Below are 55,025 nucleotides of genomic sequence, written 5' to 3' on the forward strand. Positions count from 1 at the left end.
GTCTGGCCCATTGGGGTCGACAATCGCGGGAATCTTGTTGTTGGGGTTTAATGACAGAAACTCCGGTGTTGTAACCCCTTCATCATTCAAAAGCACCTTATGGGCTTCATATTCTATCCCGATTTCTTCGAGCATGATGGATATTTTTTGACCATTGGGGGTCGGCAGGGAATAGAGCTGTAATATATCAGGGTTTTTGGCCGGCCAACGCTTTGCGATCATCAAGTCATTTACCGAGGTGACTGCATTTGTTGTTTTATCGAGCATTATTTTGTTCCTATTGATGGCTCCATTTTTGAGGAGCGGGACTTCGACTTACAAAAGCACGTTTGCGAAAACGGGTAGTGTTCAAAGTTTGATTGACACAAGGGGTCTCCGTTCAAAGCTGATATGCATTTGGGTAAGAAGAACCCGCTGCCGTTAGCCAGCAGCGGGTTCTTTTCAATCAGGCTGCAACGCTTTGATCAGGCGTCCATGCATTGGCCTGGAACGCACCATCAACAGGTGTGTCGGCAACATGGTTGGTGTAGTTGGACATGACTTTCATCGCCGTACCAACAATCACTTCTAGGACATTGGCTTTGGTATAGCCGGCAGCGAGGAACGCATCGATATCGGCTGGATCCAGCACACCGCGTTGTTCGTTCACCTGTGCAGCGAAAGTCAGCAACGCTTCGAGCTTGGGATCTTCAACCGGTGAACCGTCGCGCAGAGCTTCGATCACATCTTGCGGAACGCCTTGCATCTGGGAAATTGTCGTGTGTGCAGCCATGCAATATGTGCAGCCGTTCAGACGGTTATTGGTCATCAATATAATCTGTTTTTCCGTGGCGGTAAAATCGCTCTTTTCAAAAATGCCGGAAATGGCCGCATAGGCTTCGATAGCGGCAGGAGATTCCGCGAATGTCGCCATCAGATTGGGAAGAAAACCGTAAGACTTCTCGACATTGGTGAGGATTTCCTTGCTGCCTTCGGGTGCGGTTTCGTGTGTATGTACTGGAAAACTGGTCATGATATTTTCTTTCTTTTCATAGGTTAGAGGGGGGTAGTTGTTGAGTTTATGTCTTGGACTTTGCCGCCGAACTTTCGCTCTGGCGGCAAAGACATCGGCATCGGGGTGGGAGACTTATTTGTACAAAACCAAGTCAATTTTGCCGGTGTTTGTGTCGACTGTGCCTTCTGAAATGAAGGTATAGCCATTGACCCAGGCATAGTTCGGCGAAGTCGTCGTCAGCTTTGCTGCCTCGCGAACAATTCCGACGCCATCGGGCTGCGGAACCAGGACACCATTTGCTTCATAAGCAATTTGGTCACCCTCGGGCGTCACGATCACAGCGTGAATGTTGAGTTCAAGGCGGCCGTCAGCACGAATATTCGAATAGTCCACACCGGTCATTGTGCCAACGAGCACACCTTCCGTCGTGCCTTCAAAGGCGATGTTTAGCCGCGTGCCAGATAGCGGAGGCGTAACAGCACCTGACATCACGTCTTCCATTGTTGTGCCGAAGTCGACGGTATCGGTTATCTGCAGTGCTACAACAGAAATTTCTTCCATTTTTACGGCACGCTCTTCGCCTGTTGCCGCTTCTGCAGGAGTTCTTGGTTCTTTCGCCAATGCGGTTGAGTTGGTCATTGTAATAACTTTCTTTTTGGGGGAGAGGGGGATTAATTGTTGGAGTGGGAATCGTAGACTTTGCCGCTGATCTTCCACTGACCATCGGTCTTGTAGAGAACGAAGAAATCCGTGAATCGAAGGCCACTCCAGTTGATGAATTCAACTTTGGCGGCGGCGGCCGGGCCGGAAATATCGATCCAGGCAATACGGCTTTTCACGTCTGGAGACGCACCGATTTGGCTTACGTTTTCTGCAAACGCGTCGGCGTCCGGATAAGAAAACTCACCGCCAACTGAACCCACGATATGCGCGTGGTCATAAAATGCTGTACGACTAAGCTCGCCATCACCGGTTTTGGCCGCGTCAATATAAGGCAGCAACGCAGTTGCGATTGCTTCATATTCGGCGAAGCTATGCGCTTCGTCTGCTTGGGTTTTTGCTGTAATTTCAGTATTTGACATATTGGTAGTCCTTTCATTTGAGGTTTGGGAATCGGCACCGGTCACCGGCAGCATCAGCAGCGCGGTGACAGGCAATAGGGGGTAAAGCGAATTCATAGTTTTCTTCCAATCTATCTATATATAAATAGGTAAGTTGATTAAATTAAGTTTCAAGTCTTCAAAACGCATTTATTTAAATTGTTTTGAGATCAATCACGAACCGGTATTTGACGTCGCCTTTTTCCATTCGTTTGTGCGCGTCATTTATCTCGTTCATTTTTATCAATTCAATATCGGCGGTGATGTTGTGCTCGCCACAAAAGTCCAGCATTTCCTGCGCTTCTTTAGTGCCGCCGATCAAAGAGCCCGCCACGGAGCGACGTCCGAAGAGAAGGGGGGCGGTATGAACGGATTCCAGTTCGTCCACTATTCCAACCAGACACATGGTTGCGTCCAGTTTGAGCAAGCTCATGTACGGTACAATGTCATGCGCAACCGGAATGGTGTTGAGCAGGAAATCGAACTTCCCGGCCCAGGCGGCCATGGCGGCTTGATCAGTTGAGATGAGAACGTCGTCTGCGCCAAGCGATTTTGCGTCGACTGCCTTTCCTTGGGATGTCGTGATCATGACGACATGAGCGCCCATCGCATGTGCCATTTTGACACCCATATGACCAAGGCCTCCAAGGCCAATGACGCCAACAATATCGCCGCGCTTTACGTCCCAGTTCCGCAACGGTGAATAAGCCGTGATTCCGGCACAAAGCAGTGGCGCTGCATTGGCCATGTCCAGATTTTCCGGCACGTTGAGAACATAGCCTTCATCAACGATGATGGCGTCAGAATATCCACCAAAAGTCAGGCCGCCGGGATCATCAGTTTCGCTGCCATGGGTCATTTTGAAGCCATTTTCACAATATTGTTCCATATGGGCCTTGCAGGGTTCACATGTTCGGCAGGAGTCGACAAAATATCCAACACCGACACGCTGGCCTTCCTGAAACTTCGTCACATCCGAACCTACAGATACAACATGGCCGACAATTTCATGACCAGGCACCATCGGATATTCTGAAATTCCCCAGTCGTTATTCACCATATGAATGTCACTGTGGCAGACACCGCAATAATCGATATGGATCTGAACGTCATTGGGTCCGACGGCTCGGCGCTCAATTTCCAGCGGTTTTAGTCGGGCGGCTTGTTTTAGAGAGGCATATGCTTTGGTCATTTTGGTTATTAATCTCACTTAGTACTTTTTAGGGGGAGGGGGATGCGTAGTTCTATCTATAGATAAATAGATATTGAAGGTAAAAAAGGGGGGTTAGCTGGTGACATAATCTTGCAACGCGTGCGGAATGACCTGCGGGTCCCCGTTGAGGCGGCCCAGCAGAAGCGATCCTTCCAATGCGCTCAAGAAGCCAATGGCAAGGCGATCAGCATCCTCTTTTCCGGCCTGTTCAAACTGACGCTTCAGCCAGGCCTGGAAATCCCTGAAATAGGATTGCACCAGCTTAGCAACGCGCGGACTGACAGATTGCAACTCCGCCGCCATCATCCCGCACAGGCAGAATTTCTGATCGGTGATGTAATTTTGGAAATAGGTGATTAGTGCGTTTAACCGGGCATCAGCTGTATCATGCCCCGCTTCCATAGCCTGAAAACCTTGTGTGTGCTTTTCATGAATACGCTCGACAAGCGCGGCGGCTAGATCATCCTTGGCCTTGAAATAATAATGAATGCTGGCGGTCTTGATGCCGATTTCATTCGCAAGATCGATATAGCTGAAGCCATTGAAGCCCTTGGTCTGGGTCAATGTTTCTGCAAGGTCGAGTATCTTTGTTTTCGTATCAGTCATGGTGATTGCTTTCATCTACATACATATAGATAGACAACTTGCACCTAGAGTCAACCCCAAAGATTTTGATTTTTCCCAAAAAGTAGTTTTGCGGGCTTCTCTTGCTATCTTTCTAGGAGATTTAAGAAGCCTAACGACCGATCAACCCGCGCGCGGATGCGCGTTCTGGTACACATCCAGCAAATGTGCCGCATCCACTGCGGTATAAACCTGCGTACTGCTCAGGCTCGCATGGCCCAGTAACTCCTGCAGGCTTCGCAAGTCCGCGCCGCCGGCGAGCAAATGGGTGGCGAAGCTGTGGCGCAGGGCATGGGGTGTGGTCTTGTCTGAAATTCCAAGTTTCTCGCGCGCTTGCTGAACCACGCGGCGGACCAGATTGGGCGAAAGCGGACCGCCACGCTTGCCTCTAAAAATCGGTTGCCCGGACTCCATCACATGGGGGCAAAGATCGATATAATGTTCGATCGCATCGCGGACTTGCGGCAACAGGGGGACGATGCGGGTCTTCCCGCGTTTGCCGGTGACACGCAGCGTGTCGGCAAGCGGCAGCAAGCCGGCGGTCAGATCCAGTGCCTCGCTGATCCGCAACCCGCTGCCATAAAGCAGCAGCATCACGGCCCAGTCACGTGCGCCGACCCAGTCCTCGATGGCATTGTCGGCAATATCCTCTGCCATCGCCAATATCTCGTCGGGTGAAGCAGGACGAGGGACGCCGCGGGTGACTTTGGGGCCTTTCATTTTGGGTATGTTGGCGGGCTCACCCTCCTCCTTGCTATCGCTGGCAAATTTGAGGAGACCGCGAATGGCGGAAACTTCCCTGGCGGCGCTGTTATTGGAGAGCCCATCTGCGCGGCGAAATGCCAGATAGGAGCGAATGTCCGCCGGTTTGAGCGCCTGCAATTCTTGCTGGCCAATGGGTCTGCCCAGATGTTCCGTCAGAAAAGCGCAGAACCGCTCAGCGGTGGTGACATAGGCGCGCACCGTATGACGCGATCGCCGCCGACCATCTGTGAGATGCCTTGTCCAGCTTTCGATCAGGGTCCGTGAACTTTCCATGATGTCAGACTAGCAGGCGAGGGACTCCGGCTCAAATGTTCAATTGGAGGCGATGATTTCCGGCAAAATCGCATCCAGCAAGGGCATCCCTTTTGGAACGATGGTGAGATGCGTTTCGGTACGTTCAAGAAGTCCCAGCTTTTCGAGCCGGACCACCGCTTGTTCATCAATCATCCGGGAAACTCCAAGGCCTGTCTTCTCTCCCAGCCGCGTGAGGTTGACGCCTTCTGACAGCCTCAAGCCCATCATCAGCGCTTCTGCGGCCCGTGTTTCGGCGGACAATGTCATTTCGACTTTCAGGCCATTCCCATTGCGCTCGACGGCAGACAGGAAATTTTCCGGTTTCTTGTGACGCTCTGTGGCGCTGTTCAATCGCCGCCCATGTGCGCCCGGACCGATACCGATATAGTCGCCATAGCGCCAGTAGGTGAGGTTGTGACGGCTTTCCTGACCCGGTTTTGCATGGTTGCTGACCTCATAGGCAGGCAGGCCCGCTCGGGCGGTCATGGCCTGGGTCAGTTCAAACAGATCGGCGCAATGATCATCATCAGCGGGGATCAGTTCGCCTGATCGGACCAGAGTTTCAAATCGCGTTCCGGGTTCGATTGTTAGCTGATAAAGCGACAAATGATCGGTCCCGAAACTCAATGCCCGGCCAAGTTCTGCTTCCCAACCTGACTCCGATTGGCCGGGTCGTGCATAAATCAGGTCGAAACTGACGCGGCTGAAAACGCGCTGTGCAATGTCGAGTGCAGAAAGGCCTTCTGCGACGTCATGCGCGCGTCCCAGAAATTCCAGAACCTGATCATCAAGCGACTGTAATCCCAAGGAAACACGGTTAACTCCGGCTGCTGCAAGGTCGGTGAAACGGGCAGCTTCCACAGAAGATGGATTGGCCTCCAGAGTGATCTCGCAACCGTCCTCCAAACCCCAAAGCCGGTCCGCTTCTCCGATGAGTTTTGCGACGAGATGAGGGGGCATGAGCGACGGGGTGCCGCCGCCAAAAAAAATCGAACTTATCGGGCCTGTGCCATTCACAAGATGTTCATGCCTAAGATCAAACGACAGGGCCGTTAACCATGTCTCGTAATCGACCTGACTACGTACATGGCTATTGAAGTCGCAATAGGGACATTTGGCTACACAGAACGGCCAGTGGATGTAGAGCGCAAGCGCGTCTGATTCCGTCTGGTTTACGTTCTGTGTTGAGGAGATAATATGGGACACCGGAAAATCACTAGGCATTGCCGCGTCTTGCTGCAAGCATCAGCAGTACTGGCATTGGTTTCTTGCGGTAGCGAAGGGGGAGATTCACCTCCGGTAACGCTGCCCAATACCCCAACCCCAACACCTACGCCCACTCCAACGCCCACACCGACACCCACTCCGCCAGGTGGTTCGATGCTGGATGTCATGCTGACAGCCCATAATCAGGCGCGCGCGGAAGTCGGCGCAGCTCCGGTGGTGCTGGATGAGGATCTGAACCGTCAGGCCAAGGCATATGCAGAGGTTTTGATTGCCAATGGCAGGTTTGAACACAGCCCCGGATCAGCGCGACCCAATCAGGGTGAAAACCTCTGGGCCGGAACCGCCGGGTTCTTCTCGTTTCAGCAAATGGTTGATGGCTGGATCAATGAAAAGGCTGATTTTGTCCCCGGGATATTTCCCAACGTCAATCGCAACGGCGCGGTTGTGGGGCATTATACCCAGATAATCTGGAGTAGCACGACCAGAATTGGGTGCGGAATTGCGTCTGACAGCCGGCGCGATGTGCTGGTTTGCCGCTATAATCCTCCCGGGAACGTGATTGGCCAGCGGGTACCCTAGCCGGGTCTGTTCGGACGACTGGCTTTCATCCAGAAACTCACGCGAAGCAGGCTGCCACCAGTTTGTTGAACGCATCCGCGCGATGGCTCATCGCATGTTTGGCCTCGGGATCAAGTTCCGCAAAAGTGACGTCATGGTTTCCATCCTGCAGGTTGGGCTGGAAAACCGGATCATAACCAAATCCCATGATTCCGCGCGGCGGCCAAACCAGTGATCCGTGGACCTGGCCCTCGAAAATCTCGGAATGGCCATCAGGCCAGGCGAGGGCGAGTGTGCAGGTAAAATAGGCACTGCGGTCTACATCCGGGCCTTGTTCCGCCAGCTTTCCTTCCACTTTACCCATGGCCATATACCAGTCGCGGCCCTTTTCTCCCTCAAACCACTGCCGTTCGGCCCAGTCTGCGGTATAGACACCGGGTCGGCCATCCAGGGCAGCGACGCAAAGACCGCTATCGTCCGCAAGCGCCACGCAATTCGCGCCCTCGGCGCTGGCGCGCGCCTTTAGCAGTGCGTTCTCTGCAAAGGTTGTCCCGGTTTCTTCGGGCTCCGGCAGGTCGAGATCACCAGCGGAGACCGGTTCGATACCATAAGGTTCGAGCAAGGCCCGGATTTCGCGAACCTTGCCCTGATTGTGGCTGGCAATGATCAGCTTGCCGGGCGCGAGTTTGCGGTGTGTCATAGGTTCCTCATATTCGTCACCCCGGCGAAGGCTGGGGTCCAGGGCATCGCGTATTGGCGCCTGAGATACCAGCCTGCGCTGGCATGACGGTTCAGCTTACCGCCTTGTCCTGTGCTTCGAAAACCTGACCGCAACCGATTTTCGCCAGCCGGAGCAAACGCATCAAACCTTCTTCATCATAGGTGGCGCCTTCTGCCGTGGCCTGCGCTTCGGCAATATTGCCATCACCGGTGAGTACGAAATTGGCGTCTGCTCCGGCGTTGCTGTCTTCATCATAATCGAGATCGAGAACCGGTGTGCCGTTATAGATACCGCAGCTGATCGCCGCGATTTTCTGTTCTATCGGATCTTCGCTGATCAGCTTTTGATCCATCAGTTCGTTAACCGCCAGCCGCAGGGCAACCCACGCACCGCTAATCGACGCGGTACGCGTGCCGCCATCGGCCTGGATGACGTCGCAATCCAGCGTGATCTGCCGCTCGCCAAGCTTTTTCAAATCAACAACTGCGCGCAAAGAACGTCCAATAAGACGCTGAATTTCCTGTGTTCTTCCAGATTGTTTGCCGCGTGCTGCTTCGCGTGATCCGCGGGTATGGGTGGCGCGAGGAAGCATCGAATATTCGCCGGTGACCCAGCCTTCGCCCTTGCCGCGAAGCCATGGCGGAATGCGTTCTTCGACGCTGGCGGTGCACAGCACGCGCGTTTCGCCAAAGCTGATCAGACAGCTTCCTTCAGCATGTTTCGTGAATCCGGTTTCGATAGATATGGCGCGCATTTCGTCTGGCGCACGGCCTGATGGTCGCATGTGTGATTCTCCTGTGGCTTTGAAGGGGTGGGATAGCTAGATTGTTGCAATGAGCCAACTGAAATTAGTCGACGTCAGGACCAGCATTAAAGTTGTTCTGATTCCAATTGTTGTAGTGGTACTGGCATCTTGCGTTGAACGTTTGGAGAATCCCCAAACTGGCACAGCCCAGCATATATATGTTGGGCACGGTTCAATATGGGGTGGAGGAATTGAGCTAGAACTATCGAAGTTAATCGATGAAAGTAGCATTTTTGAAGATTCTGAAGAAGGATCGTTTACGCCACATGGGGCCGGTCGACGGGCAAAGTTGAACATTGGTACCGAAGAGTTCCTATATGCTGAAAAAGCTCTTCGGTCGCTTGAATCAAGAGCGTTTTCTGAAAGTGAAATAGGGGAAAGGCTGATGGGCTCTTTCACAATGGGATATGACTGCAAAGACCGAATAACGGATAACACGGTGTTGTTCGTGGAATGGAAGTATTCGAATGGTGAAACTCGTCATGCATTTTACGATACAGGTTGCAAAAACTCAGTTACAAAGCAGTTGAGAAAATCCTATTTTGAATTTGCAAATAAACTGAGGAAAGGCGTTTCAGAAGATCAATGGTTTGGATCTATGTCCAGAAACGTTGATGAGGTAGTGGAAAACGAATGACCACCCCAATCACCGAAATGACCGACCGCGCGCAGGACATTTTTCGCGTCGTGGTCGAATCCTACCTCGAATCCGGCGCGCCTGTTGGCTCTCGCACCATCTCCAAAGCACCCGGCCTCGAGCTCTCGCCCGCCTCGATCCGCAACGTCATGCAGGATCTCGAAGAACTCGGCTTGCTTGCCGCGCCGCATACCAGCGCCGGGCGGATGCCGACCGAGATGGGCTTGCGCCTGTTTGTCGATGGCATGATGCAGGCAGCTGAGCCGTCGCAGCAGGAGCGCGATGCGATTGAAAGCCAGATCACGGAAGATGGCCCGGTGGAAGAGGCATTGCGGGCAACAACTTCGGTGCTCTCCGGTCTGTCTTCCTGTGCCGGTCTGGTGCTGGTTCCCAAACGCGAGCCGCTGCTCAAACAGTTTAGTTTTGTGAAACTGTCCGAGGGGCAGGGGCTGGCCATTCTTGTTTCCCAGGACGGAGCTGTAGAAAATCGGGTGCTGGACTTGCCCATTGGTATTTCGGAATCTGCTCTGGTCGAGGCCAGCAATTTTCTGAGCGCAAGATTTGGCGGATTGACCCTGTCTCAGGCGCTCAACCAGCTCGATGGCGAAATTCAAAAAGGCCGGATGGCGATTGACAAGGCGGCGGAAGATCTGGTGCAGCGCGGTTTCGCCACCTGGACCCAGGATCCCTCGGAACGGCCGGTTTTGATAGTACGCGGGCAGGCAAACTTGCTGGAAGACAGTGCACTGGAAGACCTCGATCGGGTCCGGCATTTGCTCGACGAACTGGAAGGCAAACAGGAAATATCGCGGTTGCTCGACAATGCCCGCGATGCCGAGGCGGCGAAAATTTTTATCGGCGCGGAGAATAAATTATTCTCGCTTTCCGGCTCATCTGTGATAGCGGCCCCCTATCGCGACGGGGACGGACAGGTGGTTGGCGTAGTCGGTGTAATCGGCCCCACACGCTTGAACTATGCCCGGGTCGTACCCATGGTAGACTTCACAGCACAAACCTTGTCCAGATTACTGAAATAAACTGGGCAGATTATTAAAATGAGTGACCGAATAAAATGACTGATACGAAGCCGGAAAACGAAAATGAAAATCTTGATGCCGCAGCCGAAGCGGAGCTGGACGGTGTACCCGAAAGCATGAAAGAGGGCGGCGAGGGCGAAGATACGTCCGGTGAGCCGACAGCTGAAGAACGCATTGCCGGGCTTGAGAACGAATTGGCCGAGGCCAAGCAGCAGGCACTTTATGCGCAGGCGGAAACCCAGAATGTTCGCCGGCGTCTGGAAAAAGACGCACAGGATGCGCGCGCCTACGCGGCGACCGGTTTTGCGCGCGACATCTTAAGCGTGTCGGACAATCTGCAACGGGCGCTTGCTGCGATTCCGACCGAAATCAAGAACGAAGAAAAATGGAAAGGCCTGATCGGCGGCATCGAAGCCACCGGCCGCGAACTGGAAACCGTGTTTGAGAAAAACGGCATCAAGCGCGTCGCCTCTGTCGGACTGCCGCTTGATCCCAATCAGCACCAGGCGATGGTTGAAGTGCCCACCGATGAACATGAACCGGGCACCGTGGTACAGGAAATGCAGGCCGGTTACATGATCAAGGACCGGCTACTGCGCCCTGCATTTGTGGGCGTAGCTAAGAAGCCGGAATAGCAGGATAGGGTTTATCGAAGGAATTGATCTAAATCTGGTTCTCGCTCTCGCCGTCATTGCTGGTTTGGCGGTATTGTTGTGGCGTATGACTGGAACTGGTTTGAAAAGATCAGAGATTGTTGAAGACCTTCCAGAAGATACTCCGTATGAAATTTACACGACGAAGTTCGACGTTGAGCTGGATGCAGTAGAATATCCCGAGTTTCTTGATTCCAGACAAAAACCCGATGCGAAATTCGTTCCTGATGCAATTGATCCGCGATTTGGTGGGCAAGGCGATTGGCAGACGTCTGTTGATGAATATGAGAATCTGTTCGAGAAACTCAGCCGCGATTGGGCGGTGCTCCAAGCTGATCTCGATGAGCTGCAACAGCTAGCTAGCGGTCAAGCAATCACTTTATTGATCGATCAATCAGGGTCTTTGCGAGGTGAAAAAATCGGGCATTTGACGGCATCAACAAGATGGCTGGCGCAAGAATTTGAACGACGCGGTCTGGTTTTTGAAATATTGGGATTTACGACGTCGATGTGGAAGGGTGGTCAATCTCGAGTGGATTGGCTTGCAAAAGGCAAGGTAAAATACCCCGGACGACTAAATGACCTGTTGCACCTCGTGTACAAGCGATTTGATAGTCAGTTTTCAGAGCTTGGCATCAAGACGATGGTGCACCCCCAGTTGCTGCGAGAGAATGTGGACGGGGAAGCAATCCAATGGGCTGTCAAGCGGCTCGAGCGGCGCGATGAAGACAAGAAAATTCTCGTAATGATATCGGATGGGGCACCAGTAGACGATTCGACTCTGTGCGAAAATGGCCCCAGTTTTATGGAACGTCACTTATTCCACGTTCAAGATGAAATTGCAGATGCTGGTCAGATTCGACTGGGAGGCGTCGGTATTGGTTACGATGTTGACCGGTATTACAGAGTATCTGAGGGTAGCAACGATCTAACCAAAATACCTGAGATGGTGTTGAGCGTTTGCAATCGGATGACGCAGAATTCTGACTAAGTTTCGTTTCCGCGTCCAGCCCGCAAACCACCCTGCTTGTGCATAACACCCGACTAGGTTAGTTTCCCCCAAAAGCGGCAATCAGCCGCCGGGAGGATGCCTGTGACTTATGTGCCTGCAAATCGTGCAATCTATGACGCTGACAGTCATATTATGGAGCTTCCAGATTTTCTGAAGGCCTATGCGGATCCGGCATTGCGGGACGAAATTCCCGAAGTCAGTTATAGCGCGTCGCTCGTCACCGACGATGAAGTGGCTATCATCATGGATCAGGGCGGCCAGCATAGCGAAGATCACAAAAACGAGATGCTGGCGCTGGGCGATGATCTGATCAAAAGCTCCAAGGAAATACAGGCACTCGGGGCGTTTAATTCGTCTGATCGTTCAAAGGCGGTCGATCTTCTGGGGTTCCGCAAACAGCTGGTTTTCGCAACGCATAGCGTGGCTTTGCCCTTTCACCCCAGTTCGAAGACGGAGGCGCGATTGCGCTATGGGGCGACCCGCGCGCATAACCGGCACATGGCAGATTTCTGCTCGGATGACGCAAGATTGCTGGGCGTGGCGGTTGTTCCGCTCGATGTCCCTGAAATGGCCATTGCGGAACTGGACTTCGTTCTCGAAGCCGGCCTCGATGCAGTCTGGATCCCGCATCGCGCGCCGATCGGATTTTCCTGCGGCCATGTCGATCTGGAGCCGTTTTGGGCAAAATTGGCAGAAGCCGGGTTGCCGTTTCTGTTCCATGTCGGCGGTTCTCCGCTGCAGGCGATGAAGTCCTGGAGCAATAATGGCCGGGCGGCAGTCAAGGACTGGATGGGCGGCGGCGAGAATGTTCGGACCAAGGACGCGTTTGTTCTGCATCAGGCGGTCGAGACCTTTATCAGCATGATGATTGCCGAAGGTCTGTTCGAACGTCACCCGAAATTGCGCGGTGCGGCGGTAGAACTTGGCGCGGGCTGGGTGCCGGAGATGATCCGCCGGATGGATGATCTGACCCGCATTTACAGTCGGGCCGACAAGAGTGTGCAGTTTGATCGCACACCATCTCAGCAGATCACGGACCAGATGGCGTTCACGCCCTTTCCGCACGAAGATGTCGCCAACATGATCGCACAATCGAGCGCCGATTTATACATGTTCAGCAGCGACTATCCCCATGTTGAGGGCGGACGTGATCCACTCGGAAAGTTTGACGGCCATCTGGCGGCAGCCAGTGACGAGACGAAAGATGCTTTCTTTACGGAGAATTTCCTGCGCATCTGGCCCGAAGCACGAAGCCATTAAAGACGATTATTCCTGGACCCGGATCGCGATCGAACGTTGATGCAAAAACAGCTGTCACGCGTTCTTGGCTTTTGGGACGTGCTTTTCATCGCCGTAGGGCAGGTGATCGGTGCGGGTGCCGTTGCCTTGACCGGTGTTGCGATTGGCTTGACCGGGCCCGGCGTGTTCTGGGCTTATATCTGCGCATCGATACTGGCGTTGATGACCAGCATGCTGGCGATGATCGCAGGTTCGGTGCTGCCAGTGGTCGGAGCCTATTATGTCTGGCCCGCGCGGCTGTGCGGCGGCTGGTTCGGGTCTGCTGCGCTGTTTCTGGTGCTGATGGTCGCGGTAGTCAGCATCAGCCTGTTTGGTAGCGCATTCGGATTATATCTGAATCCGGTCTTCCCGTTCCTGTCTCAAAATAGCTGGGGCATCGTCATGATAGTCCTGATCTTTCTGCTGAATTATCTGGGACTTCGGATTGCCAGCGCTCTTCAAACTATCCTTGTTCTGGTCATGCTGGCAGCATTTGGAATTTATGTCGGATTTGCGGCACCCGAGATGCAAATGAGCGATTTGTCGCCGACCATGCCCAATGGCGCACTGGGATTTGTGACGGCCGTGTTTGTCCTCAAATTTGCAACAACCGGAGCAACGACGATTGTATCCTTGGGCGGGGAAATGAAAAATCCCCACAGAGATATCCCGCTCGTTGTCATATGTTCGACCCTGCTGGTTGGTTTGATTTACGCGTTTATTGCCTTTGCCAGTATCGCTGTTCTGCCGTGGACCGAGATGATTGATCAGCCGCTGACACTGGCCGGTCAGGCCTTTTTGCCAAGCTGGGCCTTGACGTTTTTCCTGATCGGTGGAGCGGCAGTTGCCCTGGCGACGACGCTGAATGCTTCGATCATGCAGGTCCCGCGGAATTTCATGGTGGCGGCCTGGGATCAGTTGATACCGAAAAAGCTTGGGACGGTGAACAGCAAGGGCGTCCCGTGGTTCATGCTGAATATCGTGCTGGTGCTGGGACTCATGCCGCTAATTCTGGGCCTCGACATCAACTCTATCGCGCGCGCAGTTGGCATTGCAACGGCCTTGCCCACGATCATCATATTGTGGTCTGTCACGCGGATTCCGAAAAGATTTCCCGAAGCATATGCGAATGCGAATTTCCCACTAAGTCCACTTTGGATTTGGGTGCTCTTTATATTGTCGACCATCAGTGTAGTAATCGGAGTAGTCATTCTGGCGCAGGGACTGACAGTGCCGGTTCTGGTCACGCTTCTCGTCTGGGTGCTAATCTCGGTTGCCTATTATCCGGTCCGACGCATGCAGATGAAAGGCAAGGGTGTGGACCTCGATCTGACCACACGGGATTTGAGCATCTTCTCAGATTCCCCGGTTTCACGCTAAAAAACTTTCTTTCAAATTCAATCAATTGGACGGACTGGACAGACAAATCCTTGTTTTTAGCTTACAAAGATATATCTTAGACATAGTTTAGATATAAAAAGAGGATGTTTTATGCGATATTCAAGCTATAGTGAATGTGGACCCGGCCGAGGCCGGGGAAAGCGCTGGGGTGGTATGAACGGACAAAAATTTGCACGCGCCTTCGCGGCGGCAGCTTTTGAAGGCGCCAAGGCCAAGCGCCGGGCGCGGATGTTTCAGCGAGGTGAATTGCGATTGGTGCTGTTGCACCTGATTTCCGAAGAACCCCGGCATGGCTATGATCTGATCCAGCAGATCGAGGAGCGGACGGGCGGCCATTATGCGCCTAGTCCCGGAATTGTCTATCCCACACTGACATTGATGGCAGACATGGATCTGATCGACGAAAAGGTCGATGACGGCGGCAAGAAAATCTATTCGATCACCAAAGCTGGCAAAGATCTGCTCAAGGAAGAAGAAAAGCATATTGCCCGGATACTGGAACGTCTCGATGGCGTTGCTCAGATGGGGCAGGCCGCAGATGGGGCTTCAATCCGCCGTGCGGTCGGCAACATGAAAACGGCTATCCGGATCAGACTGGCTGACGAAGAAAAAGGATCTGACAAGATTCTCGAAGTCGCTGCAATTATTGACGAGGCCGCGAGCAAGATCGAACGGCTGAAATAGCCAAGGTCTGCACGGATGCAGATTGGAAAGCTGGACTTAACCGTCTGGCCTTTCTTGTTTTTGGTCGGGACCTCGGGAGCGCGGAGTCCGGGGTAGCCATAGACTGACCGCCGTGCCGCTCTGTTTTCCGCTGTCGATGGTCAGCAGACCGTTCAATATGGCAGCACGTTCATACATGAATTGCAGACCCTTGCTGCCGTTCCTGCCGCCGGGTTCAAAACCGGTCCCGTCATCAAGAATGGATATCTGCAAGCCAGGCTTGTGCTCCAGAGTGTCAGGTTTGCAGGCAAGGGTGATGGTGGTCGCCCCTGCATGCTGGAGGATGTTGCTCAACGCTTCCTGCAAAAGCCGCAGGAGATGGAGACTGTGACTGGCATCCATCCATATGAGTGGATCGCAATCCTCGACTTTCCACACGCTTGCGATTCCGGCCTCCGTGAGTTCGTGTTCCATCCGGTGCCGAATATTGGCCAGTAACGTCACGACATCGCCTTCCACCGGAGCCAGAGAGTCCACGGTGATTTTCAGATCACTGATTGCCCGCTGCAACGTCTTGATCGTCGGGGCCGGATCATTGCGTTTGCGGGCAACAGCGAGCGCAGTCACCAGACTTGAGCCGATTCCGTCATGCATTTCGCGCATGAGCCGCTCGCGCTCGGTTTCCAGCGCCCTGTCCACTTCCATTTGTCGCTGTGCTTTTTGTGAAGCAGCCAGCGCATCTGTCGCTTCCCTGACGCTTTTCTCGAGATGGACATTGGTCTCCTCGACAAGACTGAGCGCACTCAGAAAACGGCGCGCAAGCGATAGCATGAACACCATGAAAAGGAAGAAACCGATATAAGGCTGAAAATGAAATCCTGCCCCGGTCCACCAGTTAATATTCGGAATCCGGCCGATGTCATGCACGCCCGTGCTCGCAGCCAGCGACAAAAGGATCAGCAGCATCCAGCTTTCCGTGGATCGCGTGCGAACAGCATGATTGAGCAGCACCACCAGAAACGTACCGAAGAGAACTACGGTCATCAGACTGCTCGCCATGTCAGTGCGATCCGTAAGCGTCAGCAAGTAACGCGAAATGCTCAGCAACAGACCAATCGCGAACATGGCAAATATGATGTGTTTTCGATGCCGTAATTTCAGAAACTCTGCACAAAAGGCCAGCGAACAGGCGACGGCGAAATAGATTGAGTAGTAAGTGAGTTGCTGAAAAACCGTCGGTTCGAACGGGACCGTCTGTGCAAAAAAGTGATAATTGCGCATAAACCAGAGAATACCGGTCAGGGAAAGCCAGAGGAGTTCCCTTTCCTGGCGCCGTCCCAGCCACATGACAAAGATCAGTGCCGAGAGCAACAACATGACCCAATTCAGGGTTTTGGGTGCTTCGATGCGGAGAAAATACTGACGGTTGTAGATGGATCCGACCGCATTTTGCACACCCACGCTGATCGTTCCGAAGCCCAGCGCGTGTTCGTTTCCGGATTCCACCCGCATCGCAATTTCGTTCTGGTCCGGATTAAGCAACGCCTCGGGCACCGGAATCAGATAAGGCTGATTCCAGCCCAGCATGAGATCCTGTTCGCTGGTGTAATTTCGGAAAATATTCACACCGTTGACAAAAACCGACAGTCTCTCCCGATTGTCCTGGGTGAAAATCGAAAGGGCCTGCTCGTCGAAATCGGAGCGATCAAAGCTTGTCCGAATCCAGGCCGACAGATTTCCTCGCTGTTGCGTCCGTGCTTCGTCAGAAAGCCAGAGGGCGGGCAGGTTTCGCATATTCCAGCCCGTCTCCGGGACCTGGTTACTGGTACTCAAAGTGATTTCGGCCTTAGAGAAGCGCAGGATATTTCCTCCCTGCTGATCTTCCGCCGCTGGTTCCGAGCCTAGCGGCGGGCTCTGGGCCAAAGCGGCAAAACCAAGCGTAGCCGCACATATCAGCAACAGTAGGCAGATTAGCCGTGCGACCAAGCCCCTAGCTCCTCAAGATGCCGCGACTGGAGGCTTCGAAAACGGCTTCGGCGCGCGAATTCACTTCAAGCTTGCGATAGATATGCTTCACATAAGTGGCGACTGTATGCGCGGAGATATTCATGATTTCGGCAGATTCCGAATAAGAGAATCCACGCGACAGCAGATTGAGTGTTTCCAGCTCGCGGCTGGATAGCGCTTCGGCGAGCTGATCGACCGGCTCGGCTTCGGGCTGCAGCTGTTTCAAAACCAGGCGGGCTATGATCGGGCTGATTGGAGATCCGCCAGCACGAATTTCCCGGATTGCGTCGACGCAGTTTTCGAGCGGCTGGTCCTTGAGCAGATAACCCCGTGCACCGGCGCGAATGGCATTGAGCACTTTTTGATGATCGGCGAACATGGTCAGCACCATGATATCGATATCATTCTGACGCTCTGATGCCATGTGCACAAGATCGGTACCGTCGCCGTCAGGAAGGCCCAGATCACAGATCAGGACATCAAACCCGCCATCGGCCACGAGTTTCTGCCCCGAAACGAAATTGGATGCGGATCCAACCAGCTCCATGTCATCGGCCGAGTCCACGACTTTGCAAATATCAGCGAGAACCGGTGGGTCATCCTCAACAATGGCGACTTTGGAAAATCCGGGTCGCATAATAAACCTCCCAATGACCATATGCAAAGGATGACCGAAAACCGGATTAGTCCAGACGGGCGGCCCAAGCATATCCCATGAACTGGGGATGGCATATTGTGCGCCATTTCTCCACTTCTCTCTTAAACGCGGCAACCAGGATCGGACCCAAGACTGGGTTCAAGGCCGGGCCAAGGTTGGGCAATGCTTTGGAATAATAGAGGGATTACCGATGAAAACATGGATGAAAGTTGTTCTCGGCATTGTGGCTGGCATTGTGGCGCTGCTGGGGTTGGTGTTCTGGTTGACCGGAGATATCACAAAGGCGGGTGATAATTTTTTTGTAGCAATAGCTGACGGCGATACGGAGCAAGCCTATGAGCTGCTATCTCCCCAATTCAAGTCCAATGCCAGTCCGGAAGATTTTAAGTCATACCTCGGAAAAACAGGTCTGGCAGATGTCGTGTCTGTCAGCTGGAACAGCCGCTCCATCAGCGGTGATGTAGGTGACCTGGAAGGGTCCGTGACCACAAAGTCAGGGGATAGAATCCCTTTGGCGATGAAACTGGTGAAGACTGAGGATGGATGGAAAGTGTTCAATTTGAACATGCAGTCTGCAGGATTTGCATCTGGTGGTGCCACTGCGATGCCTTCGATTACCGATCAACTGCTATTGGTGGATGCAACCACTGATACGTTTAGTGACGCGATTACCGCTAGAGACATGAGCATTTTTCATAAATTTATTTCACCGATGTGGCAGGAACAAATCACACCGGCAAAACTGGAGGAAGTCTTTGGAGGATTCTACGAGTTTGCCGACAAGATTAATAACCTGCAAGATATGCCTCCCAAACTACGCGCGGAATCGACGATTGATGACAATGGAATATTGGTAATCAAGGGCTATTATGATGGTCCGGATGATCGTGCAATATTCACATATAAGTATATATTTGAAGGTCTGAAATGGCGACCCATCGGACATAAGTTGGATCTCGTGAGATAATCAGCGCGCGTTGTTGTCATTTGAAATATTACATGCAAATCAGAACATCGCAAACAACGCCACGGCCATGATCGTCCCGATAACCGGTATGACAACCGTCAGTGCACCAACCGCACCATAGGCATCTTTGTGGGTTTCCCCGCAAACAGCGCGAATGGTGGTCACTACATAACCATTATGCGGCAGGCTATCCAATGCGCCTGACGAGATGGCCACCACACGGTGCAATTCATCCGGTTGCGCACCGACGTCGAGATAATGCGGTGCGATCAACGGCAGGGCGATGGACTGCCCGCCCGAAGCGGATCCGGTCAGACCGGCAATCACGGTAACCGCTATCGCTGCACCGATAAGCGGACTGCCGGGAATATTCTGCACCATGACCAGTGCTTCCTGAAAGGCCGGGGACAGCTTGGCAACTGCTCCGAACCCAACCACTGCGCAGGTGTTTGTAATGGCGACTACTGCACTGGTTGCCCCACGTGAAAATGCGTCGGGCATCGCTCTCAATTTTTGATAGCCGACAGCCAGCGCCACAATTGCGCCGGAACCCAGGGCCGCGACCAGCGCCCATTTATCGAGCGAGTTTTGAGGAAGAATTCCCGCGAAAGGCCCCATGTTTTGCGGATATTGAAAGATCAGGAAAACGCCCAGAACCGCTACAAGTGGCAGCAGACACAATAGCGGCGCGGGCAGATTGCCATAATCCGTATTGGAATCATCCGTTTCCCGGCCGACAAAATGCTCGCCGCGCGCGACGGCGCGCTTGACCATCCAGTTCAGCCAGAAATGTCCGGCGATGGCCATGAAAAGGGCGACGACCAGACTGACTTGCCATCCGGCATAGGCGGTCGTCCCGAGGAACTCCATCGGGATCAGGTTCTGGATTTCGGGTGACCCCGCGGTTGTCATCGTGAAAGTAACCGACCCGAATGCGAGGGCGGCAGGAATGAACCGTCGGGGCAAATTGGCTTCGCGAAACAGGTGGACCGCCAGAGAATAGACCGAGAAAGCGACAATGAAGACGCTGACACCGCCGTAGGTCAGAACTGCACAGGCAGCGACGACCGCCAGCACCGCATGTTTGATGCCGATTTTTTCGACAATCCAGTGCGCCACACTGGCCGCAGCGCCACTGGCGCTCATGATTTCGCCGAATATGGCACCGAGCAGAAACATGAAAAACCAGCTTTTGAAAAAGCCGACGAAGCCATCCATGTAAGCCGTCGCGAAATCAGGCGCACCGGCGGCGGCAAGGGGTGGCAGCCAAGCGAGACCGCTGGTGACAGCCACAATGGCCGCCGCAACAGGTCCTGCGATCAGGATATTCACGCCTTTCACGGTCATGTAGATGAGCAGCGCCAGACCTCCGGCAAGCCCGATTGCAGACAGCATTGGTATCACTCCCCCAGGATTATCGCTCGCCTATTGGCAGAGGAAGGAAAGGCGGGGCAAGGAGTAATATGGTTAGCCTTGTTCATTTTCAGGTCGGCATATTTGACCCGTGGCCGGAATTGCTGGCTTCGATTATCAGGCTCGGGTAACGGGCTGGAATGAATTCAAGTGTGTTCCAGTCTGATTCCATGACGCCGTGGCGCCGAGAGGTGAACACGACGCTGGCGCTTGCCTGGCCGCTGATATTATCCAATCTGACAATGGCACTGATCGGCGCGACCGATGTTCTGATGCTCGGCTGGTTGGGAGCGCGCGAACTGGCTGGCGCCACGCTGGGTTTTAACCTGGCCATGAGCGCCGCGATTTTCTGCATGGGGCTGATCACGGCTTCGGCGCCGATGATGGCGACGGAAATCGGACGCATGGCGCACAGTGTGCGGGATGTCCGGCGCACTTTCCGGCAAGCGATGTGGGCGGCTATCACGGTCATCATCCCATTCTGGTTTGTGCTCTGGAATACAGAATCCCTGTTGCTGATCCTGGGTCAGCAAGCGGATCTCGCGAATATCGCAGGCACTTATATCTCCGCCTATATGTGGTCGATCCTGCCATTTCTGTTCTTCATCATATTGCGAAACTTTGTGTCTGCGCTGGAACAGCCGATCTGGGCGCTGATCATCAGTGTTATCAGCGTGGTGGCCAATGCCTTGTTCAATTACGTCCTGATCTTCGGCAAATTCGGCGTGCCTGCTCTGGGCGCTCTGGGTGCCGGGATTGGCAGTGTGATGACAAATATACTGATGTTTGCCGGTCTGGCTCTGGTAGTATTGTTGCACAAACGTTTCAGGCGATATCGGTTGTTCGGCGGCTTCTGGCGCAGCGACTGGCAACGCTATCGCGCACTCTGGAAGCTGGGTTTGCCAATCGGCGTTACGATGTGGCTCGAGGGATCGGTCTTCGGGATTGCCGCCTTGCTGATGGGTTTGATCAGCGCCGAAGCAGTGGCCGCCCATGCGATTGCCCTGCAGCTGGCGTCTTTGACATTCATGGTTCCCATGGGTCTGGCGCAGGCGGCAACAGTGCGGGTTGGCATTCAGTATGGCAGGCGTGATCATCAGGGAATCTCGCGTGCCGGCTGGGTGAGTTTTGTTCTCGGCACCGGGTTCATGGCGGCGATGGCGCTGGTGTTCGTTTTGTTCCCGGATTTCCTGATCGGGATGTTTATTGATGCGGATGAACCGGGCAATGGAAATGTCGCGGCGCTGGCGGTCAGTTTTCTGGCGGTGGCCGCAATCTTTCAAATCGTTGATGGCGCACAAGTCGTTGTGGCCGGCATGCTCAGAGGGCTGCACGACACAATCGTTCCGATGATCTTCGCCCTCATGGGCTATTGGTTCATCGGTGTCGGTGTCGGCGCAGGACTGGCATTTTGGCAGGAATGGGAAGGCATTGGTCTCTGGGTCGGACTTGCCAGCGGGCTGGGAATTGTGGCGGTGTTGATGCTGACGCGCTGGATGATGCGGGAACGGATTGGCTTGCTGCCTTCCTCATAGACAAAAATTATCAATGCGCATCTATGCTTTCGATTTGTTCTATTGCCAGCCCGTCCTTACATCGGTTGCAGGAGATAGATATGAACAATTACCTGGAAAAACTTCAGCAACAGCATCGCCGGCTCAACCGGATCATCGATAATTGCAAGGCAGCCGGGCGTCAGCACGAAATGCAGCAATTGAAAAGGGTACGGCTCAGGATCAAGGACAAAATTGCTGCCGTGACAGCTCAGTTACAACCCGCCCGCTCCTGAAGCGTCAGGCAGTTCTAGGCCATAACGGGTGCAGGAGAAAACGGGTCCAGGCTTTCCAGTTCGGCGAGCAGCAATCCGTTCTGTAACTGAGCTCCGTTGCGTAGCAGAAAAATATGCCGGACAATTTCCGCCTGCTGTTCAACGTTGTAACTGCCGAACGGTTTGTCGATCACCAGCTCATAATCATAGCGGCAGAATGGATGGCGCGCGAGCGGCAGGAACACGCCACTTTGATGTTGCCAGACATGAACCATCTCATGAATGAACAGGCCCTGCAGATGCAGTTCGGCTTGTGCAAAATCAGCTCGAAACAGGCCGCTTTTCGGATGGAACCAGAGATTGCCGTCCGGCGCCATTGTGATGCGCCTGGGCTGAAACGGCCACCACTTTCGATTGAATATACGAACCAGCCGATAGTCAATCGCCTGCCCGAAAACGGTTTCGCACAAGGCGATCTCTGTGCGTGTGAGAGGGCGTTCGGACATATCTGTCGCGCCGCCTCTATTCCGTTTCGGTTTCCGGTTCGGGATCCCCCATTTTTCGAACAAGGGCATCAAATTCTATGCGTTCGTCGTTCGAAAAGATGAAGATCATTTTCAGTTTTCCTTGCGCGATTGATCCTCCGCCAACTCCCCAGACCATAAGATGTTTGCCGCCTGGTTCAAACTTGACCGTTTCGCCGGCCGGGATTTTTACGGCCTTTACCGGTTCCATGACCGACAGGCCATTTTCCTCTTTGGTTTGGTGCATTTCCAGTCGGCGCACATCGTCTGATGTGACGCCAACCAGCGAAACATCCGTACGCCCGCCGTGAATTTCGAGATACCCGGAGGAGGGATTACCATCCACCGGGGACAGGTTAATGACCACTTTATTGACGTAAAGAACATCACCCTGACCGCACGAGGCCAATATTAACGATGCTGCCGCTGCAAAAAAAATCGAGAAATATTTCGTCATGATGCGCAGAAAACTCCTGAAATAGCGAGTTATATGACTGTTTGTGTCAATGTAGAACTTCTCTGATAGCCTGCCAAGTCTTGTGCCGGGAAAAATGCCACCTATATCGCAAGTCGAAGCCGTAACGGTGCCACTCTAAAAGGGCCGGGCGGCTATTTTGCTAGAAGTAGAAAATTGAACTGAGGGATTTATGGCTAAAGTTATTGGTATTGATCTGGGCACCACCAACAGTTGTGTTGCCGTTATGGACGGCGGCAAGCCGAAGGTTATTGAAAATGCGGAAGGCGCGCGCACGACGCCATCTGTCGTCGCTTTCACGAAGGATGGTGAACGTCTGATTGGTCAGCCGGCCAAACGTCAGGCCGTGACCAACCCGGAAAGCACCATATTTGCGGTCAAACGTCTGATCGGTCGCCGTTTTGATGACCCGATGACGAAGAAAGATATGGAGCTTGTTCCTTATGACATCGTCAAGGGCACCAATGGTGATGCCTGGGTGAAAGCAGGCGGCGAAGATTATTCTCCCGCACAGATTTCGGCTTTCACTCTTCAGAAAATGAAAGAAACGGCCGAAGCCTATCTCGGTGAAACGGTCACGCAGGCGGTTATTACCGTACCGGCATATTTTAATGATGCCCAGCGTCAGGCGACCAAGGATGCCGGAAAGATTTCGGGCCTGGAAGTTTTGCGGATTATCAACGAGCCAACAGCTGCGGCGCTGGCTTATGGTCTTGAAAAGAATGACGGCAAAACCATCGCTGTTTATGACCTTGGTGGCGGTACGTTCGACATTTCAATCCTCGAAATTGGCGACGGCGTTTTCGAAGTGAAATCCACCAATGGTGATACGTTCCTCGGCGGTGAAGACTTTGATGCCAAGGTCGTTGAATTTCTGGCTGATGATTTCAAGAAAACGGAAAGCATTGACCTGACCAAGGACAAGCTTGCCCTGCAGCGTCTGAAAGAAGCGGCCGAGAAAGCGAAAATCGAACTGTCTTCGGCACAGACGACTGAAGTCAACCTGCCATTCATCACAGCAGACCAGAACGGTCCGAAGCATCTGGTGAAATCCATCAGCCGCAGTGATCTGGAGAAACTGGTTGGTGATCTCGTCAAGCGGACGCTGGATCCATGTAAAAAGGCATTGAAAGACGCCGGTCTGACCGCAGCGGACATTGATGATGTCGTTATGGTTGGCGGTATGACCCGCATGCCAATGGTTCGTGAAACCGTACACAAGTTTTTCGATCGTGAGCCGCATGTTGGCGTGAACCCTGATGAAGTGGTCGCCATGGGTGCTGCTATTCAGGCAGGTGTTCTGCAAGGCGACGTGAAAGACGTCCTGCTGCTGGATGTGACACCGCTTTCTCTGGGTATCGAAACCCTGGGCGGCGTGTTTACGCGGATGATCGATCGCAACACCACGATCCCGACGAAAAAGTCGCAAGTCTATTCGACGGCGGATGACAACCAGGGCGCGGTGACAATCCGCGTGTTCCAGGGCGAACGCGAAATGGCCGCAGACAACAAGATGCTTGGCAATTTTGATCTGGTCGGAATTCCGCCGGCACCTCGCGGTGTTCCGCAAATTGACGTGACGTTTGATATTGATGCCAATGGTATCGTGAACGTTTCGGCCAAGGACAAAGGCACCGGTAAAGAACAGCAGATCAAGATTCAGGCCTCGGGCGGATTGACCGACAATGATATTGATCAGATGGTTCAGGATGCCGAGAAATTTGCCGAAGAAGACAAGCAGCGCCGTGAAGAAGCGGAAGCGAAGAACAACGCTGAAAGCCTTGTCCACACGACCGAGAAACAGCTTGCCGAGCATGGCGACAAGATTGATGCCGGCCTAAAAGGACAAATCGAAGCTGCGGTTGCTGAAACCAAGGAAGCGATTGAAGGCGGCGATCCCGAGGCGATGAAAACCAAGTCAGAAGCGCTGGCACAGGTTTCCATGCAAATGGGTCAGAAAATCTACGAAGCCGAGCAGGCAGCAGGCGGCGATGCGGCAGATGCAGCAGCAGCCGATGCTGCGGCGAAAGCCGACGATGATGTCGTCGATGCCGAATTCTCGGAAGTTGATGATTCGGATAATGCCGATGACGACGACAAAAAAGAAGATGCCAAGGCGGCTGAGTAATGCAGATACCGTCGCTCTTTTCTAAGGGCGACGGTTATCTTGCTTCAGGGGAAGCGTGAATATGGCGTCGGATATGGACTATTACGAACAGTTGCAGGTTTCGCGCGACTGCGACGGAGCAGTATTGAAATCCTCCTATCGCAAACTGGCGATGAAGTGGCATCCCGATAAAAATCCGGGTGATGCCGAGGCGGAAGCCAAATTCAAATCGATCAGCGAAGCCTATGATGTTCTGAAAGACCCTCAGAAACGCGCAGCATATGATCAATATGGCCATGCAGCTTTCACCAATGGCGGTGGCAATAATGCCGGCGGTGGGCAGGGCGGTTTTGCCGGCGCAGCCTTCAACGATATCGGCGATATTTTTGAAACCATTTTTGGTGGCGGTGGCGGCGGTGGCTTCGGCGGCCAACAACAACGTGGTCCGGCCAGAGGCGCTGATTTGCGCTATGACATGGAAATCACGCTGGAAGAAGCGTTCCACGGCAAACAGACCGAGATTGAAATCGATGTTTCGGTTGGCTGTGATGAATGCGAAGGTTCGGGTTCGGAACCCGGGACCGGAGTCAAGGCCTGTCAAACCTGTCACGGGCACGGCAAAGTGCGTGCACAGCAGGGCTTTTTCGTTGTTGAACGGACATGTGCCAGTTGTCAGGGCCGCGGCGAAGTTATCGAAAGTCCTTGTCATGTTTGTTACGGTGAAGGGCGCGTTGACAAGCCGCAGATGCTGGAAGTTGAAATACCGGCCGGAGTTGATACCGGAACACGCATCCGGTTAAGCGGAAAAGGCGAAGCCGGTGCCCGCGGTGCCGCAGCCGGAGATCTTTACATCTTCATCCATCTGGCTCCGCACAGGATATTCGAACGCGAGGGTACGACAATCTTTACGCGAGCACCGATAAGTTTCTCGGTTGCCGCTCTCGGGGGTGAAATTACCATTCCGGGCCTTGATGGTGTGAAGCACGAAATTCGCATACCGGCGGGCATTCAGAGCGGTAAACAAATCCGCCAGAGAGGGGCTGGCATGCCGGTTCTGCGCGGACGCGGCAATGGCGATATGGTCGTTCAGATCGAAGTGGAAACACCAACCAAATTGTCTTCACGACAGAAAGAATTGCTGCGCGAGTTTCAGGAAACCGAAACCGGAGACGAGAGTCCCAATAGCAGCGGGTTCTTTTCAAAACTGAAAGACGCCTGGGAAGATTTGACCGAATAGCGTCCGCTTACGCCATTTTGCCAATCGGAATGACCAGCGGTTCTCCGGAATCACTGGTTTCCATCTGTACCGAGATACCGTAAGCTTCGGCAATATTGTCCTCGGTCAGAACATCCTGGCACGGCCCTTCCGCCAGAATCTGACCGTTGTTCATGATCAAAATATCATCCGCAAATCGTGCTGCTTGAGTCAGATCATGCAAAACCACAATTACACCGTTGCCAGCAGCGGCATATTTTCCAAGCCGCTCCAGAACATCAAATTGATGGGCAGGATCCAAATTTGCAAGCGGTTCATCGGCCAGTAGCCATTTGGGTTCTCCGGCCAGAACACGGGCCAGTAATACCCGGCTCTGCTCTCCTCCCGACAGACGCAACGCCTTGCGATCAGCCAGGTCGGTGCAGCCTGTAGCCGCCAGGGCGTTGGTGACTGCCTCTTGATCCTGCGCCGAAAAACCCCACCGCCCGGCATGCGGGAATCGTCCCAGACTTACGATGGTTTTAACGTCGACATTCCAGTGAATATCAGGTTTTTGTGGCAACAGTCCGATATGCTGGGCGCGATGTCGATTGCTCCAATCTTGCACCGGTTTTTCGTCCAGCATGATGGTTCCTGTCTCCGGTGTTCTCAATCCCGCAAGACATGACAGCAGGCTGCTTTTGCCAGCGCCGTTCGCTCCCAAAATCACGGTCAAACGGCCCGCTTGAAAACGGCCTGTGACATCGTCCAATATGCGGCGTCCGCGCAGCGTAAGCGACACATGATCAAATGACAGCTGCATCAGGAAAGCTCCCTGTGCATTTTGTAAAGCAGCGCCATGAAAAATGGCGCGCCGAGAAGGGACATTGCTATGCCAAGCCTGAGCTCGCTGACGCTGGGCAAAATTCTTACAAGACTGTCTGCTGCCACTACCAGCAATGCTCCGGCCAATGCGGAAGGCAGCAACGTGGTGGAAGGACGATGACCGGCAAAAGGTCGAACCAGATGCGGCACGATCAAACCGACGAAGCCAATAATGCCTGCTGCGGCAACAGAGGCACCAACGGTCAATCCCACGCCCAAAATGGCGAACCATTGCAAGCGGGATATATTGACACCCATGGAACGGGCAGCTTCGCCGCCAAGTGTCAGTGCATCAAGCGATCGGCCTGTTGTCACCAGAAAGACCATGCCAATGGCGATGATGGGCAGAGCGAGTTTGACATCATCCCAGCTGCGATCCGTCAACGCACCCATGAGCCAGGTTACGATTTCGGCCGTTGCGAACGGGGTTGGTGCCAGGCTGATCATTAGCGAAGTCAGGGATCCGGTGAGGCTGGAGAGAATGACGCCGGCCAGCGTGAACAGGATCAGGCTTCCTGATCGTCCTGCAAGGAGTGCCAGAAGTCCCATTCCAATCCCCGCTCCGATCAACGCGAAAGCAGGCAATAGCCAGGTGATGGCGGCATAGCCGAAATAGAGAGAAGTCACGGCGCCCAATGCCGCGCTGCTGGAAACGCCGAATATTCCCGGATCGGCCAGCGGATTGCGCAAATAACCCTGCATGACGGCTCCCGCCATTCCGAGACCCGCTCCAATCGCCGCTCCCAATATGGTGCGCGGTAATCGCAGCTCCATGATGATCAATGCGCTGATATCATCGCCCAGCCACGCCGCAGGTGAAACCCAGACCTTGCCCGCCGCCATCGAGGCGGCCATGGCGACGATCAGGGCAAAGCCCAAAATTCCATTGAGACGCAAAGTGGTCATGGCTGTCGATCCAGTTTTCGGCGCGCAGCGGACAGGGTATTCACGGCATCAATCAGGGTCGGGCCTGCGCAGTGCAGCAACCGGGCCGGATAGTCGGCAATTGCGATATGTTTCGACAATTTGCTGATTATCGGATGAGACAACATCCGGTCCCGTTGACCCGGATTGCCGTTCGCGGCTTCTCCGGCATTGGAAAATAACACGCGTGGTGGTCGCGAGATCAGGTGCTCAAGCGGCAGCACATCCCATTGGCTTAGCCCATAGGATGCACTCATGTTTTGAAAGCCCGTGCGGCGCAGCAGTTCATCCGGAAGGGTTCCTGATCCGGGAACGAGTCCGCCGCTTCGCCAGATCAGGGCAGGGACCGGTTTTCCTCCGGACGGTCTGGCTTTGGCAAATGCCGCAGATATCCGTTTGTTGAGCCGCTGGCCGCGCTTGGATGTGCCGAGTATGTTGGCCAATTCGGAGATTTGCTGCTGACTTTCGGCGACGCTTTGCGGGATGGACAGTTTGATCAAGGCGATGTTGAGACGTTTCAGAGCCTGCTCTGTTGCCGGTTTGACGAAGGAGCTGGCAATCACAAGATCAGGGCGTTGTGCGAGAATTTCTTCCGCAGTCCCTGACGTGGCCCTGAAATTCAATGCCTGGTGCAAGGAAATGGAGGTGGCTCTCTTGTCATGCGAATAATGACTGATCGCTGCAATCTGACCCGCGCTGGCAAGATGCATTAACAGCGCGTCGGAGCAGGGGTTTATCGATACAATCCGTTTGGGAACAGCTGGCGGCTTGACCCCGGTGCTGATGGAGACAACCTCTGCCTGTGCCGATGTTGGCGCTGACAGAAACAGTCCTGCAGCCGCCAGACTGCTGGAAAGAAAACCGGAAAGAGTGGCGGCTGCATGGTTCATGTCAGTATTTCAGTCTGATACCCGCAAAGGCTGAGCGACCGGCTGTTCCATATTGGAATATTGTTTCATACTCCTCATCAAACAGATTTTCGATGCGGCCGTAAACCTCGATATTGTCAGTGATCGGCATCGCGGCACGCAAATCAACCAGCACATAGCCCGGTGTTGCAGATGTGGCGAAATCATTATCCAGATTTGAACTGACATGGGTGATAGAGGCGCCCGTCTGCAATCCAAAGGACCAGTCATAGTCCACCGATGTATTGACGCTATGGCGAGGACGTCGTGCCAGGGCGCGCCCCGTGTCGCGGTTCTCGGCATCGATCAGGCTGTAACTGGTGGTAACGGTCAATGCCTCTATCGGTCGGAGGGATATACCCAGCTCCAACCCTTGCGCGCGGGCACGGCCGACATTGTCATAGGTACCAAATGGCCGATTGGCGCAGATACCGGCTTGTACCGGACACCCGATAAAGTTGATCAGGTTCTCGCTGTTGCGCCGGAATAACGTGGCGCTGAGCTCCAGTTTGCCATCTACCAGAAGCTGGGTGACACCCGCATCCCAGCTGACTGCGTTTTCCGGCTGCAACAGCGCATTGCCGAAATCGCTGAACAGCTGGAACAGGGAAGGTACGATGAAGCCTTCTCCATAGCTCGCCCGGATCGTCGTATTGCCGTCATTGGGGCTATAGACAATATCTCCTGCAAAAGTTGTTTCGCCGCCAAAGCTGTTGTGATCGTCAAACCGAACACCGGCATTGGCGGTGAGGCCTTCCAGCGGTGTGATGCGTACTTGTCCGTAAAAGCTGGTCAGGGTCGCGTCCTGTTCCGGAGTGATGGTCCCAAAGCTGGTGGAACTGAAGCTTGATCTTTCCGCTTCGGCTCCAAATGTCGCTCCGAACATCTCGGAAATGTCAAATACGCCCTGATATTCGACCCTCTCGTTTTTGCCACGGGACTCGAAGGTCTGAAAAGCAAGATTGAACGTGTCGCGCTTGATATCTGTATAAGCAAAAGCAAAACGGTTGCCGAATCGTCCCTCCAGCAGCGCCACGTTCAGCCCTGCATAGCCCACAAATTCCCGAACCTCATCGGTCTCCGGTGTGTCGCCCAGCCCAAAGACCCCATTGGCAAATGTGAAGCCGTCAATGTCTGTTTTCCCATCCGAATAATAACCTCGCAGATCCAGAGAAATCTCGTCATTCAGCGTGATCTTGACCTTGCCGTTCGCGCCAAAATTGCGATAGCCATCCGGCTCTGCGCCGCCGCGTGTTTCATTGAATGCAGAGAAACCATCCGTCGTGAAATAACCTGCACCAAAGCTTGCTGCCACCGGGCCAACAGTGCCGGAGATATTACCGACAAGCTGGCCAGTATCGCGGGAGCCATATTCTCCGCGCGCGTTAATCTCCAGATTTTCGCTGGGTTCGCGGGTGATGATATTGACCACACCGCCAATCGCCTGGCTGCCCCAGATCACCGATTGCGATCCGCGCAAGACTTCGATGCGCGATATGTTGCCGGTGAGCAGATTGCCGAAGTTAAATCCGCCGCCGGGTGAAGCCGGATCATTGATTTTTACACCATCAATAAGCGCCGCGGTCTCACTGGAGTCTCCGCCACGAATATTCACCGAACTGACGGTACCAACACCGCCATTGCTGTTGACTGTGACGCCCGGGACCGTCCTGAGCAGGTCAGTGACAGTCGCAGACTGGAGTTGTTTAATCCGGTCTTCATCCAGGACGGAGATACTTTGTCCGGTTTGCGACAATGCCTGGACGGACCGGATTGCGGTAACGATGATCTTGTCTTCGTCCCCGGGTGCTTCTGCCGTTTCGGCAAGCACAGGCTGCGTGTGTAATAATGCTACAAGAGCAATTGCAGAAGTGGATGTTAGTTTTTGATAATGCACGATATTTCCTTTTTGACAATTATTCAAAAAGGCCACGCATATCGGCGCTTGTAATGGATCCTACATGCGCAGCCCGAACTTAATCGTCGCCACGCGAGGAAACCCTCGATCATATGGCACACCCCGTCCGCATGATAGAACGACAGCTACCGGCAGGTCTCCTGGCTTATGGGTCATCGCTTGGCCCGTCCCCTTCCCAGACATGACGTCCAGTGGGATTTGACGGGCTAGCTCACCATTCACAGTTGCGGGGGCAGCTTCGGATCCGGACAATTTGTCCCTCCCGAATTCCCTTTTGATCCCGTCTCCGGGAACCTGTAGCTGGCTGCCGTTTACTCTTCCGGTTTTTTCCCGGCAAGGAAAATATTTGGCGCCGCTGATGTTGCCTTGAAAGTTTGTCAAAGAAGCCGGGGTGACAAGGCACCGATGAAATTCTATCGCCATGATATGAGCAATCCGTCATTTCTTCACATTCATGGCACCATTATTTCGACGTACACGAGGATTGTGCAGACAGTTGCCGAAGAGGCGGGATTAAGCTGGAAAATTACCGCAACACCGGCAAATTCCGAAGAAAATCAACGCCGTCACCCGTTTCACAAGGTGCCCACCGTCGAAGTTGACGGGCTACAATTGTTTGAAAGCGTGGCGATTTGCCAATATATCGACAATGCGCATAATGGAGGCGTTCTTCAGCCCGCTGACCATCAATGTCGCGCCGAGATGGATCGCTGGATTTCGATTGCCAATAACTATCTTTTCCCGGTTGCCGAACATGGCCTGCTGATGCCGCATCTCGCCCATAATGTGCTCAAAACACCGCTGCGATCAGATATCATCGAAGCAGCATTGCCCGAGATTGCCCGCCATCTCGGCATAATTTGTGATCGCATTGAAGAAACGCCTTTTTTTGCAGGTCCGAAATTCTCGCTTGCAGATATTTTTGTGTATTGCATTTTGCGCCCGATCCAGTTGACGAGCGAAGGGGAGCACCTGATCACACCGCTTCTGCCGCTTCGCCACTGGCTGAACAAAATCGGTCAGCGAGACAGCATCATCGCAACCCGGTGGCCGATCGAACAGGATTGATGCAGAAAATTGGGCCGATAGCCTATCCTGCCGCACAATCGTCCGCTATCAACACATCGATAACAAGGAGATCCCCATGACCAAGGCCCTGAACAAGACTGCAGTACAAAAACTGGCGCTGGCCCTGCTGGCCGTTTCACCTCTTGCCCTGTCTGCCTGTGCACAAAGCAATGCTCAGGAAACGGATCGTTTTGCAAAGGTTGAAATCAAGACCGAACAGCTTGCCGATGGTGTCGCAGTGCTGTTTGGCGCGGGCGGAAATATCGGGGTGTCACATGGCCCGGATGGAACGGTGTTGATAGATGATCAGTTCGCACCGCTCACACCGAAAATTCAGGCTGCTATTACGGCGTTGGGAGCCGAACCGGTTTCCTACTTGATCAATACGCACTGGCATGGCGATCATAGCGGCGGGAACGAGAATTTTGGCAAGGCCGGTGCGCTGATCATGGCGCATGACCATGTCCGGGAACGCATGCTCGGCGTGCAGAAAACCGGACGGGGCAATGACCCGGCATCACCAAAGGAAGCTTTGCCGGTCATTACCTATCATGACGGCATCAAGCTGCATCTTAATGGCGATGAAGTGCATGTGAAACATGTCAGTCATGCCCATACCGACGGCGACAGCATGGTTTTCTGGAAAAAAGCCAATATTCTGCATATGGGCGATCTCTATTTCAACAAGGTCACGCTGCCGTTTATTGATCTCAACAGCGGTGGAAATGCCAGAGGCGTTCTGGCTGCAGCGGAAAAAGCGCTGACGATGGTCGACGACAATACGAAAATCATTCCGGGTCATGGTCCGATGGCGACCAAAGCGGACCTGACTGGATATCGTGACATGATGAAGGCGGTGATCGGGGCTGTTGAGGCGGCTCAGGCCGAAGGCAAGACGCTGGAGCAGGTCCAGGCGATGAAACCGGCCGCGCAATGGGATACCAATCCGAAAGCTTTCATCAAGGGTGATGCATTTGTCGAGGCGATATATAAAAGTCTCAAGATGCCAGCGCACAAAGAGGGGCATCACGACTAGGGCGGTCAAATCTAGCCGAGGCCAGTCTAGTCGGGGCCAGTCTAGTCGGGAATTGCGCGTTCGATTTCCTTGCGGAGTGAAGCAATCAGCGGACCGATTTTCGTCAGTCGCTTTTCTTCCTCATCGACAATTTTGCGGAATATCGTCTTCTTGAATCCGAGCGTTTGTTCGGCATCCGGCTGACGTGCTTCGGGAAGTGTGGAAAGCATGATGTCAATCATCCGTTCCGCACCATGCAATCGACCCCAAAGATAATCATTTTCGCGATAGGAGCGGCTAAAAAAGGCTCCGAAATTATTGAACTCAATGCCTTTTAATGTCGCCGCAACGCCGCCTTTGCGAATGGACCTGGCATCTTCGGGCGAGATGCGATCGACCTTGATCGGGTCGAACTCGTCGAGCCCTTCGCCCTGCAACAGCGGCAAAGTAGCGATGTCGTAGAAAGGAAATCCGAGAAACGCGAGTAGCATCGAGCGTTTTTCTTTCTTCGGCAGAACAGCGAGGGCTTCTGCAAGTTTTTGATCTACGGTGACATCAGCAGCTGTCAAATCCCGAGCGCGGGCCAGGCCATCCAGCATTGCTCCGGGTTTTTGCTCTGCCTGTTCAGCCAGGTCGAGAAAATCATCACCAAGATACTCGATGGTTTCGCGCTCTATGTACAAAGCAAGACAATCATAGATGACGTCGTGCATTTTTTCGATGGCCGGGAAGTCGGCGGGATCACATTCATCCAGGTCTTCGGCCAGCCTGCGGGCGAGAAATCGGAGGCGCCGGATGCGATAACCCAGATCCTGTTCGCGAAAAAATTCGATCGCCGGTTTTGATGGCCCTGCGCCCCCTTTTTTTCCGATATTCTCCAGGCCGCGCTGCCGGACCTCTGTCCAGATCGTATCGCGCAAAAGCTGGTGATTATGCGCATTGAGATCGGACTTGGCCCGTCGGACCGTCTGGGCAATGTCGTCGACGACCGTTGCCAGTTTGAGGTGGCCATAGGCGCTATATGAGAACCCTGCCATTTTACCGGCCTTGTCCCGGGACTTACGGCGCCAGGAAGCAAGTCGCGCTGCTGTTGGGCGGTCGAGGAAAAGCGTCCGTCCAAAAATGCCTTCGACATTTTGCTCCACTTCGCTTCTCAAACTATCGGTGATCAATCGCATCTGTATGATCCGGTTTGACCGTCGCGAGATATCATCGAGATTGTCGCGGATCGGTTGCTCGCGCGGAATGTTCGAAATCGCCCCGAATATCGTGGAGAAAAAGCCCGGAAGGCTATCATTCTCATCTTCCTGTGCGGCCTGAAGCCGCCGCATTGCCTTGTCACTTTTGGCGACGTCGAGATCGGGCCGTGGATCAATATACACGAACCTCCGGTCAATTTCCCGTTTGGCGGGTCGGTTTTTCAGAGCCTCTATGGCTTGTGCAAATGGCGCGTTGGCGAGCACTGACCCATCGATCAGAATCGTGTCCTCTGCCGTTCCGGCCCGGCTTTGACTGGGCAGAACGCGTTTCAGAAAGGCTTTGCGTCCGGTCCAGACATAGTTTTTCTCTTCCAATACGCTGTCCAGCTCGGCAACCGTGAAAGGAGGGAAAGCTCCCGGGAAGCTGGCCGTAGCGCGTCCCGCGAAGACCAGTTCTGCGGGATCCGCAACGTTGTTCCCGGTCTTGCCGCGTGTCGAGAAGCCGATTGTAATCCGGTGTTCCATCTCCAAAGCCTCGGGCGGACTGTTGAGTTGAAGCTTCTCCGGATGACCGACAAAATCCGTAACCGTGACATACAGATCCAGAGGTTGTCCCTGCGGAAGCAATTTGGGCCCTGCTTCGGTGTTGGTCATGGCCTTTAGCGCATCATGGATAAGCGTCGAGAAAACCTTCCCGCCAAAAGGAGGCGCAAACCAGCGTGCGCGGACAAAGCGAGACAGTTTCATCTTCACTTCTTCGCGCGCTTCCTTGGATACGGTTTGTTCGACCGCTCCGCCTTTGCGACCGAGCGCCATCCAGGCGATGGGTTCAGCCCAGAATTTCGAGAAACGTGACAAAGGTCGGGCATCTGGATCGAGCAACTGGTCGACGTCGGCCTTCTCCAGCCACATTTCGGTGAGGGGCTCGAGAGATTGACCGGAAATCACAGCCTCGGACAAAAATATCCCGTTGATGCCGCCAGCGCTCGCGCCAGCAATAATATCCGGCAGAATCCTGAGTTTTACAGAGGTTTCCTGTTCCATCCACTGGAGAATGTCATAATAGATCCCACGACTGCACTGTTCGATTTTTGTGCCGTCATGAAAATCCCGGCTGGCCTGGGCCAGTTTCCAGATTTCTTTGGTAATCCCGTGCATGTAAATGGCCAGACTTACGCCGCCATAGCAGATCAAAGCCAGTCTGAGTTCTTTTTGCCGCATCGGGTTTTACCTACATTATGCGGGGGAGGGTGCAAGCGTTCAGTTTGTAACAAAACGTCATTGCCGCGCAGCGTTAGCAACGACAAATAGCTCAAACTGCCCAGCGATAGTGACCGGTAATTGGCCAGGTGAAAATCCGGTCTTCCTCCTGCGTGCCGCGCCCGATATTGTGGATGAGCAAAGGGCGCTGGCCCGATTTGCGATCCGAAACAATGCCGCAATGGGCCAGTTTGCCGCCGATGATGCTGGTAACAAGATCACCGGGAAGGTATTTTTCGGGCTCCTTCGAAAACGGCTCCTTTGCTCCGCGACGTTGGAAGAATGTCCGCATGTTGGGCACGCGGCGATGATCGATATTGGGGTCTGTTGAACGCAAACCCCAGATTTTGGGATAGGTGGAAAAGGCTTTTTTCATGTCCAGATGAATGAGCTCTTGCAGGTCGAGATTCAGGCCATCGCGATAAGCACGGATGATCACGTCTGTACACGCCCCGGATTTGCGCGGAAAGTCGCCGTTTGGATAACTTAACCCGTGATAGGCCTGGCTATATTCGGTTGTGACACCAACCTGACTTCGCGCAGCTTGGACAAGGCGTGTAGCTCGGCTGGTGCGCTGGGCGAGCAAAGGAGCGGGGGCAAGCAGGGCGATGCCTGCTGCGGTCATCAGGTCGCGGCGTGTCGGGTGCATGCAGTGAACCTGGCCGAGGACAGCTGAATTGTGCGTGAATGATTGGCGAGGGGCAGTTCGAAACGAACCGGGATTGAATCCAGCTCGTCAATGGCCGCTGTATCCCGAAAGCGGACCATAAAGATCTGCTACTTTTGCTTTGGATCCGGCGAGTTTCATGCTGGCGAAAACTGAAATCATGCCTATTGGCAAACCGCTGGTCATTGCAGTCGACCGGCAAACTGATGCATGATAAAGATTGACGTTTTTAATGATCGTATTTTGGAGACATCGAAAGTGAACCTGCTGGAACAATCGGAACACGAATGGGATCACTATACTGGCCAGTCCCTCGGACGATCGGTAGATTATTGGGGTGCAATATTGAGCATCCATGACGATGCCCATGTGGATGTGCTTTATCGATGGGCACCCAGGACATATTGTCACTTTCATCGTCATATTGCACCGACTTCTTCGATTGTGTTGGAAGGCGAATTGCACGTTTATGACTATGTTGATGCCAAGGAAGTTGGCCACAGGGTGCGAACGGTGGGAGATTATGCCCATAAAGATGCGGTTGAGGATCATATTGAACAAGGCGGTCCGGAGGGAGCGCTCGTTATGTTCAGTCTATTTGCTCCCGATGGGGTTTTGACGCAGCGACTGGATGACGATGGCTTTATCTTGCAGTCAATTACGGTGGAAATGCTGCAAAAGCGGCAAGCCGGGATTTTGTAGGAACATCCAGCCTTCTATTCGACGAAGGTCTTGAACCCCAGCAGATTGATATTGTTTCTGGTCGTCCAGCCGTTGAGCGGCTTGGCGCACCGATCTGGTAATATTTCTGATCCTTCCTCCCGTTGAAGCCTTGGGCCCAGCGGCTGGGGAACTGCTCGCCCCTTCTTGTCTCCGCTTTTGCGCCCTTGGCGGCCACTGGATCAACTGCATCAAAATTCCCTAGCGTTCCTCATTTGTTCTGTTAAACACGCTTTATGGCCAAAGCGAAGAAGAAATATGTTTGTCAGGAATGCGGTTCCATTGCTTTTCGCTGGCAAGGGCAATGCCCGGACTGCGGTGAGTGGAATACGCTGGTTGAAGAAGCGGGCGAAACGGTGTTTGCCGCGAAACATAATTTGCAGTCTGGAGGTCGGGAAGTCCGGCTGGTTGGGCTGGACAGCGAGATTGCTCTGCCGGACCGACGGCAGACAGGCATTGCCGAGTTCGACCGTGCCGTAGGAGGAGGGCTGGTCGCTGGATCGGCCACTCTGATGGGCGGTGATCCCGGAATCGGCAAATCGACCCTGTTATTGCAGGTGTCTGCGCGACTGGCTGATGCGGGTCTTTCCGTTGCCTATATTTCCGGAGAAGAGGCCGCCGATCAGGTGCGACTGCGGGCAAGGCGCCTCGGGCTGGGCAAGGCGCCGGTTCAACTGGCATCTGCGACATCGGTGCGTGATATTCTGACAACATTGGGCCGCGATGCACCGGACTTTGTTGTGATCGATTCCATTCAGACCATGCACAGCGACCTGATCGAGGGTGCACCCGGTACAGTAAGCCAGGTACGGGCTTCGGCTCAGGAATTGATCAAGTTTGCCAAGGAACATGGCACGATGATCATGCTGGTTGGTCATGTCACCAAAGACGGAAATATTGCAGGTCCGCGCGTGCTCGAGCATATGGTAGATACGGTGATGAGTTTTGAAGGTGAGCGCAGTCATCAATATCGCATTTTGCGTGCCATCAAAAACCGCTTCGGCGGGACCGATGAAATTGGCGTGTTTGCTATGGAAGAGAAAGGGCTCTCGGAAGTCCAGAACCCATCGGCGCTGTTCCTCACGGATCGCAGTGAAGAAGTGACCGGTGCCACGGTTTTTCCGGCACTGGAAGGGACGCGGCCGGTATTGGTCGAAATTCAGGCGTTGACGGTTCGACTGGCGAGCGGAGCCACGCCCCGCCGATCTGTGGTCGGATGGGATAGCTCCCGGCTCGCGATGATATTGGCCGTGCTGGAAGCGCGTTGCGGCCTCAGTTTCTCTGGGGCGGAGGTGTATCTAAATGTTGCAGGAGGGTATCGGCTGACAGATCCAGCCGCGGACCTGGCCGTAGCCGCTGCGTTGATTTCGGCTCATGCCGAACGGCCAATGCCCAGCGATGCCGTGATATTTGGAGAAATATCATTGTCCGGCGAAGTCCGGCCGGTTTCGAATACACCACTTCGGCTCAAGGAATCCGCGAAACTGGGATTTGACAGAGCGCTGATACCGGCATCGGGCGAAAAGGGCGGCGGCACATTGCGGCAGGTACAATTTGCCAAGCTTGCCAATCTCGTTGACCATATGCTTGGCCGTGACTAGCTAGGCAACATGACTGCCTTGGATATTTTTGTTTTGCTGCTGATGGGCAGCGGTGCCATTTTCGGATTTTTGCGGGGATTTCTGCAGGAAGTATTGTCGCTGGGCGTGTGGCTGCTGATCATTATCGGTGTCCGGGTATTGCACCCGCCGGTTGCGGAATTTCTTGAAGGTCCGATTGGCAACGCAGGGGGAGCATCGGTGCTTGCCTTTGGATCCATCATAATCGTGATCTATGCTCTTGGGCGCGCCATTGCCAAAGCGATTGGCAGGAAATCCCGAAAATCCCTTCTTGGTCCGATTGACCGGGTGCTTGGATTCGGGTTTGGCATGATCAAGGGGCTGATCATTGCAACCTTGTTCTATCTGCTGACCGTGCTGGTCTATGACAGTATCTATGGACCGGAAGAGAAACGTCCTGATTGGCTCGCAGATTCGCGCACATACCCGCTGCTCAACGCCAGCGGGTCGGCGATGATTGATCTTGTTGAGCAGCAGCGAATCCAGCGGAATGATACGAAATGAGTGCGCCGCTTTACACACGGGAAATCCTGCGATTGGCCGTTTCCATCCCGCATCAGCAAAGACTCGACAAGCCGGACGGAACCGCTGAAGTGCGTTCACAAACATGTGGCAGCAGGGTTTGCGTGGACGTCATGGTCACGTCCGATCACCGGATCGACAAGCTGGGAGTTGATGTAAATGCTTGCGCTTTGGGGCAGGCATCGACGGCGATATTGGCCGAAGAGGCGATCGGCAAATCGTTGGACGAGTTGTGTGACGCGCGTGATCAGTTCGCAAAATTCCTTGATGCATTGACCGATGAACCGGGGAGCTGGAAAAATCTCGATCTGTTGAAACCCGCGCAAGAACATAAAGGCCGACATGCTGCCATTCTACTTCCTTATGATGCCGCGGTACAGGCGATGAAAAACGCCAACGCAGCCGAAAGGGCGGCCTGACCGATGGATGAATCCGGCGCGCATATGGGCGATTTGCTGGTGGGCGGCTTCATCATGCTGGGCGCGGCTCTGGTCATGGTTCTGTTGTTTCGCAGATTCGGAATCGGAGCGGTTCTTGGTTATCTGATCGCCGGCATATTGATTGGGCCGCAGGGTCTCGGATTAATCAGCGAAGGGGAGACAATTCTCGAATTTTCCGAGATTGGTATCATCCTGTTGCTGTTTCTGGTTGGACTGGAACTGGCACCGGCCCGGCTGATGCGATTGCGCCGGGCGATATTCGGATTGGGACTTAGCCAGGTCGCGGTCTGCGGGATAGCGCTATTCCTGCTGATAATGGCCAACACAAATTTTTCCCTGGGCGCGTCGATCGCCCTTGGTTTGCCATTGGCCCTGTCTTCCACCGCGCAGGTTCTGCCGATGTTGCAATCCAGCGGACGGCTCAACACTCCAAGCGGGGAAAGTGCCTTCTCCATCCTATTGTTTCAGGACCTGTCGATCATTCCCTTGCTGACTATTGTCGCAGTTTTGTCGCGTGCCCCGCCAACCCAGGACAGCTTGCCGGGGTGGCTGACCGCAATATTGGGTGTGCTTGCAATAGTCGGGCTGATCCTCGCCGGGAGATATCTGCTCCAGCCCTTGTTGAAGCTGATCGGACGGATCGCAGAGCGAGAGCTGTTCATTGTCGCCGGACTGGTCGCGGTATTCGGCAGCGCTGCATTGATGGAAGTTATCGGGCTTTCTCCCGCATTGGGCGCTTTTGTTGCCGGAGTAATGCTCGCAAACTCACCATATCGTCATGAACTGGAAGCGGATATTGATCCGTTTCGATCGCTGCTGCTGGGACTTTTCTTTCTGGCGGTTGGGATGCTGCTCGATCTCAATGTGATCCGCGAGAATACGGCCTTTGTATTTGGTGCTGCAATAGCGCTGGTTGCAACAAAAACGCTGGTCATCTTTGCTCTGGGCAAGCTGTTTGGAATGCAGACCATGCCAGCGCTCAGCATGGGCTTGTTGCTCAGCCAGGGCGGCGAATTCGGGTTTGTTCTGTTTGCCGAAGCGGAGCAGGCAATGCTGATACAACCCGAAGCGAGCAGTCTTTTCGGCGCTGTCATCACAGTCTCGATGGCGACGACACCACTTTTGATGCTGCTGGTGCAGCGCTTTAATGCAGCCAGTGCGGCCAGCAATGTCGAACTAAATGATCCGTCTCAGGCAGATAGCGCCTCCGTTCTGGTCGTCGGGCATGGCCGCTTCGGGCAAACTGTTTCCCAAATGTTTGCCGGTGCGAACGTTGCGGTGACCATCATCGACATAAAACCGCAGCAAATTGATGTTAGCCAGCAATTTGGTCGCAAGGTCTTTTACGGCGATGGCACGCGGGTTGATCTTTTGCGCAGTGCCGGAGCCGAAAAATGTGCCGCAATCGTGTTCTGCATTGACGATAGACAATTTGATTCAGCCACAATCGATGTGATCTCCAGCGCATTTCCGGATGTGAAGATTTTTGTGCGCGCCTTTGATCGCGTGCATTTGCTGGATATCAAGAAGAGCAAGATTTCCGGAGCCAAGCGCGAAGTCTTTGAATCCGCCATTCATCTTGCGAAGCAGGCCATGGTTGCGATTGATCTCGATGAAGTGCTGATCGACGAGGTTGACCGCGAATATCGGCAACTGGATTGTGATCGGCTCGAAGCGCAGCGGGAGGCCAATGATATGTTCGCCGGGCGCCACCTTGGTTTCGGATTGTCTGGCGGGAAACGCGAAAGTGACTAGCGCTCGAGCCTAACTGCCGGCGTCCAGAAAACGGGCGACATCATCCAGATCCACGTCATGCGCGAGAAATGTTTGACCGATGCCATTGGCCAGCAGAAACGGCAGTGTCCCTGCGGACATTTTCTTGTCGTGGAGCATGTGCCCAATGAGCTGTTTTCCGGACGCGCGCACGGACGCGGTTTGCAGGTTGTGCGGAAGATCAGCACTCTGCAATATTGCTTCCACGCGTGCCGCGTCGCTGGCGTCGCAATGACCTCGTCTGACGGAATAGCCAAATGCCAGGGCCATGCCGGCTGCAACCGCCTCGCCATGGACCAGCTTGTTGGAATATCCGGTTTCTGCTTCCAGAGCGTGGCCAAATGTATGGCCGAGATTGAGCAGCGCGCGTTTCCCGCTCATTTCCTTTTCGTCCTCAGCGACAATCGCCGCTTTCGCTGTCACACTCTGCGCAATGGCGTGACTCAATGCATCAGAATTGCGGTCGAGAACGGCGTAGCTGTTTTGTTCACACCAGTCGAAAAAAGCCGGATTGTCGATCAATCCATATTTGATGACTTCGGCATAGCCTGCCTTTAGCTCGCGATCAGGCAGACTGTTAAGTACAAGTGGATCAATCAGCACAAATGATGGCTGATAAAAACTGCCCACCAGGTTCTTGCCTGCCTTGCTGTTAATTGCTGTTTTCCCGCCAACGCTGCTGTCGACCTGGGAGAGCAGGCTGGTGGGAAGCTGCACAAAGTTGCAGCCACGTTTGATCACTGATGCTGCAAATCCGGTCAAATCACCGATGACACCCCCGCCGAGCGCGACAAGCGTATCCGAACGCTCGACACCACCGGCCAGAAGCCAGTCCGTCAGGTCTTCGAGAACGTTCCAGCTTTTGGTCTGTTCACCAGCCGGCAGAACATGACTGACGACATTCAGCCCCTTTTCAGAGAGCGCCGCTTCGAGAGCTGGCAGCCAGTTTTTGCCGACATTATCGTCCGTGATGACAAAAAGACGTCCGTTGCTGGCATATGGTTCAAGATGCGTTCCTGCATTTGCAAGAGAGCCGGCCTCGACGCATATGTCATAGCTTCGTTCGGCCAGGTTAACCGGTATATTTGTCATAGTTCAAGCGATTTCATGATGTTGTTGACTGTCACTTCATGTGGGGAATCGTTCCCGGTTACATGGACGTGCGCTTCTGCGTAGATCGGATTGCGCTTCCTGGCCAGATCGCGAAGGATCGTTTCGGGATCACCGTCTTTCAAGAGAGGCCTCGTATCTCTTCGGGCTACTCTTTTAACAAGAATATTAATGTCAGCATCCAGCCAGATGGCCGTGGAGTGTGAAAGGATCAAATCACGCGTTTCCGCATTCATAAAAGCTCCGCCTCCGGTTGCGATCACCTGTTTTCGGTCATCCAGGAGCCTTGAGATGACGCGTCGTTCACCATCGCGGAAATAGGTTTCTCCAAAACGTTCAAAGATTTCGGAAATGGAGAGCCCGGCGGCTTTCTCGATTTCTTCATCTGCGTCGACAAATGGCAAGCCCAGTTTTCTTGCCAGTCTGCGTCCGACGGTAGTTTTACCTACACCCATCAAGCCGATCAAAACCAGCGGCCGGTCGATCTGCGATCCGATACCTTCACCGGTTTCTTCGGTGGATTGATCAAAAGGGTCTTCCATGTTTTTGTCCATTGAGGCAAAGGCTATACATAGGTTGCTTTGGAGTGCAAAACCCAATGCATCTGGAAACCGGATTTGATCGAAGAGAGACGGAAAAAATGCCACGCAGCCTTGTTTTGATTATTGTTCTTGTGGTGCTGGCCGGAGCAGCGATGTTTGGATTGTCTACACTTGACGTTGAGCAGGATCTCCAGCCAGTTGAAAAACCCGTTTTAAGTTCAGAGGCAAATTAGGCTATGCGCCGCTTATTCAAACCCTTCATGCTGACCACAGCCGGTATCGGAGCTTTGGCCTTGTCCTTGCCCGTCATGGGACAGGATGCGCCTGAATCCCTGCTTCCTCCGGGTTTTGGTGATCCTGCACCCGCTCCGGCTCCAGCTCCGACGCCTGTTGCTCCGCCGCCGGTTGCTTCACCTGCACCGGCGCCAGGACCAGCACCGGCACAGCCTGCTGCCAACCGGCCAATATCCGGCAATATTGGCGCGGAAAGCGGAAACAGCATTGGATTGCCTTCATCCTTGATTGATGCTGATGGGGAAACCAATCTCAGCGAGCTTGATGATTTGTTGCAGCCTCAATATTATCTCTCCCCGAGCCAGCGGCGAACCATGGATCAAATTGGCGTTTTGTCGCCAAAAACCGGTGGAGTGGCCCCAGACGCATTTGGCGAAGAAGGTGGCCAGTATCTCACTAACCTGATCAGCAACCTCAATGGACCGATATTGTCTCGCTGGAGTGCGATTCTGTTACGACGGACACTGCTCAGCAAGCTCAACAGTCCTGACAACGTGAATCCCGCTGACTGGGTTGCAGAGCGGGCCTGGCGTTTGCTGCTGATTGGCGAAGCCGATGCAGCGCGGTCGCTTGTGTTGAAAGTGGATGGCGGGAATTATACGCCGCGTTTGTATGAAGTCGCCATGCAGGCGCATCTGGCAACAGCCGATCCCGCAGGAATTTGCCCGCTGGTCCCCGGTGGCGACCGTGTGAGCGACGTGCCAACCTGGACCATGTTCGGTCCGATATGCGCTTCCTTTTCCGGCGAACAATCACGGGCAACCGTTTTGTTGCGGCAAGCTCGCAGGGCGCAAGCTGCGACAGGCATTGATTACCTGCTGGCAGAAAAAACCGTCGGGGCAGGATTTGAAGGTCGCAGAGCTGTCACCATTAAATGGGACGATATTGAGTATTTTAACAACTGGCGATTTGGATTGGGCGCTGCGACCGGCGTTGAGCCGCCGGACCGCCTGTACATGCAGGCTGGCAGACATGTCCAGGGATGGCGTTCGCGGGCACCGATGCTGTCGATCGATTCCAGAATGAAGGCGTCGAGCACCGCAGCCGCAATTGGTGTGCTTTCAAATAGCGCAATCGTTGATCTCTATTCTGCCGCTTATGACAGCCCGGATGTCAGTGATGACTGGAAAGCCCAGGCTTCGACATTGCGCCGGTCATACACCGGCGAGAATTCAGCTGAACGGGTCGACGCCATGCGCGCGTTGTGGAACAGATCCGATGGAGCTCTGGCATCCTATTCCTCGAGGATATTAACCGCCCGGGCTGCGGCGAAAATTCCGGCTTCAGATGCTCTTCAGGATGATAGTGCAGATCTGATTGCATCCATGCTGAGTGCGGGTCTCGATCGAAACGCTGCATTGTGGATGCCGCAGGTGAGCCCGGGCAGCGAGGGCTGGGCATTGCTGATGGTAGGCACACCTGCTGATAATCTTTCGGCCAGCTATGCCGATCTCGACGAGTTTGGCGACAATGATGAAAGCATCGACCAGTTAAAGAGCAAATTGCTTTTGGCTGCATTAGCCGGTCTGGGCCGCGTGGATCAGCAAGCGCTGGATGAATTTTCGGGTGACCTGGAACTGGATCTCGACAGGGTCAGCAAATGGTCACGCGCGATTGCATCTGCCGCGCGCCGTAAACAGGCAGGAACTGTGGCTCTTTTGACAGCCGTAGGGATGCAGGGGCGCGACTGGAACGCAATGTCTCCAGTGCACATGTTTCACATCACACGCTCGTTGCAGAGCGTTGGTATGGAACCTGAAGCACGGATGATAGCTGCCGAGGCCTTGTCTCGCATCTGACCCGCTGTTCGTTCGGGATCATTGCATTTGGCATGTTCGGCGCTAGTTTGCCAATATGACCGGTCATGACGCTGCCTATATCGAGAGATTTCTGGAAATGATGGCAGCAGAAAGCGGTGCGGCCATCAATACTCTTTCCGCTTATCGATCAGACCTTGAACAGGCCGCCAGTCTCTCAAACGGTCCGCTGTGCGACTCAGATCGCGACTCGTTACAAAAGTTAACCAGCGAGTGGGATGATCTCAAAAACAGCACGGTTTCGAGAAAATCATCGGCCCTGAAGCGCTTTTTCGGATTTCTTGTCGAAGAAGGGTTTCGTGACGATGACCCTTCCGATGCGTTGCCAAGGCCGGGTGGCAGTCGAAACCTTCCCAAAATCCTCTCACATGACGAAATTGAAAGCCTGTTCCGGACGGTTGAATCCCGATTGGAAAGCGAGAGCGCCAAGCCGAATGACGTGCGGCTGTCAGCATTGACCGAACTGCTTTACGGTTCAGGTCTCCGTGCCAGTGAACTTGTTTCCCTTCCCCGAAATTCGGTCGTCCAGGATCGTCCTTTTTTGATTATCAAAGGGAAGGGGGGCAAAGAGCGGCTTGTTCCGATTTCTGACCGGGCGCGAAAGGCAGCGGAGAAGTGGTCGGACCATGTAGATGAAAAATCGGCGTTTCTTTTTCCTTCACGAACCGGACATATCAGCAGGATTCGATTGTTCCAGATTATCAAAGATCTGGCAAAACAGGCCGGCATAAACCCAAAAAGACTAAGCCCGCATGTGCTGCGCCATGCTTTTGCGACCCATCTTCTCGAAGGAGGAGCCGACTTGCGGGCATTGCAGACATTGTTGGGACATAGCGATATCAGCACGACACAGATCTACACTCATGTCGACAGCAAGCGCCTTGTAGAGCTGGTTAATGATCGTCATCCGCTCAGTCGCAAGAATCTCGCGCGTTGACGTTTTTGCCGGACGGTTCTAACCGAATGTGATGACATCATTTCTTGATTTTGAAAAACCGATTGCAGCTCTGGAATCGCGTATAATCGAGCTCAGAGAAACCGCCGATGAAGGTTCTCTCGACATAGAATCCGAAATTGCAAAATTGCAGACCAAATCTGCCAGCTTGCTTCGTGATACTTATTCCAAATTGTCTCCCTGGCAAAAGACGCAAGTGGCCCGGCATCCTGAACGACCACATTTCAAAGATTTCGTTGCGGGATTGTTTGATGATTTCATGCCTCTGGGTGGCGATCGGAACTTCGGCGATGATCAAGCCATAATTGGCGGCTTTGCAAAACAGGGCGACATGCGTGTTGTGGTTATCGGTCACGAAAAAGGCAGCGATACCGAAAGCCGGCTGAAGCATAATTTCGGAATGGGCAAACCGGAAGGCTATCGGAAGGCCATAAGGTTGATGGATCTGGCCGACAGGTTCTCGTTGCCAGTCGTCACTCTGGTTGACACTTCTGGCGCGTTTCCTGGTGTTTCTGCCGAAGAACGAGGGCAGGCGGAAGCCATTGCGCGTTCTACAGAAAAATGCCTGTCTCTGGGCGTTCCGATGGTTGCGGTCATTGTCGGAGAAGGCGGATCTGGCGGTGCGGTGGCACTTGCGGCTGCAGAAAGAGTGTTGATGCTTGAACATGCTGTATATTCGGTAATTTCTCCCGAAGGTTGTGCATCCATTTTATGGCGTACCGGCGATAAAGCAGACGTTGCTGCCGACGCGATGAAGATCACAGCTCAAAACCTCAAAAAGCTGGGCGTGATTGACCGCATCATAAAAGAACCTATTGGCGGCGCGCACCGTGACGCGGGTTTGTGCATTGCAAATCTGGGCAAGGCAATTGCCGAAGAACTCTCCGCACTTTCGGAAATGGACCGCAAGGAACTGAGAAAAATGCGCCGCGAGAAGTTTCTCAAAATCGGTACCTTGTAAGCCTTGGGAAACTGGTGAGGGTGCGTTGATCTGATCGGCTGCTCGTCGCCCTGAAATACCTTTTTACATCAGTTCGTCTTTCGCGGCAGGCCGCGCTACTATAGGCTTGCCTCGCAAGGAGAGAAAAAATGAGCATGTCCCGTAAATTTCTGGCGTCGGTTGCGGCCGTTGCATTGGCAAGTTGTACTGGATCTGGGGCTGATGCCGGCGCAGTTGAATCCGCTGGCAGCCAGTCGAATTCCAAAGGTGATCAGGTCCGAACAATCTCGGCGGCCGACAAAAAGAAAGGGGCGGAAGTCCATCCGCAACTTCTGCAGGAATTTGGCGGGGCTTATACCGGGCCTCAAACGGGTTACGTCGTGCGGGTTGGTCAGGATATTGCAGTTCAATCTGGTCTTGGTGACGCGCGTAGCGATTTCACGGTTACTTTGCTCAACAGCCCGGTGAACAACGCGTTCGCGATTCCTGGAGGCTATGTCTATCTGACCAGGCAGCTAATGGCGCTGATGAATGACGAGGCGGAAATGGCTGGCGTTCTTGGCCATGAGGTAGGCCATGTTGCAGCCAGGCACAGTCAAAAACGTCAAAAAGCAGCGAAACGCAACAGCATATTGGGTGCTTTGGGACAGATCGGTGCAGCGGTACTGTTGGGTGATTCTGCAATCGGACGTCTTGGACAACAAGTATTCGGTACCGGAAGCCAGCTACTGACTCTAAAATATTCGCGGAAACAGGAATATGAAGCCGATGACCTGGGAATCCAGTATCTGTCATCAGCGGGATATGATCCGCAGGCACTTTCCACGATGCTCGAATCGCTCGCAGCCCAATCAGCTATTGATGCTCGCGTAGCGGGGCGCGATGCACGTGGGGTGCCCGAATGGGCCAGCACGCACCCTGATCCTGCCCAACGAGTTTCGCGTGCGGCCCGAAATGCCGGGAAGTACGGCGCGACCGGCGGGAACCGAAACCGTGATGCGTTCCTGCGCAATCTGGATGGCGTGCTTTACGGAGATGATCCCAAACAGGGCGTGATCGAAGGAAATAGCTTTCTGCATCCCGATTTAAAGTTGCGCTTCGATGTTCCCAACGGCTTCAAAATGCAAAATAGTGCAAGAGCAGTCGCGATCAATGGGTCGGGGGGACAAGGCCAGTTCACCACAGGTAGCTATAATGGCAATATGACAACCTATATCGCCTCGGCGTTCAAGGGGCTTGCTGGCGAAGGGAATTCCATTTCTTATGGAGAAATTCAACGGACAACGGTGAACGGAATTCCTACGGCATATGCGATCGGAACTGTAAACAATAAAAATGGCCGAATAGATGTGACGGTATTTGCCTATGAATTTTCAAAAAGCAGTGCATTTCATTTTGCTACCCTGACGCCTTCGGGCAGGGCCGGTGTATTCTCACCCATGTATCAGAGCATGAAAAGATTGAGCACCAGTGCTGCTGCGGCGATCAAACCGCGGAAAATTGATGTGGTGACGATCCGAAGCGGCGATACGGTCAGCAGCCTGTCCAGGCGGATGGCGTATAGCGATTTTCAGCAGGAGCGTTTTCTCGTTCTAAACCGTTTGCGGTCGAACAGCAGTTTGCGTGTCGGCGAGAAAGTAAAAATCGTTACTTACTAAGGGCTGCAGAAACAGTGTCTGCAATATCAGTCAGGCACAAAAAAAGACGGCAGCTTTTGCAAGCTGCCGTCTCTTTTTAGAATTAATCCGAAGATTAACCAGCCATCGAGTTTTCGACGCTGTTGAAGGTGTTGCTCAGGGTTTCACCCAGCTGACCCATTGCAACAATAGCTGCAACTGCGATCAGAGCAGCAATCAAACCATATTCAATAGCCGTTGCGCCTTCTTCGTTCTTAAACATTTTACGTACGAGTTTCATGTTGGTCTCCTATATTTGACAAACTTCACTTACCCTTTCGACCCGATATTCTGGTCGATGGTTCTCAACTTAGTCAGCAATTCTTTACAAAAGTTTAAAGGCAAACAGCACGTCAGGAATTTTCGACTACTTCAGTAGCCACTTCATTCCACATGTTGGTGGTTTCATTTGCAACACCTGTGATGGCTGCCAAGGCACCCAACGCAATTAATGCTACAATCAAACCATATTCAACGGCTGTCGCACCTTCGTCAGAAAGGTAGATATTTTTTAAAAATTCAATCATAGCCTTCTCAACTTTCTAAAAGCTCTGCTGGGTTGCGAACGAGACGTATTTCACAGAAAGGGATTAACAAAATCCTTACATCGGCGAAAAAAATGGAAAATAATCCGACATTGTTGTTCGTTGTGGCCGCTGCATTGCGCAATGCAGATGGAGAAATTCTCGTGCAAAAACGGCCACATGGCAAGGCAATGGCCGGACTTTGGGAATTTCCGGGCGGCAAGGTCGATGCCGGAGAGAATCCGGAAGCCGCGCTGATTCGCGAATTGGAAGAAGAATTGGGAATTGTGGTCTCAGCGACTGCGTTAAAGCCTCTGACATTCGCCAGCGAACCCCTGGACAGCAAACATTTGCTGTTGCTGCTTTATGGTTGCGACCAATGGAATGGGGAACCGGAAGCTATTGTTGCATCCGAAATAAAATGGGTGACGCCTGCAGACTTGCACAAGCTGAAAATGCCGCCCGCCGACGGACCATTGGTGGATCAGTTACTGCGATTATGCTGAACCGGCCGGACAATCAGTTTTTTTGTTCCAGTGTTTTTTTCAACGAAACCTGACCACTTCCACGCCGTGCCGGAACAGGCTGATCAGGATGCGGTGCCCATCCGCACAAATGGATTAGTTCAATCCGCTCCGAAGTCCGGCCATCTTCATCAGCCTCGCTTGAGAATAACTGGTCTGTTTTGCTGGCGATGTTTCGGGGAAGAGCTTTCGTTTGCCGGTTGAGAACATTGCTGGCGCCAATATCGCGTACATCATTGATCAGCCGGTCCATTTCCGAATAGCGCAAATATACCGTATCGCCGTCGACTACGGGTAATTTGAACCCGACACGCGCGAGCAAGTCTCCGATCGTGCGAATATCTATTTGCGGATGGATGTGGGGTGAAACTTTTTCCCCTTCCGCTTCCATCAGGCATGATTTCAAAACCGGTAGGCTCTCTGCACCGATTAATGCGCCGAGAAACAGGCCATCGGGTTTCAAGGCCCTTAGGGAAAGGGCCAGTGCTCCCGGCAGATCATTCACATCATCCAGAGTTCCGGCATTGATCACAAGATCGAAGGATTGATCTGCAAATGGCAGGCGATCTTCATCACATTGCACGCCGTTTTGCGATTCAGCCAACCGGAAACTGGCATCGGAGACAGTTATCTCCATGTCATGCTGTTCGAGCAGCTGTTTTATATATGATGCAGATAATCCGCTGATCAGGCAGTGCTCAAATTTTCTTTTCACCAGTGACAGGTTTTCGACAATTGCGTCGGCCATCATTTTATTGATTACGTCAGCCCCTTGCGCTCTGACAAAGGCGCGATCACGCACGAGACGTCGCCGTTGTCGATCAAAAATGTCCTTCTGTCCGGAAGCGTCAATCATGTCGTCTTGTGCCTGCCAATGTTGCAAGCGACAAGGACAAATGAGCGTTCCAACCAAGTTGTTCCGTGAGATTGTCGATTTTGTTTTGCCGCCACGATGCCCCTCCTGCGGCATAACCGTAGATGACGATCATAGGTTTTGTCTGGCCTGCTGGACAACATTGGAATTTCTGGGAGACCCTTGTTGCACATCGTGCGGACTGCCTTTTGCTTTCGCGCGTGAAGGCGATGCGCAATGCATGTCCTGTTTGAGGGATCCGCCCAGCCATGATGGCGTTCGCGCTGCTGTGGCATATAGCGAACAGAGCGCCGCGCTGGCGATCCGATTGAAATATGGATCACGCCTTGGCGTTGCAGAATTGATGGCGCGGCACATGCAGCGGTTCGTGCGCTCATGTCCGGACTCCACGATAATCGTTCCGGTGCCCCTTCATCGCACAAGGCTCTGGTCGCGTGGGTTCAATCAATCGGTTTTGATCGGACGTTGTCTGTCTCTGGCCCAGGATATACCGATGTATACAGACATCATAAGCCGGAAGCGCGCCACGCCGCCTCTGCGCGCCATGTCGGCAAAAGAGCGGCGAAAAACTGTAAAAGGTGCTTTTGTATTATCGACGAGGAACCAGCATCATGTGGCTAACAATACCATATTCCTCGTGGATGATGTCTATACGTCAGGAGCGACTGCAAATGCATGTGCAGCTTTGCTCAAAAGTGCCGGAGCAAGGCAGGTTGTCGTTCTGTGTTGGGCAAGGGTTTTACCGAAAAGCGACCAAATATGATATCCAGCTGTCCCGCCGGTTGATATTGTCGCTCATCTGGCCCATTTGGACAGGGAACGATAATCGGGATTAAAATATGGCCAGGGTCGAAATCTATACGAAGTTTACATGCGGTTTCTGTTACCGCGCCAAATCGCTTTTGAGCGGCAAGAATGTTGATTTTGAAGAGACGGATATTTCAATGGGCGGCCCCAAACGTGCAGAGATGATTCAGCGCGCCGACGGACGCACGACCGTTCCCCAGATTTTTATCGACGGTCGCCATGTTGGCGGATCAGATGATCTTGCTGCGCTGGATCAATCCGGCCAGCTGGACGAGTTGCTGGCGGGATAGGGTCAGATGCGGATCGCTCTGGCTCAAATGTGCAGCGGCATTGATCCGCATGAAAACTCCCTGACCCTCCGTTCCAATATCGACGAGGCTTCAAAGGGAAGGGCGGACATATTATTTACTCCCGAAATGACAGGCATTGTCGATCGCGATCGGGCCAGGGCAGCTCCGAATATTTGTTCGGAGCAAGATGATCCGGTTCTGGCTGAAGCTCAAGCCGGTGCGGTACGCAACAAAATCTGGTTGTGTCTGGGGTCGCTGGCCCTGCGGCCTGATGAAGCGGTTGATGACAAATGGGTGAACCGGTCTTTCCTGATCAATCCGGATGGTGACATCGTTGCACGATATGACAAGATTCATCTTTTCGATGTCGATCTTGAAACGGGAGAGTCCTGGCGTGAATCGTCTGCTTATTCCGGGGGAACTCAAGCCGTCGTTGCACCGGTCGGTACCGCAGCACTCGGAATGTCGGTTTGCTACGATATCCGGTTCTCCCGCCTTTATTCGGCATTGGCCTATGGCGGTGCCACGGTGATTTCAATTCCTGCTGCGTTTACCGTGCCGACAGGCGAAGCGCATTGGGCGGTTTTGCTCCGTGCTCGGGCCATAGAATGTGCAGCTTTTGTGGTAGCGGCCGCACAGTGCGGCAAACATCAGGATGGCCGCGAAACATATGGCCACTCCATGGTCGTTGATCCTTGGGGCAACATATTGCTGGATATGGCAGATGGGACAGGTGTTGCATTTTGCGACATTGACCTAGATGAGGTATCCAAAGTGCGCGGGCGAATTCCCGCATTAGAGAATCAGCGGGACTTTGAACATCCAGAGGCACCATCATGATAGTGTTTGATCTTGTCTGTCAGCCGGGCGGACATCAGTTCGAAGGATGGTTCAGTTCATCGAGCGACTACGAGACGCAAAAGGAACAGGGCCTGCTGTCATGCCCTTCTTGCGGAACATTATCTGTCGGTAAAGCCGTCATGGCGCCCAATGTCGGTGCCAAGGGCAATCAACGCAGTGGGGCAGCCGAGCCTGTACGATCTGCCCCCAGCGAGTCCGGCACAGGCGCCGAGCCTGCTGCGGTTTCCAATGTTGTCGAAGTTCCCGCGAAATATCAGGAACTGCTTGATCTGGCTGCCAAGGCACAAGCCAAACTTCTTGAAAAATCCGAATGGGTCGGGGACGACTTTCCCGAAAAGGCGAGAGAGATCCACTATGGAGAAGCGGACGAAAAGCCGATCCACGGGATTGCAACTCCGGACGATGCGGCTGCGCTTGAAGATGAAGGGATAGATATAGCCGCGCTCCCGCTTCCCGTAACTCCTCCTAAATCGCAAAATTGATGCTGGCCTAAGCGGCTCGCAATAGCTAAACGGCTTCCACCTCGCGCCCGTAGCTCAGTCGGATAGAGCATCAGATTCCTAATCTGGGGGCCACAGGTTCGAATCCTGTCGGGCGCACCATCAACATAGTCCAGTTCTGCAGTTGTCGGCTCATTTCAAACTACAAATTGCTATGGGCGCTGCAAAGATGAGAGTGATGCCTCGACAATTGTAAAAGCGTTTCGGCTCGCATGGGATTTGTTGTAATTTGCAGCCTGTACTACAATCACTGCATCATAGTCGCGAAACACCGCGACCATGTTTCCACCATTGCCCTGCATATACCAACTGGACTGAAACCCCTGCGGTGCCCTTATCGGAGTGAACCACCACAAATAGCCATAGTGTACAAATTTGCTGAGTTCGCGGTGAGGGTAAAGCATCTGTTTGATCCACGTTCGGGAGACAATCCGGGACTCTTTCCAAACGCCGCCGTCAAGGACCATGCGTCCGATTTTGGCGAGATCCGGGCCAAGCATCTTTATCTGGCCACCTGATTGTATCTCACCAGTCTTCGACGTTCTCCACACTATCTCTTTGATCGCCAGGGGATCAAATAAGCGGGTCTGAACAAACGCATCAAATTTCTCGCCGGTGACAGTCTCTATGACTTGTCCGAGCAAAAAAACACCGGCGGTGCAATAGGACCATCGTCCATAGCCTTTTTCATCGCGCTGATATCCATCCATCAAAGGCAAATTCAAGGCAAATGTGCGCCAGATTTTCTTGCGATACATGCGTTCTTCCTGCCCCGGAGACCGTTTTTTTCCATCATTGCAATCCAGCGCCGATGACATGGTCAGCAGATCGCGAATTGTGATATCGTTACGGATGTCATCAGCCGGCGCTCCCAAAAGCGGCCATACCTTCTGATCAACAGACTCCAGTTTCCCTTCATCGATGGCAATGCCGACGGCGAGTGCGGTCAGTGATTTTCCTGCTGAGCGAATGTCGTGCGGCGCATTGCCATTTTCTTTGTCGAAATTGCGGGAATAGATGATGTCGCCATGCTGCTCGATAGTGACCGAAACAATTTTACCAAATTTTCCGGCTTCAATATCGGTTTCCATCTGGGTCAATGACGAGGGTTTGTTAACAATTTTTGCAGCAACTGATTGCAAGGGTAATGTTACCGAAATCAAGGCAAGCAAACAGAACAGGTTTTTCATATTGCCTCTCATATGGCGAGCCACCTTAACGGACGACAACCGCTTGTCGCTGGCTAGTGTCCCGAGGGCTTCTCACGAATTTTCCAGGCCCGGTCGACGCAGCTGGAGTTTGAATGTCCGTAACCGTCGGGACGTTAAATGTCGAAGGGTACGCGAGACATGATCTCGACGGACTTGTCCTGAAAGACTGCGTGACCAAGATCTTTCTTTTTCTCGGCTAGGAACACGTCCCGTTCATGCAGCATTTCGACTATTGGATCGTGGAAACTGTGCACGGCGGCCGTGAGCCAGTCATTGACCAGCGGGTCTCCCGGCGCGTCTTTCATGTCAAACAGTTTTAGCCGGGATGCGATCTCGTCGGCGGGCATGAAATATTCGTAGGTAACCCAGTAGTTGGTCGTGAACCAGCTCAGCGGCATGCCATCGAGGTCGAAGCTCAATGCGCCGAAGTGGACGACGCCTTGTGTCGGCTTGCCATTGGGCAATTTCTTGGGAGGATTGAAGAGCGATTTTACGCCCTTGAACATGTCCAGTGGCAGAAACATGTGAAAATGCCCATGTTCGCCTTCTTCACGCTCTTCTGGTTTGTGGGCGTGATAAAACCATCGCGACTTATTGCCTGGAGCAATGCAATCGCCTTTCGGATAATGTTCATACTGAACGAAAGGGGCGTCTGCCGGTACCACACGTGGTACTAGCGAGACGCCCTCTTTAGCTATCTGGCCGGTAAGCTCAAACAGCTTTTCTAATGCATTTTCCAATGCAGCTAGCTGATTTTACTCAACAGCGGCACATGCGGCACATGCAGCAGCACATGCAGCACAACCAGCAGCTTCAGCAGCACAGCCAGCGGCACATGCAGCAGCACAACCAGCAGCTTCAGCAGCACAACCAGCGGCTTCAGCAGCACAACCAGCAGCTTCAGCAGCGCATTCTGCGGCACAGCCAGCAGCACAAGCAGCACATTCAGCAGCTTCTACAGCATCGCCAGCCTGCTCAGAACAAGCTGAAAGCGCTGGAACTGCCAGTGCAAGACCGCCTGCTACCAAGAGCATTTTGCGAAGATTTGTTTCGTTAGACATTAAAATATCCCCTTTGGATGAACTA

At 53.4% G+C, this 55,025-nt stretch carries 59 protein-coding genes, 1 tRNA gene, 1 pseudogene and 1 riboswitch; of the genes and pseudogenes, 32 read left to right on the forward strand and 29 right to left on the reverse strand.

Translation table 11 applies throughout. The annotated features are described in order from the left end of the window. The 8 genes from ABJI30_RS10655 to hemW form a co-directional block, all read right to left on the reverse strand. A partial coding sequence (locus tag ABJI30_RS10655) for a glutathione S-transferase N-terminal domain-containing protein (protein ID WP_348016677.1) occupies positions 1 to 267 on the reverse strand: 267 nt, incomplete at its 3' end. A gap of 178 nt (positions 268 to 445) precedes the next feature. Continuing rightward, positions 446 to 1,012 carry a carboxymuconolactone decarboxylase family protein gene (locus ABJI30_RS10660; RefSeq protein ID WP_348016678.1) on the reverse strand — a complete coding sequence of 189 codons (567 nt, stop codon included), beginning with the start codon at positions 1,010 to 1,012 and terminating at the stop codon, positions 446 to 448. Between the two features lie 114 nt (positions 1,013 to 1,126). Then, positions 1,127 to 1,633: a DUF3237 family protein gene (locus tag ABJI30_RS10665; protein ID WP_348016679.1), complete on the reverse strand. Its 507-nt coding sequence runs from the start codon at positions 1,631 to 1,633 to the stop codon at positions 1,127 to 1,129. A gap of 32 nt (positions 1,634 to 1,665) precedes the next feature. Beyond that, positions 1,666 to 2,172 (reverse strand): nuclear transport factor 2 family protein, encoded by a 507-nt coding sequence (locus ABJI30_RS10670; protein WP_348016680.1) that lies wholly within the window; start codon positions 2,170 to 2,172, stop codon positions 1,666 to 1,668. Positions 2,173 to 2,248: 76 nt separating this feature from the next. Beyond that, positions 2,249 to 3,286, reverse strand: a complete 1,038-nt coding sequence (locus ABJI30_RS10675) for an NAD(P)-dependent alcohol dehydrogenase (RefSeq protein ID WP_348016681.1) — start codon at positions 3,284 to 3,286, stop codon at positions 2,249 to 2,251. 93 nt (positions 3,287 to 3,379) lie between these two features. Further along, positions 3,380 to 3,913, reverse strand: coding sequence for a TetR/AcrR family transcriptional regulator (locus tag ABJI30_RS10680; protein WP_348016682.1), 534 nt, complete (start codon positions 3,911 to 3,913; stop codon positions 3,380 to 3,382). 141 nt (positions 3,914 to 4,054) lie between these two features. Beyond that, positions 4,055 to 4,969 carry a tyrosine recombinase XerC gene (locus ABJI30_RS10685; protein WP_348016683.1) on the reverse strand — a complete coding sequence of 305 codons (915 nt, stop codon included), beginning with the start codon at positions 4,967 to 4,969 and terminating at the stop codon, positions 4,055 to 4,057. A 39-nt stretch (positions 4,970 to 5,008) separates the two neighbouring features. Continuing rightward, positions 5,009 to 6,214, reverse strand: coding sequence for a radical SAM family heme chaperone HemW (gene hemW / locus ABJI30_RS10690; protein ID WP_348016684.1), 1,206 nt, complete (start codon positions 6,212 to 6,214; stop codon positions 5,009 to 5,011). Positions 6,215 to 6,223: 9 nt separating this feature from the next. Here hemW and ABJI30_RS10695 point away from each other — a divergent pair, with 9 nt between their 5' ends. Further along, positions 6,224 to 6,796 (forward strand): CAP domain-containing protein, encoded by a 573-nt coding sequence (locus ABJI30_RS10695; RefSeq protein WP_348366686.1) that lies wholly within the window; start codon positions 6,224 to 6,226, stop codon positions 6,794 to 6,796. A 37-nt stretch (positions 6,797 to 6,833) separates the two neighbouring features. Here ABJI30_RS10695 and rdgB read toward each other — a convergent pair whose 3' ends face one another. After that, entirely contained in the window at positions 6,834 to 7,475 is a 642-nt protein-coding gene (rdgB, locus tag ABJI30_RS10700) for an RdgB/HAM1 family non-canonical purine NTP pyrophosphatase (RefSeq protein WP_348016686.1), read from the reverse strand. A 91-nt stretch (positions 7,476 to 7,566) separates the two neighbouring features. Then, positions 7,567 to 8,280 (reverse strand): ribonuclease PH, encoded by a 714-nt coding sequence (gene rph, locus ABJI30_RS10705; protein WP_348016687.1) that lies wholly within the window; start codon positions 8,278 to 8,280, stop codon positions 7,567 to 7,569. A 49-nt stretch (positions 8,281 to 8,329) separates the two neighbouring features. On the opposite strand from rph, the gene ABJI30_RS10710 reads away from it, so the two are divergent. The 7 genes from ABJI30_RS10710 to ABJI30_RS10740 all read left to right on the forward strand — a co-directional run bounded on the left by ABJI30_RS10710 (position 8,330) and on the right by ABJI30_RS10740 (position 15,003). Continuing rightward, positions 8,330 to 8,938 carry a hypothetical protein gene (locus ABJI30_RS10710; RefSeq protein WP_348016688.1) on the forward strand — a complete coding sequence of 203 codons (609 nt, stop codon included), beginning with the start codon at positions 8,330 to 8,332 and terminating at the stop codon, positions 8,936 to 8,938. Beyond that, positions 8,935 to 9,975 (forward strand): heat-inducible transcriptional repressor HrcA, encoded by a 1,041-nt coding sequence (hrcA, locus tag ABJI30_RS10715; RefSeq protein ID WP_348016689.1) that lies wholly within the window; start codon positions 8,935 to 8,937, stop codon positions 9,973 to 9,975. Before ABJI30_RS10710 ends, hrcA begins: the two co-directional genes overlap by 4 nt. A gap of 35 nt (positions 9,976 to 10,010) precedes the next feature. Further along, positions 10,011 to 10,610, forward strand: coding sequence for a nucleotide exchange factor GrpE (gene grpE / locus ABJI30_RS10720; protein ID WP_348016690.1), 600 nt, complete (start codon positions 10,011 to 10,013; stop codon positions 10,608 to 10,610). Positions 10,611 to 10,695: 85 nt separating this feature from the next. Continuing rightward, positions 10,696 to 11,619, forward strand: a complete 924-nt coding sequence (locus ABJI30_RS10725) for a hypothetical protein (RefSeq protein WP_348016691.1) — start codon at positions 10,696 to 10,698, stop codon at positions 11,617 to 11,619. A 96-nt stretch (positions 11,620 to 11,715) separates the two neighbouring features. Continuing rightward, positions 11,716 to 12,900 (forward strand): amidohydrolase family protein, encoded by a 1,185-nt coding sequence (locus ABJI30_RS10730; protein WP_348025428.1) that lies wholly within the window; start codon positions 11,716 to 11,718, stop codon positions 12,898 to 12,900. 39 nt (positions 12,901 to 12,939) lie between these two features. Continuing rightward, positions 12,940 to 14,298 carry an APC family permease gene (locus tag ABJI30_RS10735; protein WP_348016693.1) on the forward strand — a complete coding sequence of 453 codons (1,359 nt, stop codon included), beginning with the start codon at positions 12,940 to 12,942 and terminating at the stop codon, positions 14,296 to 14,298. 174 nt (positions 14,299 to 14,472) lie between these two features. Beyond that, on the forward strand, positions 14,473 to 15,003 hold the full coding sequence (locus ABJI30_RS10740) for a PadR family transcriptional regulator (RefSeq protein WP_348016694.1): 531 nt from the start codon (positions 14,473 to 14,475) through the stop codon (positions 15,001 to 15,003). Positions 15,004 to 15,039: 36 nt separating this feature from the next. On the opposite strand, the gene ABJI30_RS10745 is transcribed toward ABJI30_RS10740, so the two are convergent. Then, positions 15,040 to 16,968 (reverse strand): ATP-binding protein, encoded by a 1,929-nt coding sequence (locus ABJI30_RS10745; protein WP_348016695.1) that lies wholly within the window; start codon positions 16,966 to 16,968, stop codon positions 15,040 to 15,042. A 4-nt stretch (positions 16,969 to 16,972) separates the two neighbouring features. After that, positions 16,973 to 17,626, reverse strand: coding sequence for a response regulator transcription factor (locus ABJI30_RS10750; protein WP_348016696.1), 654 nt, complete (start codon positions 17,624 to 17,626; stop codon positions 16,973 to 16,975). Between the two features lie 211 nt (positions 17,627 to 17,837). On the opposite strand from ABJI30_RS10750, the gene ABJI30_RS10755 reads away from it, so the two are divergent. Next, the gene (locus tag ABJI30_RS10755; RefSeq protein ID WP_348016697.1) at positions 17,838 to 18,614 is read left to right on the forward strand and encodes a hypothetical protein; all 777 of its coding nucleotides are present in this window, start codon (positions 17,838 to 17,840) and stop codon (positions 18,612 to 18,614) included. A gap of 39 nt (positions 18,615 to 18,653) precedes the next feature. Here the strand turns inward: ABJI30_RS10755 and ABJI30_RS10760 are convergent, their stop codons facing one another. Continuing rightward, the gene (locus tag ABJI30_RS10760; RefSeq protein WP_348016698.1) at positions 18,654 to 20,009 is read right to left on the reverse strand and encodes a GntP family permease; all 1,356 of its coding nucleotides are present in this window, start codon (positions 20,007 to 20,009) and stop codon (positions 18,654 to 18,656) included. Positions 20,010 to 20,167: 158 nt separating this feature from the next. Here ABJI30_RS10760 and ABJI30_RS10765 point away from each other — a divergent pair, with 158 nt between their 5' ends. Beyond that, positions 20,168 to 21,562, forward strand: coding sequence for an MATE family efflux transporter (locus ABJI30_RS10765; RefSeq protein WP_348025429.1), 1,395 nt, complete (start codon positions 20,168 to 20,170; stop codon positions 21,560 to 21,562). A gap of 80 nt (positions 21,563 to 21,642) precedes the next feature. After that, positions 21,643 to 21,816, forward strand: a complete 174-nt coding sequence (locus ABJI30_RS10770; protein ID WP_348016700.1) for a YdcH family protein — start codon at positions 21,643 to 21,645, stop codon at positions 21,814 to 21,816. Between the two features lie 14 nt (positions 21,817 to 21,830). On the opposite strand, the gene ABJI30_RS10775 is transcribed toward ABJI30_RS10770, so the two are convergent. Next, on the reverse strand, positions 21,831 to 22,301 hold the full coding sequence (locus tag ABJI30_RS10775; RefSeq protein WP_348016701.1) for a vgr related protein: 471 nt from the start codon (positions 22,299 to 22,301) through the stop codon (positions 21,831 to 21,833). Between the two features lie 16 nt (positions 22,302 to 22,317). Beyond that, a complete protein-coding gene (locus tag ABJI30_RS10780; protein WP_348016702.1) occupies positions 22,318 to 22,776 on the reverse strand; it encodes a copper chaperone PCu(A)C in 459 nt (152 codons plus the stop codon). Between the two features lie 190 nt (positions 22,777 to 22,966). Here ABJI30_RS10780 and dnaK point away from each other — a divergent pair, with 190 nt between their 5' ends. Both dnaK and dnaJ read left to right on the forward strand, forming a co-directional pair. Continuing rightward, positions 22,967 to 24,922, forward strand: coding sequence for a molecular chaperone DnaK (dnaK, locus tag ABJI30_RS10785; RefSeq protein WP_348016703.1), 1,956 nt, complete (start codon positions 22,967 to 22,969; stop codon positions 24,920 to 24,922). 61 nt (positions 24,923 to 24,983) lie between these two features. Then, entirely contained in the window at positions 24,984 to 26,138 is a 1,155-nt protein-coding gene (gene dnaJ, locus ABJI30_RS10790; protein ID WP_348016704.1) for a molecular chaperone DnaJ, read from the forward strand. Positions 26,139 to 26,145: 7 nt separating this feature from the next. Here the strand turns inward: dnaJ and ABJI30_RS10795 are convergent, their stop codons facing one another. The 4 genes from ABJI30_RS10795 to ABJI30_RS10810 are packed head-to-tail and all read right to left on the reverse strand — an operon-like array spanning position 26,146 to position 30,710. Further along, positions 26,146 to 26,919: an ABC transporter ATP-binding protein gene (locus ABJI30_RS10795; protein ID WP_348016705.1), complete on the reverse strand. Its 774-nt coding sequence runs from the start codon at positions 26,917 to 26,919 to the stop codon at positions 26,146 to 26,148. Beyond that, positions 26,919 to 27,887: an iron ABC transporter permease gene (locus tag ABJI30_RS10800; protein ID WP_348016706.1), complete on the reverse strand. Its 969-nt coding sequence runs from the start codon at positions 27,885 to 27,887 to the stop codon at positions 26,919 to 26,921. Before ABJI30_RS10800 ends, ABJI30_RS10795 begins: the two co-directional genes overlap by 1 nt. Further along, a complete protein-coding gene (locus tag ABJI30_RS10805) occupies positions 27,884 to 28,795 on the reverse strand; it encodes an ABC transporter substrate-binding protein (protein WP_348016707.1) in 912 nt (303 codons plus the stop codon). The genes ABJI30_RS10800 and ABJI30_RS10805 overlap by 4 nt, the downstream gene beginning before the upstream one ends. A 1-nt stretch (position 28,796) precedes the next feature. Further along, positions 28,797 to 30,710, reverse strand: a complete 1,914-nt coding sequence (locus ABJI30_RS10810; RefSeq protein ID WP_348016708.1) for a TonB-dependent receptor — start codon at positions 30,708 to 30,710, stop codon at positions 28,797 to 28,799. A 133-nt stretch (positions 30,711 to 30,843) separates the two neighbouring features. Continuing rightward, a riboswitch (cobalamin riboswitch) is annotated at positions 30,844 to 31,044 on the reverse strand. Positions 31,045 to 31,136: 92 nt separating this feature from the next. Between ABJI30_RS10810 and ABJI30_RS10815 the strand changes: the two genes are divergently transcribed. Together ABJI30_RS10815 and ABJI30_RS10820 are read left to right on the forward strand one after the other, a co-directional pair. Then, entirely contained in the window at positions 31,137 to 31,799 is a 663-nt protein-coding gene (locus ABJI30_RS10815; protein WP_348016709.1) for a glutathione S-transferase family protein, read from the forward strand. Between the two features lie 76 nt (positions 31,800 to 31,875). Next, positions 31,876 to 32,835 carry an MBL fold metallo-hydrolase gene (locus ABJI30_RS10820; protein ID WP_348016710.1) on the forward strand — a complete coding sequence of 320 codons (960 nt, stop codon included), beginning with the start codon at positions 31,876 to 31,878 and terminating at the stop codon, positions 32,833 to 32,835. Positions 32,836 to 32,876: 41 nt separating this feature from the next. Here the strand turns inward: ABJI30_RS10820 and ABJI30_RS10825 are convergent, their stop codons facing one another. Together ABJI30_RS10825 and ABJI30_RS10830 are read right to left on the reverse strand one after the other, a co-directional pair. Then, the gene (locus ABJI30_RS10825; protein ID WP_348016711.1) at positions 32,877 to 35,234 is read right to left on the reverse strand and encodes a patatin-like protein; all 2,358 of its coding nucleotides are present in this window, start codon (positions 35,232 to 35,234) and stop codon (positions 32,877 to 32,879) included. Positions 35,235 to 35,325: 91 nt separating this feature from the next. Continuing rightward, positions 35,326 to 35,922, reverse strand: a complete 597-nt coding sequence (locus ABJI30_RS10830; protein WP_348016712.1) for a DUF1287 domain-containing protein — start codon at positions 35,920 to 35,922, stop codon at positions 35,326 to 35,328. A 228-nt stretch (positions 35,923 to 36,150) separates the two neighbouring features. Here ABJI30_RS10830 and ABJI30_RS10835 point away from each other — a divergent pair, with 228 nt between their 5' ends. The 5 genes from ABJI30_RS10835 (at position 36,151) to ABJI30_RS10855 (ending at position 40,996) form a co-directional block, all read left to right on the forward strand. Further along, positions 36,151 to 36,642, forward strand: a complete 492-nt coding sequence (locus ABJI30_RS10835; protein WP_348016713.1) for a hypothetical protein — start codon at positions 36,151 to 36,153, stop codon at positions 36,640 to 36,642. 254 nt (positions 36,643 to 36,896) lie between these two features. After that, positions 36,897 to 38,261 (forward strand): DNA repair protein RadA, encoded by a 1,365-nt coding sequence (radA, locus tag ABJI30_RS10840; RefSeq protein WP_348016714.1) that lies wholly within the window; start codon positions 36,897 to 36,899, stop codon positions 38,259 to 38,261. Between the two features lie 9 nt (positions 38,262 to 38,270). Beyond that, positions 38,271 to 38,783, forward strand: coding sequence for a CvpA family protein (locus ABJI30_RS10845; protein WP_348016715.1), 513 nt, complete (start codon positions 38,271 to 38,273; stop codon positions 38,781 to 38,783). Further along, the gene (locus ABJI30_RS10850) at positions 38,780 to 39,220 is read left to right on the forward strand and encodes an iron-sulfur cluster assembly scaffold protein (protein ID WP_348016716.1); all 441 of its coding nucleotides are present in this window, start codon (positions 38,780 to 38,782) and stop codon (positions 39,218 to 39,220) included. The genes ABJI30_RS10845 and ABJI30_RS10850 overlap by 4 nt, the downstream gene beginning before the upstream one ends. A 3-nt stretch (positions 39,221 to 39,223) precedes the next feature. After that, positions 39,224 to 40,996, forward strand: a complete 1,773-nt coding sequence (locus tag ABJI30_RS10855; protein ID WP_348016717.1) for a monovalent cation:proton antiporter-2 (CPA2) family protein — start codon at positions 39,224 to 39,226, stop codon at positions 40,994 to 40,996. 9 nt (positions 40,997 to 41,005) lie between these two features. On the opposite strand, the gene aroB is transcribed toward ABJI30_RS10855, so the two are convergent. Together aroB and ABJI30_RS10865 are read right to left on the reverse strand one after the other, a co-directional pair. Then, entirely contained in the window at positions 41,006 to 42,106 is a 1,101-nt protein-coding gene (aroB, locus tag ABJI30_RS10860; RefSeq protein ID WP_348016718.1) for a 3-dehydroquinate synthase, read from the reverse strand. Beyond that, positions 42,103 to 42,666 carry a shikimate kinase gene (locus ABJI30_RS10865; protein ID WP_348025430.1) on the reverse strand — a complete coding sequence of 188 codons (564 nt, stop codon included), beginning with the start codon at positions 42,664 to 42,666 and terminating at the stop codon, positions 42,103 to 42,105. Before ABJI30_RS10865 ends, aroB begins: the two co-directional genes overlap by 4 nt. A gap of 56 nt (positions 42,667 to 42,722) precedes the next feature. Here ABJI30_RS10865 and ABJI30_RS10870 point away from each other — a divergent pair, with 56 nt between their 5' ends. The 5 genes from ABJI30_RS10870 to ABJI30_RS10890 all read left to right on the forward strand — a co-directional run bounded on the left by ABJI30_RS10870 (position 42,723) and on the right by ABJI30_RS10890 (position 48,330). Beyond that, complete coding sequence (locus ABJI30_RS10870) at positions 42,723 to 42,899, forward strand: hypothetical protein (RefSeq protein WP_348016720.1); 177 nt, start codon at positions 42,723 to 42,725, stop codon at positions 42,897 to 42,899. Between the two features lie 3 nt (positions 42,900 to 42,902). Continuing rightward, positions 42,903 to 44,759, forward strand: coding sequence for a hypothetical protein (locus ABJI30_RS10875; protein WP_348016721.1), 1,857 nt, complete (start codon positions 42,903 to 42,905; stop codon positions 44,757 to 44,759). A gap of 55 nt (positions 44,760 to 44,814) precedes the next feature. Beyond that, positions 44,815 to 45,714 (forward strand): tyrosine recombinase, encoded by a 900-nt coding sequence (locus ABJI30_RS10880; RefSeq protein WP_348016722.1) that lies wholly within the window; start codon positions 44,815 to 44,817, stop codon positions 45,712 to 45,714. A 31-nt stretch (positions 45,715 to 45,745) separates the two neighbouring features. Then, positions 45,746 to 46,693, forward strand: coding sequence for an acetyl-CoA carboxylase carboxyltransferase subunit alpha (locus tag ABJI30_RS10885; protein WP_348016723.1), 948 nt, complete (start codon positions 45,746 to 45,748; stop codon positions 46,691 to 46,693). Between the two features lie 128 nt (positions 46,694 to 46,821). Then, a complete protein-coding gene (locus ABJI30_RS10890) occupies positions 46,822 to 48,330 on the forward strand; it encodes a M48 family metalloprotease (RefSeq protein WP_348016724.1) in 1,509 nt (502 codons plus the stop codon). Positions 48,331 to 48,424: 94 nt separating this feature from the next. On the opposite strand, the gene ABJI30_RS10895 is transcribed toward ABJI30_RS10890, so the two are convergent. After that, positions 48,425 to 48,589 carry a Flp family type IVb pilin gene (locus tag ABJI30_RS10895; RefSeq protein WP_348016725.1) on the reverse strand — a complete coding sequence of 55 codons (165 nt, stop codon included), beginning with the start codon at positions 48,587 to 48,589 and terminating at the stop codon, positions 48,425 to 48,427. A gap of 112 nt (positions 48,590 to 48,701) precedes the next feature. Further along, complete coding sequence (locus tag ABJI30_RS10900) at positions 48,702 to 48,875, reverse strand: Flp family type IVb pilin (RefSeq protein ID WP_348016726.1); 174 nt, start codon at positions 48,873 to 48,875, stop codon at positions 48,702 to 48,704. A 92-nt stretch (positions 48,876 to 48,967) separates the two neighbouring features. Between ABJI30_RS10900 and mutT the strand changes: the two genes are divergently transcribed. Continuing rightward, complete coding sequence (gene mutT / locus ABJI30_RS10905) at positions 48,968 to 49,378, forward strand: 8-oxo-dGTP diphosphatase MutT (RefSeq protein WP_348016727.1); 411 nt, start codon at positions 48,968 to 48,970, stop codon at positions 49,376 to 49,378. Between the two features lie 13 nt (positions 49,379 to 49,391). Here the strand turns inward: mutT and ABJI30_RS10910 are convergent, their stop codons facing one another. Further along, on the reverse strand, positions 49,392 to 50,252 hold the full coding sequence (locus ABJI30_RS10910; RefSeq protein WP_348016728.1) for a methyltransferase domain-containing protein: 861 nt from the start codon (positions 50,250 to 50,252) through the stop codon (positions 49,392 to 49,394). A 40-nt stretch (positions 50,253 to 50,292) separates the two neighbouring features. On the opposite strand from ABJI30_RS10910, the pseudogene ABJI30_RS10915 reads away from it, so the two are divergent. The 6 genes and pseudogenes from ABJI30_RS10915 to ABJI30_RS10940 form a co-directional block, all read left to right on the forward strand. Next, positions 50,293 to 50,490: pseudogene (locus tag ABJI30_RS10915) on the forward strand (double zinc ribbon domain-containing protein); the annotation flags it as partial. Beyond that, positions 50,491 to 51,033: a ComF family protein gene (locus tag ABJI30_RS10920; RefSeq protein ID WP_348017850.1), complete on the forward strand. Its 543-nt coding sequence runs from the start codon at positions 50,491 to 50,493 to the stop codon at positions 51,031 to 51,033. It abuts the pseudogene before it with no gap. 76 nt (positions 51,034 to 51,109) lie between these two features. Next, positions 51,110 to 51,367 (forward strand): glutaredoxin 3, encoded by a 258-nt coding sequence (gene grxC, locus ABJI30_RS10925; RefSeq protein WP_348016729.1) that lies wholly within the window; start codon positions 51,110 to 51,112, stop codon positions 51,365 to 51,367. Between the two features lie 6 nt (positions 51,368 to 51,373). Next, positions 51,374 to 52,207, forward strand: a complete 834-nt coding sequence (locus ABJI30_RS10930; RefSeq protein ID WP_348016730.1) for a carbon-nitrogen hydrolase family protein — start codon at positions 51,374 to 51,376, stop codon at positions 52,205 to 52,207. Further along, the gene (locus ABJI30_RS10935; protein WP_348016731.1) at positions 52,204 to 52,710 is read left to right on the forward strand and encodes a DUF1178 family protein; all 507 of its coding nucleotides are present in this window, start codon (positions 52,204 to 52,206) and stop codon (positions 52,708 to 52,710) included. Before ABJI30_RS10930 ends, ABJI30_RS10935 begins: the two co-directional genes overlap by 4 nt. Before the next feature lie 43 nt (positions 52,711 to 52,753). Continuing rightward, positions 52,754 to 52,830: transfer RNA gene (locus tag ABJI30_RS10940), tRNA-Arg, on the forward strand. 50 nt (positions 52,831 to 52,880) lie between these two features. On the opposite strand, the gene ABJI30_RS10945 is transcribed toward ABJI30_RS10940, so the two are convergent. From ABJI30_RS10945 to ABJI30_RS10955, 3 genes are all read right to left on the reverse strand, one after another. Then, a complete protein-coding gene (locus tag ABJI30_RS10945; RefSeq protein WP_348025431.1) occupies positions 52,881 to 53,918 on the reverse strand; it encodes a serine hydrolase in 1,038 nt (345 codons plus the stop codon). A gap of 134 nt (positions 53,919 to 54,052) precedes the next feature. Continuing rightward, a complete protein-coding gene (locus ABJI30_RS10950; protein WP_348016733.1) occupies positions 54,053 to 54,679 on the reverse strand; it encodes a hypothetical protein in 627 nt (208 codons plus the stop codon). Between the two features lie 5 nt (positions 54,680 to 54,684). Then, the gene (locus ABJI30_RS10955) at positions 54,685 to 54,882 is read right to left on the reverse strand and encodes a hypothetical protein (RefSeq protein ID WP_348016734.1); all 198 of its coding nucleotides are present in this window, start codon (positions 54,880 to 54,882) and stop codon (positions 54,685 to 54,687) included. Positions 54,883 to 55,025 lie beyond the last annotated feature (143 nt).

Source organism: Parasphingorhabdus sp. (assembly GCF_039968395.1).
Taxonomy (GTDB): Bacteria; Pseudomonadota; Alphaproteobacteria; order Sphingomonadales; family Sphingomonadaceae; genus Parasphingorhabdus.

What these genes read in the sequence shown, in the direction of transcription:
- ABJI30_RS10660 (WP_348016678.1), bottom strand. Translation starts at nt 1,012, where the DNA reads ATGACCAGTTTTCCAGTACATACACACGAAACCGCACCCGAAGGCAGC.
- ABJI30_RS10665 (WP_348016679.1), bottom strand. Translation starts at nt 1,633, where the DNA reads ATGACCAACTCAACCGCATTGGCGAAAGAACCAAGAACTCCTGCAGAA.
- ABJI30_RS10670 (WP_348016680.1), bottom strand. Translation starts at nt 2,172, where the DNA reads ATGAATTCGCTTTACCCCCTATTGCCTGTCACCGCGCTGCTGATGCTG.
- ABJI30_RS10675 (WP_348016681.1), bottom strand. Translation starts at nt 3,286, where the DNA reads ATGACCAAAGCATATGCCTCTCTAAAACAAGCCGCCCGACTAAAACCG.
- ABJI30_RS10680 (WP_348016682.1), bottom strand. Translation starts at nt 3,913, where the DNA reads ATGACTGATACGAAAACAAAGATACTCGACCTTGCAGAAACATTGACC.
- ABJI30_RS10685 (WP_348016683.1), bottom strand. Translation starts at nt 4,969, where the DNA reads ATGGAAAGTTCACGGACCCTGATCGAAAGCTGGACAAGGCATCTCACA.
- hemW (WP_348016684.1), bottom strand. Translation starts at nt 6,214, where the DNA reads ATGCCTAGTGATTTTCCGGTGTCCCATATTATCTCCTCAACACAGAAC.
- rdgB (WP_348016686.1), bottom strand. Translation starts at nt 7,475, where the DNA reads ATGACACACCGCAAACTCGCGCCCGGCAAGCTGATCATTGCCAGCCAC.
- rph (WP_348016687.1), bottom strand. Translation starts at nt 8,280, where the DNA reads ATGCGACCATCAGGCCGTGCGCCAGACGAAATGCGCGCCATATCTATC.
- ABJI30_RS10710 (WP_348016688.1), top strand. Translation starts at nt 8,330, where the DNA reads ATGAGCCAACTGAAATTAGTCGACGTCAGGACCAGCATTAAAGTTGTT.
- hrcA (WP_348016689.1), top strand. Translation starts at nt 8,935, where the DNA reads ATGACCACCCCAATCACCGAAATGACCGACCGCGCGCAGGACATTTTT.
- grpE (WP_348016690.1), top strand. Translation starts at nt 10,011, where the DNA reads ATGACTGATACGAAGCCGGAAAACGAAAATGAAAATCTTGATGCCGCA.
- ABJI30_RS10725 (WP_348016691.1), top strand. Translation starts at nt 10,696, where the DNA reads ATGACTGGAACTGGTTTGAAAAGATCAGAGATTGTTGAAGACCTTCCA.
- ABJI30_RS10730 (WP_348025428.1), top strand. Translation starts at nt 11,716, where the DNA reads ATGCCTGTGACTTATGTGCCTGCAAATCGTGCAATCTATGACGCTGAC.
- ABJI30_RS10735 (WP_348016693.1), top strand. Translation starts at nt 12,940, where the DNA reads ATGCAAAAACAGCTGTCACGCGTTCTTGGCTTTTGGGACGTGCTTTTC.
- ABJI30_RS10740 (WP_348016694.1), top strand. Translation starts at nt 14,473, where the DNA reads ATGAACGGACAAAAATTTGCACGCGCCTTCGCGGCGGCAGCTTTTGAA.
- ABJI30_RS10750 (WP_348016696.1), bottom strand. Translation starts at nt 17,626, where the DNA reads ATGCGACCCGGATTTTCCAAAGTCGCCATTGTTGAGGATGACCCACCG.
- ABJI30_RS10755 (WP_348016697.1), top strand. Translation starts at nt 17,838, where the DNA reads ATGAAAACATGGATGAAAGTTGTTCTCGGCATTGTGGCTGGCATTGTG.
- ABJI30_RS10760 (WP_348016698.1), bottom strand. Translation starts at nt 20,009, where the DNA reads ATGCTGTCTGCAATCGGGCTTGCCGGAGGTCTGGCGCTGCTCATCTAC.
- ABJI30_RS10765 (WP_348025429.1), top strand. Translation starts at nt 20,168, where the DNA reads ATGAATTCAAGTGTGTTCCAGTCTGATTCCATGACGCCGTGGCGCCGA.
- ABJI30_RS10770 (WP_348016700.1), top strand. Translation starts at nt 21,643, where the DNA reads ATGAACAATTACCTGGAAAAACTTCAGCAACAGCATCGCCGGCTCAAC.
- ABJI30_RS10775 (WP_348016701.1), bottom strand. Translation starts at nt 22,301, where the DNA reads ATGTCCGAACGCCCTCTCACACGCACAGAGATCGCCTTGTGCGAAACC.
- ABJI30_RS10780 (WP_348016702.1), bottom strand. Translation starts at nt 22,776, where the DNA reads ATGACGAAATATTTCTCGATTTTTTTTGCAGCGGCAGCATCGTTAATA.
- dnaK (WP_348016703.1), top strand. Translation starts at nt 22,967, where the DNA reads ATGGCTAAAGTTATTGGTATTGATCTGGGCACCACCAACAGTTGTGTT.
- dnaJ (WP_348016704.1), top strand. Translation starts at nt 24,984, where the DNA reads ATGGCGTCGGATATGGACTATTACGAACAGTTGCAGGTTTCGCGCGAC.
- ABJI30_RS10795 (WP_348016705.1), bottom strand. Translation starts at nt 26,919, where the DNA reads ATGCAGCTGTCATTTGATCATGTGTCGCTTACGCTGCGCGGACGCCGC.
- ABJI30_RS10800 (WP_348016706.1), bottom strand. Translation starts at nt 27,887, where the DNA reads ATGACCACTTTGCGTCTCAATGGAATTTTGGGCTTTGCCCTGATCGTC.
- ABJI30_RS10805 (WP_348016707.1), bottom strand. Translation starts at nt 28,795, where the DNA reads ATGAACCATGCAGCCGCCACTCTTTCCGGTTTTCTTTCCAGCAGTCTG.
- ABJI30_RS10815 (WP_348016709.1), top strand. Translation starts at nt 31,137, where the DNA reads ATGAAATTCTATCGCCATGATATGAGCAATCCGTCATTTCTTCACATT.
- ABJI30_RS10820 (WP_348016710.1), top strand. Translation starts at nt 31,876, where the DNA reads ATGACCAAGGCCCTGAACAAGACTGCAGTACAAAAACTGGCGCTGGCC.
- ABJI30_RS10825 (WP_348016711.1), bottom strand. Translation starts at nt 35,234, where the DNA reads ATGCGGCAAAAAGAACTCAGACTGGCTTTGATCTGCTATGGCGGCGTA.
- ABJI30_RS10830 (WP_348016712.1), bottom strand. Translation starts at nt 35,922, where the DNA reads ATGCACCCGACACGCCGCGACCTGATGACCGCAGCAGGCATCGCCCTG.
- ABJI30_RS10835 (WP_348016713.1), top strand. Translation starts at nt 36,151, where the DNA reads ATGATAAAGATTGACGTTTTTAATGATCGTATTTTGGAGACATCGAAA.
- radA (WP_348016714.1), top strand. Translation starts at nt 36,897, where the DNA reads ATGGCCAAAGCGAAGAAGAAATATGTTTGTCAGGAATGCGGTTCCATT.
- ABJI30_RS10845 (WP_348016715.1), top strand. Translation starts at nt 38,271, where the DNA reads ATGACTGCCTTGGATATTTTTGTTTTGCTGCTGATGGGCAGCGGTGCC.
- ABJI30_RS10850 (WP_348016716.1), top strand. Translation starts at nt 38,780, where the DNA reads ATGAGTGCGCCGCTTTACACACGGGAAATCCTGCGATTGGCCGTTTCC.
- ABJI30_RS10855 (WP_348016717.1), top strand. Translation starts at nt 39,224, where the DNA reads ATGGATGAATCCGGCGCGCATATGGGCGATTTGCTGGTGGGCGGCTTC.
- aroB (WP_348016718.1), bottom strand. Translation starts at nt 42,106, where the DNA reads ATGACAAATATACCGGTTAACCTGGCCGAACGAAGCTATGACATATGC.
- ABJI30_RS10865 (WP_348025430.1), bottom strand. Translation starts at nt 42,666, where the DNA reads ATGGAAGACCCTTTTGATCAATCCACCGAAGAAACCGGTGAAGGTATC.
- ABJI30_RS10870 (WP_348016720.1), top strand. Translation starts at nt 42,723, where the DNA reads ATGCATCTGGAAACCGGATTTGATCGAAGAGAGACGGAAAAAATGCCA.
- ABJI30_RS10875 (WP_348016721.1), top strand. Translation starts at nt 42,903, where the DNA reads ATGCGCCGCTTATTCAAACCCTTCATGCTGACCACAGCCGGTATCGGA.
- ABJI30_RS10880 (WP_348016722.1), top strand. Translation starts at nt 44,815, where the DNA reads ATGACCGGTCATGACGCTGCCTATATCGAGAGATTTCTGGAAATGATG.
- ABJI30_RS10885 (WP_348016723.1), top strand. Translation starts at nt 45,746, where the DNA reads ATGACATCATTTCTTGATTTTGAAAAACCGATTGCAGCTCTGGAATCG.
- ABJI30_RS10890 (WP_348016724.1), top strand. Translation starts at nt 46,822, where the DNA reads ATGAGCATGTCCCGTAAATTTCTGGCGTCGGTTGCGGCCGTTGCATTG.
- ABJI30_RS10895 (WP_348016725.1), bottom strand. Translation starts at nt 48,589, where the DNA reads ATGAAACTCGTACGTAAAATGTTTAAGAACGAAGAAGGCGCAACGGCT.
- ABJI30_RS10900 (WP_348016726.1), bottom strand. Translation starts at nt 48,875, where the DNA reads ATGATTGAATTTTTAAAAAATATCTACCTTTCTGACGAAGGTGCGACA.
- mutT (WP_348016727.1), top strand. Translation starts at nt 48,968, where the DNA reads ATGGAAAATAATCCGACATTGTTGTTCGTTGTGGCCGCTGCATTGCGC.
- ABJI30_RS10910 (WP_348016728.1), bottom strand. Translation starts at nt 50,252, where the DNA reads ATGATTGACGCTTCCGGACAGAAGGACATTTTTGATCGACAACGGCGA.
- ABJI30_RS10920 (WP_348017850.1), top strand. Translation starts at nt 50,491, where the DNA reads ATGTCCTGTTTGAGGGATCCGCCCAGCCATGATGGCGTTCGCGCTGCT.
- grxC (WP_348016729.1), top strand. Translation starts at nt 51,110, where the DNA reads ATGGCCAGGGTCGAAATCTATACGAAGTTTACATGCGGTTTCTGTTAC.
- ABJI30_RS10930 (WP_348016730.1), top strand. Translation starts at nt 51,374, where the DNA reads ATGCGGATCGCTCTGGCTCAAATGTGCAGCGGCATTGATCCGCATGAA.
- ABJI30_RS10935 (WP_348016731.1), top strand. Translation starts at nt 52,204, where the DNA reads ATGATAGTGTTTGATCTTGTCTGTCAGCCGGGCGGACATCAGTTCGAA.
- ABJI30_RS10945 (WP_348025431.1), bottom strand. Translation starts at nt 53,918, where the DNA reads ATGAAAAACCTGTTCTGTTTGCTTGCCTTGATTTCGGTAACATTACCC.